Here is a 57,671-nt window from a genome sequence, read left to right as displayed (position 1 = left end):
TATCGTCAACTGTTTACTAAAAATCAGTTTCATCAAGCAATGAAACACGCCAAAGTAAACAATTTAAGTACCGTTACTTATGAGCAAGTATTGTCTATTTTTAATAGTTATCTATTATTTAACGGGAGGAAATAATTCTATGAGTCGCTTTTTTAAATTTGGAAAGTTACACGTTACTAAAGGGAATGGAGATAAATTATTAGATATACTACTGACAGCTTCCAAGAAGCTAAAGAGGTCCCTAGCGCCTACGGGGAATTTGTATCGATAAGGGGTACAAATTCCCACTAAGCGCTCGGGACCCCTTGTAGGAAAATGTCCTAAGTGTGGCAACAATATTGTATTAAAAAAATCGTTTTATGGTTGTTCAAATTATCCTGAATGTAAGTTTACTTTAGCTGAACATTTTAGAAAGAAAAAACTAACCAAAACGAATGTAAAAGAATTACTGGAGGGAAAAGAAACCCTGGTAAAAGGAATCAAAAACAAAGAGAAAAAGCCCTACAATGCCGTTGTAAAAATTGGGGAAAAGGGATATATTGATTTTATATCTTTCTCAAAATAAACATAAAAGCCCTTTAAAGAGGGCTTTTATATATTAATCACAAATCACTTATCACAAATCACAAGTGATTTGTGATTGTTGATGATAAAATAAGAATAAGAAGAAATAGAAAGAAGTGAGTGATTGTGGGAAATTTAGGCGCACAAAAAGAAAAACGAAATGATACACCAATCAGTGCAAAAAAAGATATAATGGGAGATAAGACGGTTCGTGTTCGTGCTGACTTGCACCATATCATAAAAATCGAAACAGCAAAGAATGGCGGAAACGTAAAAGAAGTTATGGAAATAAGACTTAGAAGCAAACTTAAGAGTGTGTTGATAGTGCAGTATCTTAAAATTTTGTGTATAATAGGAATTGAAGTTAAATTAGATGCTAAAAATTTGTAATTAAGAAGGAGGGATTCGTCATGTTGGTATTCCAAATGCGTAATGTAGATAAAACATCTACTGTTTTGAAACAGACTAAAAACAGTGATTACGCAGATAAATAAATACGTTAGATTAATTCCTACCAGTGACTAATCTTATGACTTTTTAAACAGATAACTAAAATTACAAACAAATCGTTTAACTTCTGTATTTATTTACAGATGTAATCACTTCAGGAGTGATTACATGAACAAAAATATAAAATATTCTCAAAACTTTTTAACGAGTGAAAAAGTACTCAACCAAATAATAAAACAATTGAATTTAAAAGAAACCGATACCGTTTACGAAATTGGAACAGGTAAAGGGCATTTAACGACGAAACTGGCTAAAATAAGTAAACAGGTAACGTCTATTGAATTAGACAGTCATCTATTCAACTTATCGTCAGAAAAATTAAAACTGAATACTCGTGTCACTTTAATTCACCAAGATATTCTACAGTTTCAATTCCCTAACAAACAGAGGTATAAAATTGTTGGGAGTATTCCTTACCATTTAAGCACACAAATTATTAAAAAAGTGGTTTTTGAAAGCCATGCGTCTGACATCTATCTGATTGTTGAAGAAGGATTCTACAAGCGTACCTTGGATATTCACCGAACACTAGGGTTGCTCTTGCACACTCAAGTCTCGATTCAGCAATTGCTTAAGCTGCCAGCGGAATGCTTTCATCCTAAACCAAAAGTAAACAGTGTCTTAATAAAACTTACCCGCCATACCACAGATGTTCCAGATAAATATTGGAAGCTATATACGTACTTTGTTTCAAAATGGGTCAATCGAGAATATCGTCAACTGTTTACTAAAAATCAGTTTCATCAAGCAATGAAACACGCCAAAGTAAACAATTTAAGTACCGTTACTTATGAGCAAGTATTGTCTATTTTTAATAGTTATCTATTATTTAACGGGAGGAAATAATTCTATGAGTCGCTTTTTTAAATTTGGAAAGTTACACGTTACTAAAGGGAATGGAGATAAATTATTAGATATACTACTGACAGCTTCCAAGAAGCTAAAGAGGTCCCTAGCGCCTACGGGGAATTTGTATCGATAAGGGGTACAAATTCCCACTAAGCGCTCGGGACCCCTTGTAGGAAAATGTCCTAAGTGTGGCAACAATATTGTATTAAAAAAATCGTTTTATGGTTGTTCAAATTATCCTGAATGTAAGTTTACTTTAGCTGAACATTTTAGAAAGAAAAAACTAACCAAAACGAATGTAAAAGAATTACTGGAGGGAAAAGAAACCCTGGTAAAAGGAATCAAAAACAAAGAGAAAAAGCCCTACAATGCCGTTGTAAAAATTGGGGAAAAGGGATATATTGATTTTATCTCTTTTTCAAAATAAACATAAAAGCCCTTTAAAGAGGGCTTTTATATATTAATCACAAATCACTTATCACAAATCACAAGTGATTAATCACAAATCACTTGTGATTTGTGATTCTTAATGATACAATATTACTATACAAAAAAAGAATGGGGCGTAGTTATGGAGAAGGAAAAACTAAAAATACTTGAAGAATTAAGACGTATTTTAAACAATAAAAATGAAGCAATTATTATCTTGAATAATTACTTTAAAGGTGGTGTTGGAAAGTCCAAATTATCGACTATGTTTGCTTACTTGACAGACAAATTGAATTTAAAAGTTTTAATGATCGATAAGGACTTACAGGCAACATTGACAAAAGACTTAGCAAAAACTTTTGAGGTAGAATTGCCACGTGTCAATTTTTATGAAGGCTTGAAAAATGGAAACTTGGCTTCTTCTATTGTTCATTTGACTGATAATTTAGACTTGATCCCTGGCACGTTTGATTTGATGTTACTGCCAAAATTAACTCGCTCATGGACTTTTGAAAATGAAAGTAGATTGCTTGCTACTCTTTTAGCACCTTTAAAAAGTGACTATGATCTCATTATTATTGATACTGTACCAACGCCAAGCGTTTATACAAATAATGCAATCGTGGCGAGTGATTACGTTATGATCCCTTTACAAGCAGAAGAAGAAAGTACAAACAACATTCAAAACTATATTTCCTATTTGATTGATTTACAAGAACAATTTAACCCTGGACTAGATATGATCGGTTTTGTTCCTTATTTAGTTGATACGGACAGCGCAACGATAAAATCAAACCTGGAAGAACTGTACAAGCAACATAAAGAAGATAACTTGGTTTTCCAAAATATTATCAAGCGAAGTAATAAAGTAAGTACCTGGTCTAAAAATGGAATTACAGAACACAAAGGCTATGACAAAAAAGTTTTATCCATGTATGAGAACGTATTTTTTGAAATGCTTGAGCGAATTATTCAATTAGAAAACGAAAAAGAATAGAATCACAAATCACTTGTGATTTGTGATTGTTGATGATAAAATAAGAATAAGAAGAAATAGAAAGAAGTGAGTGATTGTGGGAAATTTAGGCGCACAAAAAGCAAAACGAAATGATACACCAATCAGTGCAAAAAAAGATATAATGGGAGATAAGACGGTTCGTGTTCGTGCTGACTTGCACCATATCATAAAAATCGAAACAGCAAAGAATGGCGGAAACGTAAAAGAAGTTATGGATAAAGCCTTAGAAGAATATATTCGGAAATATTTACCTGACAAACTTTAAAAGGAGTGAAAATGAAATGGCAGTTACATATGAAAAAACATTTGAAATTGAAATCATTAATGAGTTATCGGCAAGTGTTTATAATCGAGTATTAAACTATGTTTTGAACCATGAATTAAATAAAAATGACTCTCAATTATTGGAAGTCAATTTATTAAACCAATTAAAGCTTGCAAAACGTGTAAATCTTTTTGATTATTCTTTAGAAGAATTACAAGCCGTTCATGAGTATTGGCGGTCAATGAATCGTTACTCAAAACAAGTTTTGAATAAAGAGAAAGTGGCTTAATATGGCAAATATAGTCAATTTTACTGACAAACAATTTGAGAATCGCTTAAATGATAATTTAGAAGAATTGATTCAAGGAAAAAAAGCGGTTGAATCGCCAACCGCTTTTTTACTTGGTGGGCAACCAGGGTCAGGGAAAACCAGTTTGCGATCAGCAATTCTTGAAGAAACACAAGGGAATGTTATTGTCATTGATAATGATACCTTTAAACAACAGCACCCTAATTTTGATGAACTAGCGAAACTTTATGAGAAAGACGTAGTAAAACACGTCACCCCTTATTCTAATCGCATGACAGAAGCGATCATAAGCCGTTTGAGCGATCAAGGCTATAATTTAGTGATTGAAGGTACAGGACGAACAACAGACGTTCCTATTCAAACCGCAACAATGCTTCAAGCCAAAGGTTATGAAACAAAAATGTATGTCATGGCAGTACCTAAAATCAACTCATATTTAGGAACAATTGAACGATATGAAACCATGTATGCAGATGATCCAATGACAGCCAGGGCAACACCAAAACAAGCGCATGATATTGTTGTCAAAAACTTACCGACCAATTTAGAAACCCTTCATAAAACGGGCTTATTTAGCGATATAAGGCTTTACAATAGAGAAGGAGTGAAACTCTATTCAAGCTTAGAAACACCTTCCACTAGTCCGAAAGAGACCTTAGAAAGAGAATTAAATCGTAAAGTATCAGGGAAAGAAATTCAACCGAGTTTGGAGAGAATAGAGCAAAAAATGGTTCAAAATCAACACCAAGAAACCCCTGAATTTAAAGCAATTCAACAAAAAATGGAAAGCTTGCAGCCACCTACACCACCAATACCCAAAACACCTAAACTTCCAGGTATTTAAACCTTAAAAAAGGAAAAGAGTAGTTACCAAAAAACGGTAACTACTCTTTTTTTATAAAAACATTTCCTCAAACGCCTAACAAAAATGGTTGTCAAAAAGCCAAAAATCAAAAAGAAAAGGAATGATAAAAATGAAATACATTAAAAACGTTGAAACATTGGAAGAATTGAAAAAAGCCTACAAAAAGTTAGCTTTGAAGTTACACCCCGATTGTGGAGGGAATGAAGAAGAAATGAAAACTTTGAACAATGAATATGACGAACTGTTTAGCAAACTTAAAAACACTCATAAGAATAAAGACGGTGAAACTTACACCAAAGAAACAACAGAAACACCCGAACAGTTTAAGGATATTATTAATAAATTGTTCAATCTAAAAATGGACGGCGTAGCAATCGAAGTAGTAGGAACATTTATATGACTAACAGGTAATACAAAACCATATAAAGAAGATATAAAAGCCCTAGAATTCCGATATTCACCTAAAAAATATGCTTGGTATAAAGCCCCTAAAGATTACAAAAAAAGAAGCCGACTACGATCAATCTGTGAGAAGCGGCTGTCTCTGAGACAATTGCATCACATTTTAGTTGTGAATATGTATCTCAAATACACCTAGCAGATGAATCGATTCTGATTTGTATGCATACATTTTATTTTTTTGTGGATTCGGCGAGTATTTCTTCTTTTGTTGTTCGTAAAACTATTGTCTCGGAGCGATTCCTTTTACCAACAGCTCAGTCCATTCCGCTGTATAAGGCAGGATTTTCTCATAAATCTGCGGATTAGAGATGCCTTCGATCATGGCTTGAAAATACAACATCAAAAATTCATCTGAATATTTTAAATCGACTTTTCCTTCTTTACGCCCGCGATGGAATAAATCCAACATAATGTCAAAACTTTGCTTTGTATAAGCTTCCATCATTCGGGTAAAGCCGCTGTCTTCTTTTTTAGTGTAATAGCTCATTAAATCTAGGTAAAATTGTTTATTGATTTTTTCGAGGTAATCGATTTTATTTTGACTCATGGCGATCAAAGTTTCTTCAAATGATGCATTTTTCTCCATGATTTTTTTAGCTTTTTCCCCCATTTCATCCATTGACCGGATAAAGACTTCATGAATGAGCTTTTCTTTGCTGCCAAAATATTTAAAAATAGAAGTTTTTCCTACATTGGCCTTTTTGGCTACGGCATCGATCGTTAAATTCTCGATTCCCGTATCTGTATTCATCAGATCAAAAGCAGCTCGTAAAACTTTTTTCTTTTTTTCTTCTGTTCTTCGTTCAAAACCATCCATTAAAAATACCTACTTTCTATAAAAAAGAACTTTTTGTTTATCATAGTTCAAAAATAGCTTCGTATATATTATATAGGAAATAATACGAACTAACAATGGAATCATAGGTTTAAATTTAAAATTATTTTTATTGACTTTTAAAATAAAAAAGAATATTATTGGAGCTGTAAAAGAACTTTGGTTTGAAACAAAGTATAAAGGGGTATTTTATGAACGATACGTATTGTATTGGTTCATAAAAAAGGTGCGTTTTGTTCAGACTGGAAAGCTCGTTATAAAATCATGTCAAAAGAAAAGGGAGTTATGTACCATGACAGAAATTGTAAAAGTACAAGGCTTGCAAAAAAAATTTGGTAAATTCCAGGCGTTGAAAGATGTCTCATTCACAGTAAACGCCGGTGAAGTTGTTGGTTTTATCGGACCAAATGGAGCAGGAAAGTCAACGACGATTCGTACACTGCTAGGAATCATCAACCGAGACGAAGGAGATGTCCAAATATTCGGAAAAGATGTTTGGAAAGATAGTCTAGAAATCCATAAACGAATTTCGTATGTTCCTGGGGATGTTGCTCTTTGGGGCAGCCTGACTGGTGGAGAGATCATTGATCTATTTATCAAACTTCATGGCGGCGGGAGCAAAGCAAAGCGTGATTATTTAATCAAACGATTTGAACTTGATCCAAAGAAAAAAGCCAAAGGTTACTCTAAAGGAAATCGTCAAAAAGTCGGTTTGATTGCTGCACTTTCAGTTGAATCTGATCTGTATATTTTAGATGAACCGACTTCAGGACTAGATCCATTGATGGAAGCAGTATTCCAAGAAGAAGTAGAAAAAATCAAAAATGATGGCAAAGCGATTCTATTATCTTCACATATTTTAAGTGAAGTTGAACGATTAGCAGATAAAGTAGCAATCATTCGACGTGGAGAAGTAGTTGAAACAGGTACATTAGATGAATTGCGTCATTTGACTCGCTCAACAGTTACATTGGTGACAAAAGGCGATATTGAGAAACTTGCGACGCTCTCTGGCGTGCATGATTTTGTTCAAAAAGACGGCAAAGCAACTTTTTCTGCTGACAATGAAGCGATGAATACGATTCTGACCGAGGCAACCAAATTAGGTGTGATAAAAATCGAATCTGTACCGCCAACGCTCGAAGATTTATTCATGCGTCACTACGAAGGCTGATTGTCGGAACGGAGGAAAAGAAAATGAATGAAAAATTTGCGCGTTGGAACGTATTGTTCATTCAATACGTGAAACGCGATTGGAAAAAAATAATTGTTTGGGTTTTAGGTTTGGGTTTGTTCTCAGGAGCATTTGTACCAGCATTTGAAGAGATTGCTAAAGGACAAGGTCTTTTAGGGATGTTTGAAACGATGCAAAATCCAGCGATGATCTCGATGGTTGGACCTACACCAATCAAAATAGGTACGGATTATACTTTAGGAGCGATGTATGCTCAAGAGATGTTGCTGTTTTGCGGATTGTTCGCAATGATTATCTCAGCACTTCATGTGGTGAGCCACACGCGAAAAGAAGAAGAATTAGGTTTGACTGAATTGGTTCGCTCATTTCGAGTAGGACGACAAGCCAATTCATTAGCTGTTATCAGTGAGATGCTGTTGATCAATCTTTTATTAGGTCTTTTAATCGGCGGACTCATGATGAGTTTTGGTGTAAAAACGATTGATGCCGAAGGAGCTTTCTTGTTCGGAGGATCAATTGCATTGGCGGGAATTATCGGTGGTGTATTGGCACTTGTGATGTCGCAGATTATGGCGACTTCTACTGGAGCAACCGGCTCGACATTAAGTCTTATAGGACTTTTGTATATCGTGCGCGCTGGAACAGATGTGTCTAATCTTGATCTATCAATGTTCAATCCAATGGGATGGATTTACTTGACCTATCCTTTCACAAAAAATAACTGGCTACCATTATTATTTGCTTTGATTTTTAGTCTTGTTTTTACCGTACTTGCGTTTGTGTTGGAAGAACATCGCGACATGGGCGCAGGTTATCTTCCTGAACGAGAAGGACGTGCGACGGCGAAGAAATCACTACTTTCTGTACCTGGTTTGTTTTTCAAGATTAATAAAGGAGTAATGATTGGTTGGCTGATCGCATTTGTGGTTATGGGAGCTGCGTATGGCTCCATTTATGGAGACATGCAAGTCTTTCTTGGCGGAAATGAACTGATGAAACAAATGTTCACTCAATCTGGCGTTTCCATTGAAGAATCCTTTACGGCAACGATCATGATGGTAATGATTGGATTAGTCACAATCTTGCCAATCGCGGTGGTCAATAAATTATTTGCAGAAGAAACAAGACTGCATCTGAGTCAACTGTATGTAACGAAGATTACGCGAGGCCAATTATATTGGACAACGATATTTTTAGCTATTTTTGCTGGAGTCGTAGGCATTGGCTTAGCATCAGCGGGATTAGGTGGAACGGCGATTTCTGCGATGAAAAATGAATCGACTATGGATCTGACCGATTTCTTAGCTGCTGGATACAATTTTCTCCCTTCCATCTTATTTTATATTGGTTTGGCTGCTTTAGCGTTAGGCTGGTTGCCAAAATTTGGAAAAGTAATCTATGCTTATCTAGGCTATTCCTTTGCTTTGAATTATTTCGGCGGAATCTTAGATTTGCCGGATTGGTTCTCAAAAACGGCGATTCAAAGTTGGATTCCACGCTTACCGATGGAAGAATTTGATGGAACGATTTTTGCAGTAATTACTGTTATCAGTATCGTCTTCTTATTTGTCGGCTATTTAGGATACAAACGCCGTGATATGGTAGAAGGCGCTTAAAAATTGAATTTCTAAAAAACCGTTCAGATTTACGAAAGTCGATTTGAGCGGTTTTTTTATGGCTTCAATTGTCAAATTAAGTGCAACGATTCATTAAAAAATACTTCATAAGGGGTTTTCCAATTTAGACATTTCCGTGGTCGCGTGTTTAATTTATTCGCCCATTCTTGAATTTGACTATTGAAAATACCTGAAATATCTTCACCTTTGGGTGAATATTCTCGTAATAAACCATTAGTATTTTCGTTTGTACAACGTTGCCATGGGGCATGTGGATCTGGAAAATACACTTTAGTGCCATTTAATTCTAGCGTTATTCGACTATGTTGGGAGAATTCTTTTCCTCTATCGGGTGTAACGGTTTTACATTTATCTTCTCCTACATTTCTTATTAGATTGATCATACAATCAACCACATTTTTAGAGATTTTCTTTTCAACCTTACCAAGTAGGGAGAAACGAGATCTACGATCGACTAGAGTTACAATACGAGCCCTACCTGTTTTACCGGCTACAGTATCAGCTTCCCAATGACCAATCTCAAGGCGCTCATTGGCAGCAGATGGCCTTTCATGGATCGTATGGTTCTGTTGCAAAGTTTTAAATAAAGAATAAAATCCCTTACGGTATCTATGATTTAAGCTGGGATTCCCAATAATACCTTGATTTCAGTACAGACCGAAAACCCGAAGAGAGTGCCTTCTTTTCGGGTTTTCTTATATAATCCTCGGATGGCTTCCATACCTTTAATCGTGGTAGAGGCAGTGCGTAAACTTCGATAGAATTTATTGCGTCTCTTTACTGGACGATGGTCTTGTTCAATCAAATTATTCAGGTATTTAATGGTACGATGTTCTGTCCCTTGATAAAAGCCGTATTCTTTTAGTTTCTTAAAGGCACTTGTAATAGAGGGGGCTTTATCTGTGACTACAACCTTCGGTTCATCAAACTGCTTCACTAACCGCTTAAGAAAAGCATAGGCTGCTTGTGTGTCCCGTTTTTTACGTAACCAAATATCCAAGGTTAAACCATCTGCATCGATGGCTCGATACAAATAATGCCATTTTCCTTTAATTTTGATGTACGTTTCATCCATTTTCCATGAATAAAAGGATTTTTTATTTTTCTTTTTCCAAATTTGATAGAGTAGTTTGCCATATTCTTGCACCCAACGATAAATCGTCGTATGAGAAACGTTAATGCCACGATCATATAAGATTTCTTGAACTTCACGATAGCTAAGGTTATAACGAAGATAGTAGCCCACGGCTACAATAATCACATCCTGCTGAAATTGCTTTCCTTTAAAATGATTCATCGTCATTCCTCCTGCTATCTTTTTCTATTATTCTACCTTATTTGATAGTAGATTTAAAACTTTGCAACAGAACCGGAAAGTGTATAAAACAAAACATCAGCTTCGCTATATTTCTGACGAAATTTATGCACGACAAATTCTAGAACAATTAAACAAAGGAGAATCACGTCATGCTTTATGTCGAAATATTTTTTATGGACGTAAAGGAAAATTATACCAAACCTATTATGATGGAATGGAAGAACAGCTTAATGCATTAGGATTGGTTACTAATGCCATTATCTATTGGAATTCATTGTATTTAGAAAAAGTCTTTGAACAAATGAAAAAAGAAGGATATGATTGTTCAGAAGAAATGTTACGAAAACAATCTCCTTTAATTAGTGATCATATTAATTTTGTTGGCAAGTACACCTTTAAATATGAACAAGAACTTTCTGATGGAAAATTACGTCCATTAAATTTGGAAAAATTTTAGTAATGTTCGTCTTTTTTTATTACCGTGCATTTTCGTATGAATGTTCCAATAAAATATTTAGCATAGAAAAGTAGATAATCACAAGAATCGTATGAAATCAACGTTTCTTGTGATTATATTTTTATCCTACCGTGCATTTTCGTTTCTATGTTCCATGTACCCCTTAACTAAGAGGAAATCATGAATATACTCTTTTTAAGTATTTACCTTTTTTATGTAACCTCTATCTTGGTAGGAATTTATCAATGGCTAAAAAAAATAAAGAAGTTATAAAAAATTTCACTCTATAAGAATAAAGGCAATAACCACTTAAAATCGAGGGTTAAATTCATGACACTACTACTATTGGCAAAGTGGTTATTACCAAAATTTATTTTATCAGAAATTCAATAAATTTAAATACTTTTCATCTCCTTAGAATGCCTATATTAATTCTCTTCTATAAAAAACAACAGTTATATTTATTGATAAGATCAATATTTATTATATCTAATCAATTTTAGTCAGTTACTTTAAGTTACAAAATAACAATATTGTAAGTTTTTTTCCTCTCTTTCATATGCTATATTTATAACATAAAATTTTGAAAGGGGGTTTTTAATATGCTCATAACAACTTCAGAAAAATTATATGGTGTAGAATACGAAACACTTGATGTAGTATTTGGTGTAACAACACATTCTAAAAATATTGTAAAAAATATTGGCGCAGGATTAAAAAATTTAGTGGGCGGAGAAATCAAAGCGTATACAGAAATGCAACAAGAAGCACGAAAAATAGCAATGGACCGTTTAAAAGAAGAAGCAAAAAATATTGGGGCCGACGCTATTATTGCTATGCGTTTTGACTCTGGATCTATTAGTAATGACATGCAGTCAGTTGTAGCATATGGTACAGCTGTTAAATTTAAGAATCAATAGAAAAAACGAACATTGGTTTTAATAGGAGTGATTATATGAACTATGCAAAAAGAATATTTTCAATTTTCATATTATTTATAATTAGTCAAATTGGAATCACTGCTTTTGGAGTAATAAAACAATTATCTTTAGATGCAGGAGAAAAAAACTTAAATATTTCCTCGACACTTGTTACAGTCATACTTGTTGTTATTAATATTCTTTTTTTAATCTACTTAGCTAAAAGAATGAACATTATAAAAACAAATCATCCATTTCTTACTAAAAAAAATATTTTGATTATTTTAGTAGCAACATTAATAGATCGAGGCATAGCTATTGGTGGAACATTGTTATTAAATATGCAAGGACACACAACTACAGCAAATGATTCGACTCTTATTAAATTATTTAGTGGAGTATCTCCTGTTTTAGTGGTTTTATTGTTAGGAATTGCTGCACCAATTATGGAAGAAATTGTATTTAGAGGAGGTATCATAGGATATCTTGTAGAAAATAATGCCCTATTAGCAATATTAATCAGTTCTTTTTTATTTGGGATTATTCATGGCCCTACAAATTTTATCAGCTTTGGAATGTATTTCTTCATGGGGATTATCCTTTCAGTTTCTTACTACAAAACAAAAGACTTAAGAGTAAGCATATCCATACACTTTTTAAACAACTTATTCCCTGCAATTGCTATAGCTTATAGTCTTATATAATAAGCTAACAAAAGATTAACAAGTTTTGAAAATATGTAATATTTACTAATGATTTTTTATCATATTTTATATGTATAAATCTTTATACTCTTAACTAATCTTAAGGAGGAAACTATATGAAGAGATATCTATTTACATTCATTCTCTTTTTAGGAGTAGTAGCAAACCTTTTAGTACTGACACCACAACTATATATTCATTCTCAACAAACGGTAGTAGGACTAATTTTAGGAATTATTGGTTTTATTTTAGCTATTTTCAATTATAAAAAAGGATATAAAACTTACCATAAAATTGCTTTTATCTTAGGTGGTATTATCAACATTTATCCAGTTTTATATTTTACATTTCTATTTTTTGCACTTGGTTAATTTTACTTCACTTAAAACACCATAAAATTCGCTATTTAGCTTAATTTTATGGTGTTTTATACATCTCTAAAATAAAAAAAGCAACAACCACCAAAAATTCGAGGTATTACTTTATACATACTGACACTATTATATTGAGGAAGTAGTTGTTACCTATTATTATTTTATCAAGATTTTACCTTTTTTCAATTCTTTTTTTGTGCGTATTTCTACATAAGAACCGTTGCTTAATTTATATTCTTTTTTACAGCTACTACACTTAAAATGATTATATTTTCCTAGCTCTCTTCTAGCCAATTGGCCGCAATCACAAGCAACATAAGCAACTACATTTGTCTTGTTCCACGTAGTAATTTCTATTCCCCAGTAATCATATTTTTTTCGAACAACCATCTTAATTCTCTCCGTTTCTAAAACTATATCTTGCAACCATTTCTCTATATTCTTGTTTTGTTTTAGGCTGAACTCGCAATACTTCTTCGGTCAACTCTAATAATAGTTTTTCCACTTTTACTGACATTGTATCAAAAATAACCATTGGCTGTTTTTCTTTTGCTACACGTTTTTTATATCTTTGAAAATTTGCAGAATAGAGTCGACCATTTGACATTTTTTCTATTCCATACCCTGAAATTAAAGGATTTTCCAACAACTGAATAATCTTCTCTCTATTTTCCATAATAACTTCTCCTTATCTATTTTTCACTAAGTAATTGTTCTTCTTTAGCTTGTTTTTTAATTCGTTTAAGAGTAGACAAAGAAATACCTGTTTTCTTCTCTACTTCTCTCATGCTGTTTGTTTCCATTAACTCTAGTGCATGTTTGTATTTATCATTTAGAACTCTTTTCGGACGTCCTTCTCGATAATTTTTATTGTTCGCTCGATGCCATTGTTTCCCTTCTTGCGTTCTCGTCACGATTAAATCTCTTTCAAATTGCGCAAAGCTCCCCAACATGTTCATCATTAATGTTTGCATAGAATCACTTTTATTTGGCTCAAAGGTTAGGGCATTATCTAAGAAGGTGATAGTCACTCCTGAATTGTTTAAAGAAGAGATAATCGAATTTAAATCAACAATACTTCTAGCCAGCCTATCAATTTTCGTCACTAAAACTTTATCGTCAGGTTTTACAATAGATAGTAGTTCTTCTAATTCTTTTCTTCCTTCTTTTTTTGTTCCCGTATATTTTTCACTGAAAATTTTTTCTGCTCCGGCTTGTTCTAGTTTTTGAATCTGGGTTTTGTAATCTTGATTACTAGTACTCACTCTTGAATAACCATAAATGGACAAAATTTTCTCACCTTTTCTGAACATAAGTTTTTGACACTTGATAATTCCAAGTATAGCACGAAAAAACAAAGAGGTCAAAAACTTTTAAGTATCTGAACCCAATGAATTAATCCCGAAATATCTAATCTCGATTATATAACTAAATTACACTAAGTTAATTAAATATAGTGTATAATTATTTAAAACTACTTAATTATTTAGTATAATGAAATACAAGAGGTGATTGGATGTTAACAACAAAATCTAGAAAACAAGGAAGTTCTGTAGTATTGACATTACCATCTAATAACGGACAGAAACCAAAAGCAGACCAAGAATATATAGTGATGTATTCTGATGATGGGACAATTACGTTAGTCCCTAAATTACAAGATCCATTTAGTGGTGGATCAGAAGGGGAGTACTACGAAAAAGATGAATGGCATGACATTGAACCTGGAGGGAGAGAATTATTTTAATGAGTGACGAAAAGAAATATATTCCTAAAAAGGGCGATATTGTATGGATAGATTTCGATCCTTCAGTTGGAAAAGAAATACAGAAAAGACGTCCAGGTCTAGTAGTTTCTAGATATGAGTTTAATAGAAAGACAATGTTTGCAGTAATTTGTCCCATAACTTCTACAATTAAAAATATGCCCACTCGTTATACATTACCTGATGAAATGGAAACTCATGGACAAGTCGTTATTTCCCAATTAAAATCTTTAGATTTTACAGAAAGAAAGTTAAGCCAAATAGAACATTTACCATTAAAGGATATGGCTAAAATAGATCAAATCATTGAATACATTTTTTAATTATAATAGGAAGAAAGAATACATATAATATTTAATGTTCATGAATTCTTTCTTTTTATAACGTCTATTTACTATAACGTATTATAGTAAATAGACAGAAAGGAGGATAAATTGAACCTAAGAAAAATAGAACATGAAATTGAAGAAATATTGTCTAAGGATACTCATTCATGGGTGCGTCTATACGAGCTAATAAGAGAAGTAGAATATAGTAAATTATGGCGTAATGAGTATAGTTCTTTTACACAGTGGATTAAACATTTAGCATATGTAACAGGAGTAACTGAATCTCTAATATGGAAAAGAAAAAAAGCAGGAGAAATATACTTTGACTACCAACAACGAGCAAGAAGTAGGGGAGTTAGTGTTCCTAACATAGAGGACGTAGAAGTCAGTCCAGATAACTTTGAATTAGTAGAAAAAATTAGCCAAGGAAACAGCCAAATAAAAGATGAATTAATGCAACAAGTTTTAGCAAAAGATATTAAGCGATCTGATTTAGTAAACACTTGGTCAACTATTAAAACGATTCAAGCTAAAGAGGGTGGGGGAATCGTTAAAAAGAATAGATACTCTAAAATTGATAGTAGTGACGAACAAATATTTACTATATCTGATTTTTCGTTTGCATTGTCAGAAAGTTCGTGGTTACAAATTGCTAAGAATTCATATCACAAAGGAAAATCAGTTTATAAGCTAATTCCCAATTTTTCCTTTTATTCTTCGTTATTGATGAGATCTGTTACTTTAGATTTTTTATTGCTAGAAAACGTGTCTAGTAAATACACACAAGAATTAAATACACATAGCATCGAAATAGTTTTTTCGGATAACAAACTTAACAATATAATTTTAAATACTAAAACTAATTATAGCTGGGTCGTTGTTCCTGAAGATATCTCACTCATTGCACTTAAACAGCTTCCTAAAGAAATAGGGTTATTAAAAATTTCATCTAAAAGAATAATACAAGTTGTTAGGAATGCAGCACTTACTAATGAAACTAGTAAATTAGATATTTTGCAAGCGTTCATTGTTAAAAATATCTAAATTAATGTCTAATATGTAATAACAAAAAACATCTATTATATATCATCAACTATCTATCATGATGATGTTCCAGATTTAAAAAAGGGCATTGAGTTTATTTTCACCATTAGGAAAAAAATATATTATTGGAGAAAAGCTGGATAGTATGTATCTTTAGTTTTTTGATTGTTATGTAGCTTTCGTGCTAAAATACATTGAAAAACTTAGCATGAAAGTTGAAAGAGTTATTGAAAAAGAGGATTAATAATTAATAGGCGGTGAATTCAGTTGTTAGAAAACAAATTAGGTATTATTAACCAACTTGAGTTAAACAGAGTTGAGGAACGTGTCAGTAAAGAAAAGGCAAAACAATTATATGACTCTGGAGATATTGACAGAGTAGAAATTGGAACATTCAAAGGTCTATCATATATCCATAATTATTTGTTTGAAGATATTTATGAATTTGCAGGTAAAGTACGAAGTCAAAATATTTCTAAAGGAAATTTTCGCTTTGCGCCAGTAATGTATCTAGAAGTCGCTTTAGAACATATAGATAAAATGCCACAAAGTAATCTAGATGAAATTGTAGCCAAATATGTTGAAATGAACATCGCTCACCCTTTTCGTGAAGGTAATGGTAGAGCAACCCGAATATGGCTAGACCTAATCCTGAAAAAAGAATTACAGCAAGTTGTAGACTGGAACTTAATCAATAAGGAAGATTATTTGTCTGCAATGGAAAGAAGCCCAGTCAAAGATTTGGAAATCAAATATTTAATCTCAAATGCTTTAACTGATAAAATTAATGATAGAGAAATCTTCATGAAGGGTATTGATATTAGCTATTATTATGAAGGGTACACCGAATACAATGTTGATGACTTATAATCTAATTAAGAAAAAATAATTTTTAGGAGTTTGTTATAGTCATAAAACGAACTAAAAAAATTATAGCCCATACTATTGCTAGTTATATAATTTATCATTTTGATAGTAAGACTCTATAAACTTCAAATAAAGTTTTTGATTTAAATTGCTACACTAATCTCCAAATTAGATTTCAAATCGGTTCTGTTGCAAAGTTTGAAAATCAAACGCGCCCTCTCTGAACTCCAAATATCTTAGGCTGGTATTCCCATTAATACCTTGATTTCAGTAGACACCGAAAAGCCGAAGAGCGTTCCATTTCTTCGGTTCTTTTTATATATTCCTCGAATGGTCTCCATGCCCTTAATCGTGGAAGAGGCTGTACGGAGACTTTGATAAAATTTATTCCGTCGTTTAATAGGTCGATGGTCTTGTTCTATTAAATTGTTAAGATACTTCACAGTTCGGTGCTCTGTCTTAGTATATAAACCCACACTCTGTAACTTTCTAAAGGCGGAGCCAAGAGAAAGTGCTTTATCGGTCACAATTGCTTTCGGCTCACCAAACTGTTTATGGAGTCGTTTTAAGAAAGCATAGGCTGCTTGCGTATCCCGTTTCTTTCGTAACCAGATATCTAAGGTTAAGCCGTCCGCATCAATTGCACGATAAAGATAATGCCAACGTCCCTTAATTTTGATATAGGTTTCGTCCATTTTCCATGAATAGAAGGATTGTCTATTTTTCTTCTTCCAAAGATCATAGAGGACTTTGCTGTACTCTTGCACCCAACGATAAATCGTAGTATGACAAATATTTATTCCACGATCATATAACAATTCCTGAACTTCACGATAGCTTAGATTGTAACGCAGGTAGTAACCAACAGCGACAATAATGACGTCTTTTTTGAATTGTTTGCCTTTAAAATAATTCATTACTCTGTCCTCTCTGTCTTTTTTCTCAATTTTACACTAAAATAGATTTTTTGGAAACTTTGCAACAGAACCCCTAGGTTCATTAATGGTATTAGGATCAGCATTCATTTTTAAAAAGAGAATCTAATTAAGTATTTATAAAAGCATGGTCGCAAGTTTTACACTCTCCTACTTGAAGTTTCCGAATGAAAACTCTATAATGAGAAATGTGAAAATGTTCACTTATTATAAATTAAGTTTGGAGGCTTTTATTTATGAAAATTGCAATTGCAGGGGCCGGCGCGATGGGTTCCCGGTTCGGACTGATGTTGAAACAAGGTGGTAACGATGTTTTGCTAATCGACGGCTGGCAGGAGCATATCAATGCCATCAAAGAAAACGGATTGAAGGCTAATTATAATGGCGAAGAAATTACTGTTAAAGTCCCAATTGTTAATCAGAATGAGGTGCCCACTGGTGAGCAATTTGATTTGATTATCTTATTCACGAAGGCAATGCAGTTGGAAAAAATGCTGCAGGATGTTAAACCATTAATTGCTGATCACACAGAAGTTTTGTGTCTTTTAAACGGTATCGGTCATGAAGACGTAATCGAAAAATTCGTACCGATGGAAAAAATCTTTATCGGCAACACCATGTGGACTGCTGGTCTAGAAGGTCCCGGCAAGGCTAAATTATTTGGCAGCGGGTCTGTTGAATTGCAAAATCTAGGTATTGGTCAAGAAGAATCAGCGAAAAAATTGGCGGAAACTTTGTCCGCGTCTGGTTTAAATGCCAAATATTCCGACAACATTCATTATTCAATTTATCGTAAAGCTTGTGTCAATGGTACGATGAATGGCTTATGCACGATTTTAGACGTCAATATGGCGGGGCTTGGTGCAACCAAACCTGCTCATGACATGGTAGTGACTATTGTTAACGAATTTGCAGCTGTTGCTGCCAAAGAAAACGTCAACTTAGACATTCCCGAAGTAATCGAACATGTAGAAACTTGTTTTGACCCGACTACGATTGGTATGCATTTCCCATCGATGCACCAAGACTTGATAAAAAATAACCGTTTGACCGAGATTGACTACATCAACGGAGCCATTTCTCGTAAAGGTAAAAAATATGGAGTAGTAACTCCTTACTGTGATTTCTTAACGCAACTGGTTCATAGTAAAGAAGAAATTCTAGGAGCGAAATAGTAATAATTAGAAAGAGGACGAGAAAATGGAAGAAAAATTAACTCCAAAAATATTTTTAAATAAAGTATTAGCGGGTACCGCAACGGGGATCATCGTAGGGTTGATTCCTAACGCGGTATTGGCAGCAATTTTGAAATTATTTGGTGAAAATACCTTAGCAGTAACGATCACACAAATGGCAGTTATTTTCCAACTAGCTACTCCACTATTGATTGGCGCTTTGATTGCGGTGCAGTTTGGCTTCAAACCAATGCAAATGTTAGTAGTTGCCGGTGCAGCTTTCGTTGGCTCCGGTGTTGTGAAATTCAATCCTGACACAGCTACTTATATCGGTGCTGGTACCGGAGACATCATCAATACCATGATTACTGCATCAATCGCTGTCGGCATGATCTTGTTGATCGGCGAAAAATTTGGGTCCGTGGCAATTGTTGCAACACCAATCGTTGTTGGTATCGGCGCTGGTCTAATCGGCTATTATTTATATCCTTACGTAACCAAGATTACTGCCGCTATCGGTGACTTAATTAATACCTTTACTACTTTGCAACCAATTTTGATGTCAATCTTGATTGCATGTTCCTTTGCTTTCTTGATTATCTCGCCGATCTCTACAGTTGCCATTGGTATGGCAATTCAATTGAACGGTGTTTCTGCTGGTGCAGCCGCTATGGGTGTTGCCGCAACAACAGTTGTCTTGGTAGTTAACTCTTGGAAAGTCAACAAACCAGGGGTTACTTTGGCCATCGCATTGGGTGCTATGAAAATGATGATGCCAAACTTGTTTAGGAAACCAATTATCTTGGTACCATGTCTATTCACCGCTATCATCTCAGCAATTCCAGTAGCGTTATTCTCAGTCTCAGGGACTCCTGCTTCTGCTGGTTTCGGTTTGGTAGGGTTGGTAGGTCCGTTGGCTTCATTGGACGCCGGTTTGAGTATTATTCTACTATTAATCAGCTGGTTTGTTGTACCAATCGTAGCTGCTTTCGTAGGTCAAATCTTATTTGAAAAAATCTTGAAATTGTATGATCGTAAAGATGTTTTCGAATTTTTAGGATAGTCAACTAGAAAAAGTGTGAGCCTTGTGCTCACGCTTTTTTGTGCAATTGAAGTTGGTGAATCTCAGCGAAAAGAGAAATGTACCTTAAATAGTGTGTTTCTGGTCAATAGCACAATGAAATATCTAAATACATTATGAACTGCTTTTCGTTTTATGAAGAGCAGTTTGTGCTATTTGAGAAATTGCTCAATTTAATCATTAAGTAGTTTCATCGGTTCTGTTGCAAAGTTTCCAAAAAATCTATTTTAGTGTAAAATTGAGAAAAAAGACAGAGAGGACAGAGTAATGAATTATTTTAAAGGCAAACAATTCAAAAAAGACGTCATTATTGTCACTGTTGGTTACTACCTGCGTTACAATCTAAGCTATCGTGAAGTTCAGGAATTGTTATATGATCGTGGAATAAATGTTTGTCATACTACGATTTATCGTTGGGTGCAAGAGTACAGCAAAGTCCTCTATGATCTTTGGAAGAAGAAAAATAGACAATCCTTCTATTCATGGAAAATGGACGAAACCTATATCAAAATTAAGGGACGTTGGCATTATCTTTATCGTGCAATTGATGCGGACGGCTTAACCTTAGATATCTGGTTACGAAAGAAACGGGATACGCAAGCAGCCTATGCTTTCTTAAAACGACTCCATAAACAGTTTGGTGAGCCGAAAGCAATTGTGACCGATAAAGCACCTTCTCTTGGCTCCGCCTTTAGAAAGTTACAGAGTGTGGGTTTATATACTAAGACAGAGCACCGAACTGTGAAGTATCTTAACAATTTAATAGAACAAGACCATCGACCTATTAAACGACGGAATAAATTTTATCAAAGTCTCCGTACAGCCTCTTCCACGATTAAGGGCATGGAGACCATTCGAGGAATATATAAAAAGAACCGAAGAAATGGAACGCTCTTCGGCTTTTCGGTGTCTACTGAAATCAAGGTATTAATGGGAATACCAGCCTAAGATATTTGGAGTTCAGAGAGGGCGCGTTTGATTTTCAAACTTTGCAACAGAACCTTTTAAAGTATACTAAGTTATCTTTTTTAATTTTAGGAGTAATCATTATTGTAAGTTTTACTATTTCTAAAATTATTCAAGTCATATTCACAAAAAGTAAATTGAAACGTAGAATATAAACTACAGACAGCTTAAATTTTGGCTGTCTTTTTTATGATTATTTATTGTTATTGACATGACAATTTTGTTCAAATTCCCCAATAGATTCACAATTAAAAGACCCAACAGGGTATAACCGGTTGATACTTTTCTATGTTAAAATTGTTGCTAAGTAAGTAGTAGGTCATTCAAGTTGAGCATACTTTAATTTAGGGAATAATAGTGATATTCAAATAAATTACTACTATCTTAAAGTTATTATGTCTATTGCTCTTTATGTTGTTTATTAAGGTAGTTTTTATAATTTGAAAAAATTTCTTAATTTGTGTATATTATATGTAATTAGGGTTAAAAACAAAATAAAATATAATTTCAAGGAGGAAGAAATGATAAAAAAATACTTTTCGGAGTAGTATGTATTTTTGCGTTTGGGGGAATGGCAATCACTGCATTTGCAGATGATACTCTGCCTATCTATGGTTCACGTATTTGGTTTGATTTAAATGGCAATGGAATACAAGACCAAAATGAACCGTCAGCACCTGCTATTCATTTTGATAAACTAGCCTTTACAAATAAGGATTTGACGGTAGGCTTTGATTATCCAGGAAATAATCATTTGAATGCTGGATCTACTACAACTCCTATTAATTCTGCTACAGCTGTTATTGAGCCTAAGTCAGCATGGGTAAAGCAGAATTTAAATAAAGATTGGTCGGAAATAGAAGATAAAGCTATGGAAACAGATGATTGGACGGAGTACGAAAGTGTTTCAAAGCAATTTTCTGATGCTAATCCGCTTATGGATAATGCCGAAGTACCATACAGAACAGGTTTCGGGAACCTAAATTTAGCTAACTGGATTGCTCAAAATGTACCCGAAGATAGCCCATACATTAATTACATTTACATTAATCCTAGTCAACTACCAAAATGGTTAACTATTACTGAAGCCAATAAAGCAAGTATTGTTAATAGTTCACAATTTTCAGCAGATGGTTTCTATTACTTTGATAATAAAGCTCCTCTCCAAACAGTCAGTGGTTTCTACAATTTAGACGGAACATTTACTGAAAGTAATGATACTCAAAATCCGTATGTTCACAGTTATGCAATAGCAAATCTAGGATTAATTCCTCATGCTTCTATAAAACTTGATATGACAACAGAACAAAAAATAAGTAATCCAAATGAAGAAATTACTGTAACCTACACAGTTAAAAATGACGGTACGAGCGATCTTGAAAACATAACTTTATCCGATATCGATTTTCCAGCATTTAATTTGAAAAGTGGAGAAGAAAAGACTTTTAGTGTGGCACAAATACCTAATCAGCAAGGAACTATAAATACAACTGTGCAAGGTGATCTTAATTATTACTATGATCAAGTTTACTTAAACCCCGAAACAGGAGAAACTTCAACCACTCCACAAAAACCCATGCATCTATTAACAGTTACTGATGATAAACAGGTAACGGTGACTTACCCGACTACAAAACAGTCAACAATAACAGTCCGCTATATGGATGAAGAGGGAAATCAATTAATTGATCCTATTACTAAGACAGACATTGTAGGTAAGGAGTATTCTACTGAGCAAAAAACATTTGACGGTTATCAATTTGAAAAGTTAACGGGAAATGCTTCTGGTGTATTTACAGAGAGTGATCAAGAGATCGTTTATGTATATAAGAAAGTTGTAACTCCTCCTGTAAAACAATCAACGATAACAGTTCGTTATATAGATGAAGAGGGAAATCAATTAATTGATCCTATTACTAAGACAGACATTGTAGGCAAGGAGTATTCTACTGAGCAAAAAACATTTGACGGTTATCAATTTGAAAAGATAACGGGAAATGCTTCTGGCGTATTTACAGAGAATGAACAAGAGATCGTTTACGTATATAAAAAAATTGATGTGTTAAAAGAAGAGAATAAAGGTCAAATTAACAAAACATCGAATACTGAATTTAAAGAAGCAAACAAGTCAAATGATAAAGTTAAAATGGATAATGCTTCTACAGGAAAAAAGAGCGCTAAATCTTTTCCTAGAACAGGATTTAATAATAATTTAGTATTAAATACATTGGGCGCGGCTTTGCTTGTAGTTAGTCTTATTGGTTTTACTGTTGTATTTGTTATTAGAAGAAAACAAAAGAGATAAGAACGTTGAAGATAAAACTTAATATAATAAATTTTTTTATATTCCAGATAATCCTGATATGAATGAAATTTCAAAAAACTAGGAAATGCGATTAATTTAAGTGAGGAATAGAAACTTCTGAAGTAACTATATATCATAAATTAAACCGATGAGTCAAAAACTTTTGTTTTTTCTATTAGCGATGAGATTATATTAAACAGTATATACTAGAATGAATGATTATAAAACGTTTGAGTGGATAATCGTCCGTAAAAGCATGATCCAAAGAGTTGAAATTTTAGTTTAGAAGGATGATCAATTCAAGACGATAAAATTTTTAGTGAATTAAAATGTGTTATATAAAAAAGTATTGACAAAAAAGCATTCATTATAAAAAATTAACTATGCTACTGGATATTATATCCAGTAGCATAGTTAATTTTTTATTTTTTTTGGGGATAGTCAAGGTTATTATTGGAGATTATTCGAAACTAGATTTAAAGGTGATGATGGCAAATGGAAAGTATCAACAGTTTGGCTGTCTGCTTGGAATCTTCAACATTTAAGATTTGGCTAAAATTATGGTAAATAAAAAATATTTGATAGGGGTATTGGTCATATCTACATTATCTTTTTTTTATTTTTTGTGTATAAGGTAGATGAATCAGAAAATAATCCCATAATAGAAACTGTACAAGAAAGAGAAAAAGAAAGGGATAAAAAATATTTTGAAACATTGTCTGTTTCTGGTGAAGGGGTAGTAACCAAAGAAGATCTAGAAGCATATTTATGGGTTTCAAATGGGTCTGGAGAAGTAAATTCTTTTCAGAAAGGTATTAGAAAACAAGGAGTATATCCCGAAAAGTATCATAAAGAGCCTATAATAATTAGCGAGTATGATTTGGTTGATGGGATTTATACAGAAAAAGGAGATCCTAGCAAGTACAAAGTTAGTTGGAAAAAGGGATATATTTTTTTTGAACCAATTGACAAGTTATCCAATAAAGAAGAGCGGGAAAAAATATTCTACCCAGCAAAATTTACAGATGAAGAAGAGTAACTAGTATAATATAAAAATTTTAGATTAGGAGACATAAAGAAAAAGGCAACAAAAATTGTTGCCTTTTTTGTACGTTTTTATGAAAGTAGTTTGCTTATGCTATTCACTAGTAAATGCTTTGTGTCAATTTTAACGGTATCCTAATTAGACAATCGAGACTATTTGTTTTTCCCTTTTTCATGCGCTGTTTCTAAAAACATGCATTGTCTAGTTGTATAATCGATGGTAGTTAATTAATCCAATAATACTTTACTTGATGCTTTCATTCCGTAAAAAAATCAATAGAAACATATAAACATAATATTAAATGACAATATTAGAAATAAATAATATAATTATTTCTAAGAAAATCAGTAAAGGAGCTTAAAAATGGTTGATTTTAGTAAACTTAAAAAAATAGAAAAAAAACAAGATGTTATCGATCCAATTGAAATTTTTAGAAGAATACCAAAACCTGAAGGAATAAATGATCTTTATTCCAGTCAATCGGAAGTTTTAAATGCTTGGTTTAAAAACAAAGATCAAAAAGATAATATTATAAAATTGCATACGGGTGGTGGAAAAACAATGGTTGGCTTGTTGATTGCTCAATCTACAATGAACGAGCTAAAAGAACCAGTGTTGTACTTGACTCCTACTACCCAACTAGTAAATCAAACTTTTGAAAAAGCTAAAGAGTTAGGAATGTCTGTAGTAAAATATGAAAAAGGAGAACCATTATCACAAGAATTTGTCAATGGAAAGGCTATTATGATAGCAACTTATTCAGCATTATTTAATGGTAAAAGTAAATTTGGGGTTCAAGGGAAAACTTCAATTCAATATGTTTCTACAATTATTTTTGATGATGCACATGCAGCATTACCAGTTATTAGGGATAGTTTTACTTTAGAAATAAGTAAAGCTGAAGATGAAAAATTGTATTTAGAACTTTGTTCTCATTTTAGAAAAAGCTTTATTGAAATTGGAAAACAAGGAACTTTTGATGAAGTTATTGATGGCAAAGAAGATATGGTTTTGGAAGTACCTTATTGGGAATTCATAGAATCTATGACATATGTAAGTTCTAAAGTAAAAGAAAAAGATGTTTTTTCTTGGCCATTAATTAGAGATCGTTTATCTATGTGTCATGCATTTATTAGTAAAAGTAAATTTACAATAACACTCATTCAACCACTACTGGATATATTCCCTACATTTAAGAATGCCAAACGTAAAATTTATATGTCTGCTACTATCTCAGATGACAGTGATATTATAAGAACATTTAATGTTTCGGAAAGTGCTGTAAATAACCCGTTAACCTCTAGTTCTGTTGCAGGAATAAGTGAAAGAATGATATTAATACCAGGATTGATGGATTTTCCGTTTGATGATTTAAAAGATTCCTTTAAATTACTTAATTATGTTGTTGAAAATGAATATGGAGCCGTTGTAATTGCTCCGTCAGATGAAAAATCAAGTCGTTGGGAATCAGATGTTATTTTTCCTCATGGATCTGAAGAAGTAAATAATATTGTAAATAAAATGCAAAAAAAGATTGAATTTGGCCCGGTCGTTTTTTCAAATAGATATGATGGAATTGATTTACCAGGTGATGCTTGCCGACTTTTAATAATGGATGGTATGCCAATAGGAACTTCAAGTTATGAGATTTTTCGAGCAGCAGCCTTAATGGGTGGTGATTCAATTACAAGAATGATGACGCAAAGGATTGAGCAAGGCTTAGGAAGGGGAGCTAGAGGAGCTTCTGATTATTGTATAGACGTACTTATAGGAAAAGATTTAACAACATGGGTTAGTATGGAAAATAATTTTTCTTATTTTACTAGTGCCACCAAAGCTCAAATCGAAATGGGAAAAATAGTTAGTCAAGAAGTTAAAAGTGTTTCAGATTTATTGGATGTTATAAAGCAAAGTTTAAATAGAGATAGTGGATGGACAAATTATCATTCTGAAGAGTTGGTAGAGTATATTGATCAAGATCATATTGTAAAAAAAGATTCATCATTTGCTAGAATTGAACGAGTAATTGTAGATTTGTGGGATATGGACTGTCTAGATAAGGCTATTGTTAAAATTAATAGTTATTTAGAGCAAAATGAATCGATGAATCAATATGAAAAAGGTTGGTTACAACAGTTTTGTGCAAGAATGGCATATGTATTTAAGGATAAAGTAACATTTGAAGAGTATCAAAAGCAAGCGTACTTTAATAATAAAAATTTATTTAGAATCACTAATTCAAATGATGAATATCCTCAACTAAAAGTGCCGTCCGATCAATCTAAAATGATAGTAAAAAAATATAAAGAATTTAGAAGCCCACGAGGAATTTTAAGTAATATTGATGAAATCGAATCATTAATTACTTCTACTTCTAGTGCAAATCAATTTGAAGAAGCATTAAAAAAATTAGGTGATTATTTAGGCTTTATATCAGAAAGATTTGATGATGATGGAATAGGTCCAGATGTATTATGGCTGATTAATGAGAAAAAAGGAATCATTATTGAAGCTAAAAGTCGAAAAAAAGAACATAATGCTTTTAGAAAAGAAGAACATGGGCAACTTCTTATAGCAGAAAGATGGTTTAAAACTAAGTTTCCTGATATCGAAGCGTTACCAGTTAGTGTTCATCAAGATAAAATAGCAACAAAAGCTTCTTTTGCTGAGGGTGTAAAGGTATTAACATTTGATAATATACTGCTTATTATTAAAGAAACTAAAAAATTATATTCTCAATTAATAGATTATCATTTGGACGAAAAGGCACTGGAGGTGCAGTGCCAAAAGTTACTTTTACAATTTGATTTACTCAGTGAAAGGTTTGTCGAAAAGTATTTAGATACATTTGAAACAATGACATAAACCTTAATTTTAGTATCATTTGAAATATAGTTCATGTTTTATTCTATATATTGGAGTAATCATCACATTTATAATAACATTGTATTGACAAAATCCCTTGTTTTTAATACAATGTTATTACAAAGTGCGAATGGAGGTAATAAGATGTCTCAATCAACAATTACATTTAGAATTCCTGAGGATGAGAAAGAACTTGTGTTAGAATATGCAAAAGCTCATAATTCTTCATTAACTGAACTTTATCGAAAAGCTGTATTAGATAAAATTGAAGATGAAATTGATTTAAAAACCTTACGGAACGCAATAGAAATTTCCAAAGAGAAAAAAGAGATTGGTATTTCTCAAGAGGAAATGGAGAATTTACTAAATGAAATATAAAGTTGTATATATGCCACAAGCGCAGAAACAATTAAAAAAAATGGATAGAAATCAGGCAAGAATAATAGTAGCTTGGATTAGAAAAAACTTAGAAGGAACTACTGATCCTCGTCAACATGGAAAAGGCTTGACTGGAAATAGAAGTGGTGAATGGCGTTACAGAATTGGAAATTATCGAATATTGGCTAATATTTGTGATTCAGAAATTATAATACAAATATTTTCAATAGGACATAGGAGTACTATCTACAAAAAATAATTTATGTAGGAAACATGCAAAAGAAGAGGGTATATTAGAAAATAGTCCAGTTTCTATTGAAATCTTAACTGTTGAAGCACCTGCAAAAAAAGTGATATATAACTGAATTAGATAAAGAATGTTATCTTTCTACTTGGTTTTATGTCAAATTAATTAGCTTAGAATAGTTATAATTAACTATAATAAAAATATAGACTCTCTTTGTATAGAGAGTCTATTAACTTTTAATAAGCTATTTAATTGTCAATAAGGCTGCACCTTCAGTAACTATATTTTTAGTTATAGGAATAACTTCTGAATAATCTTTAGAGTTTGTTACAATAACCATTGTTGTATCATCAAGTCCTGAATTTGTAATTACTGTGCTGTCAAATGTTCCAAGAACCTCTCCCTTTTTTACTTTTTGTTTAGCACCAACTTTTTTAGTGAATCCTTTACCATTCAATGATACTGTGTCAATACCAACATGAATTAATATTTCAGCACCAGTATTTGATTTGAGGCCATAAGCGTGCCCAGTTTCAAATACGACTTGGACAATACCATCTACTGGAGAATATATAGTGTTCCCATTTGGTTTAATAGCAATCCCTTTTCCTATAGATTCTGAAGAAAATACTGGGTCATTAACTGAACCAAGAGTAGTTATTTCACCAGCAAGAGGACTAACAATCGTTTCTACTGTTGTAGGTTCATCAGCATTTGCTATTTGATTTGTATTTATTTCTGAAGTATCAACTGATGTTTGTTCAGCAATTGCTTCTGCTGCAAAGATACCGGAAGATCTTGTTCTACCATAGAAATAAGTAATTGCAAAAGTAACTGAAAAACTTATTAATTCACATAGCAAGTAAAAGGGGATAGAAGTTGCGTTGATTGAAAGGAACCCAAGAAATCCAGCTGAACCGAGTGATACAGCAACAACTTTAAGTAGACCTGTTATCGCTGCAGCAATACCTGAACCAATTAGAGCACAGAAAAACGGGAAACGGTATTTTAAGTTTACTCCAAACAATGCTGGTTCAGTAATACCAAGAAGTGCTGATAATCCAGCAGAAGAAGCCAGACTCTTTGTTTTAGAATTTTTAGTTAAAAACCAAATAGCAAATGTTGCAGCACCTTGAGCTACATTTGCCATGGAAGCAACTACAAAGATAAAATCCCCATGTCCGATACCATTTGTCCATGCTGAAAGTAACTGTGTTTCGATTGCAGGAAATGACTGATGAAGACCAGTCATAACAATGAGTGAATATGTTCCACCAAAGATCCCCATTCCTATGAACCCAGTTGCATTATATAACCAAACAATAGCATCTGTGATTCCATTAGATAGTAATAACATTGTGGGACCAATAACTGTGAAAGTTAAGAATCCAGTAATTATTACGGATAATAATGGTGTGAATGTAAAATCAATAGATGAAGGAAGTTTTTTATGAAAATATTTTTCCAATATTGACAAAAGATATACGGAAGCTAATACCGGAATTACTTGGTAGGCATAGTTTGTTTGTGCAACATGGTATCCAAAAATATTCCAATATTCAGTGGCTCCACCAAGGTCTGGAGTTGTCATAATCATACCAATTGCAGCACCTAGAAATTGGTTTGCTCCAAAACGTTTAGCAGCGGAAATACCAACTAGAATTGGTAAAAACATAAATGGTGCAGCTGACATAAGCTGAATCATAGAGGAAATTCCTTTAATTGCAGGATACATTTCTTCGATTGATTTTGGTCCAAAAAGACCCGCGGCAGTTAAAAAATTTCGTAGAGCCATTAATAAACCACCTGCAACAAGTGCAGGAATAATTGGTACGAAAATTTCTGATAGTAGTTTAATTAATGCCATAATTGGATTGAATTTTTTATTTTTATCAACTATTTGTTTCAAGTCGTCTGTTGAAAGCTCTGAAAGGCCAGTTTTTTTTATAAGTTCATCATAGACAAAATTAACGTCACCAGCACCAATAATAACCTGATACTGACCATCAATTTTAAAGGTACCTTTTACATTTGGGTTTTCATCCAAAGCTTTTTGATTAACTTTTGTATTATCCTTTAGTACGAGACGAAGACGTGTTGCACAGTGTGCAGCAGCGATAAGATTATCTTTTCCAACTGCTAGAATTATGTCGGAAGCTAGTTTAGCATAGTCCATATGAACAACTCCTTTTATCATATTTCTCTTTCTGAGAAAGCGCTTTTTTTAATTTATGTTTATTTTAGCATATTTCATGAACATGTCAAACGTTTATCATATTTTTTTTATTTTTAGATAGAATGATTGATTTTTATAGAGAAAACGTTTACTATATTAGTTATAAAAAGATACTTTGAAGGAGTAAAATATGGAATTATCTCGAGAAATACGATATCGCGCTTATTCTGAATGGAGTAAAGATGAGATTACAAAAATAAAAGAAAATATTAAGCAATCTCCTTGGCATGCTAGCTATCATATTGAACCTAAAACAGGGTTGCTTAACGATCCGAATGGGTTCTCTTTTTTTAATGGAAAATTCACTCTTTTTTACCAAAATTGGCCATTTGGAGCGGCACACGGGTTAAAAAAATGGGTGCATGCTGAGTCAGATGATTTAGTTCATTTTAATATAACAGGAACAGAGCTTCTTCCAGATACAAAATACGATAGTCATGGAGCATATTCTGGATCAGCATATGAAGTAGATGGCAAATTACTTTTATTATATACAGGAAATGTTCGTGATAAAAATTGGAGACGTGATTCATTTCAATTGGGAGCATGGATGGATAGAAGTTACAATATTACTAAGTGTGAGGATGTCTTTATTAACAAACCTGAGGACGTAACAGATCATTTTAGAGATCCGCAAATTTTTGATTATAAAGGTCAATTTTATGCAATTGTTGGAGGACAAAGTCTTGAAAAAAGAGGAGTTATTAAGCTTTATAAAGCTGTAGGTAACAGTGTTGAAAAGTGGTCAGAAGTAGGAAATCTTGATTTTTGTAGTAGTGGTTCAGAATACATGATAGAGTGCCCTAATCTTTTATTTGTAAATGATACACCAATTCTGATTTATTGTCCTCAGGGTCTTGATAAATCAGAACTTAGTTATGATAATATTTATCCGAATACTTATAAAATTTGTCAAAGTTTTGATGAAAGAACTGCGAAACTTGTGGGTTCTTCTAAAATTAAAAATCTTGATTATGGGTTTGATGTTTATGCAACACAAGGATTTAATTCTCCTGATGGACGTACTTTAATTGTTAGTTGGATTGGGCTTCCTGATGTTGAATATCCAACAGATAAGTATGATTATCAAGGCGCAATGAGTCTTGTTAAGGAGCTTTCTATCAATAATGGAAAACTTTATCAATACCCTGTAGATGCTATTAAAACACTGCGAACTAGTTGTGAAGATTTTACGTCAAAAATAGAAACAAGTAATACTTATGAACTGGAAGTGACTTTTCCGGCTAATCAGAAATCAGAATTACTTCTTTTTGCTGATGATAAAGGGAATGGACTCAGCTTAATAGTTGATACTAAAGAAGGAAAAGTTATTTTAGATCGGAGTAAAGCAGGAATTCAATATGCAATTGATTTTGGTATGACTCGTGAATGCTTAATAGATACTGAAGAAACAATTGCTAATATTTTTGTAGATAATTCAATCATTGAGATTTTTATTAATAAAGGAGAGAAAGTATTTACCAGTCGTGTATTTCCTGAGAAGGACCAAAATGGGATTCAAATAAAATCAGGGAAACCTATTGGAAAATACTTTGAATTGGAATATTAATATGGTAGCAAAATTAACAGATGTAGCTGAATTAGCTGGAGTTAGTCCGACAACTGTATCTCGTGTCATTAATAACAAAGGCTATTTGTCAGAAAAAACTAAAAAAAACGTTCATGAAGCTATGAAAATTTTAGGATACAAACCAAATAATTTAGCACGAGGCTTACAAGGAAAATCACCTCAACTTATAGGTCTCATTTTCCCTAATATTAGTAACATATTCTATGCGGAACTCATTGAATACCTTGAAATAGAATTATTTAATCAAGGATATAAAACAATTATTTGTAATAGCGAAAATGATCCTGGAAAAGAACGTGAATATCTTGAAATGCTTGAAGCAAATCAAGTCGACGGTATTATTTCTTCTAGTCATAATCTTGGGATTGCTGACTATGAGCGTGTTCAAGCACCAATTATTGCTTTTGATAGAAATTTAGCACCAAATGTTCCTATCATCGCATCAGATAATTTTGAAGGTGGTAAATTGGCAGCAAGCGTTTTACGGAAAAATGGTTGTCAAAATATTATTATGATTACTGGAAATGATAATACAGATTCTCCTACAGGTTTACGTGCTTTAGGATTTTCTTTCCAAATTCCAGAAGGAAAAGTCTTTAAAGTTCCTAATAGTTTGTCTACAATTCGTCGAGAGATGGAAATTAAATCGATTATTTCAACTAATAAACCAGATGGCATTTTTATTTCAGATGATTTAACTGCTATTCTTACTATGAAAATTGTAAAAAAACTCAACTTAAATATTCCAGAAGATGTGAAAATTATTGGTTACGATGGAACATCATTTATTGAACAATTTTTTTCACAATTGACCACAATTAAACAACCTATTGATGAACTTGCAAAACTAATTGTTGATGTTTTGTTGAAAAAGATTAAGGGAGAAAAGATAAGTAAGGATTATATTTTACCTGTATCATTACTTTCTGGTGGGAGCATTTAATCGATAGAAAAAAACGAACAAGTCGGAAACTTTTGACTTGTTCGTTTTTTCGCCTTTTTATTAGTTAAAATTTATTTGTTTTATTTACTTTTTGAAATACGGTTCTAACTTTTAGCAATAATTCATCGATTAATTTTTCGTGTGCTGTTTCTAAAAACACGCATTGTCTAGCCTCATAATCGATGGTGGTTAATTGATCTAATAATACTTTACCTGATGTTTTCATTCCGTAAGAAGGATTAATAGAAACATATAAAGGATAGTTTCTTTTTGTACTTGATATAGGAGCTACAATAACAACATTGCTGTAATCTGCAATAATATCATGACTTAAAACAATATACGGTCTCTTACCTGTTTGTTCATGTCCTGATCTAGGAGCCGTATTCAACAATAAAATATCACCTTGATGAGGAACTTTTACCATTTTTCATTTCCTACCGCATTTCCTAAATCTTGAATAGTTACATGCACCTTCTCTTCTTTATAATTTTCAAACAATTGTTCAATTGTTAAATCATTATCAGAATCCACAGCTTCAATAATTAATCGTTTTTTACCATTCGATTCCTCCTGTGTTATTTTCACTTTATCTTCTGTATGAATTTGGAGATATTCCATCACAGATTTAGGAAGTCTAAGACCGTTACTATTGCCCCATTTTTTTATTGATAACATTACCATTTTATTCACCTCTCATTGTTTATACATAGTATAACATATTAAAAAAATAAAGTATATACATAATTATCCTTCGACTGAACAATTTCACATAAAAACCAAAGAGGTCAAAAACTTTTAAGTTTCTGGGTTCTGTTGCAAAGTTTTAAATCTACTATCAAATAAGGTAGAATAATAGAAAAAGATAGCAGGAGGAATGACGATGAATCATTTTAAAGGAAAGCAATTTCAGCAGGATGTGATTATTGTAGCCGTGGGCTACTATCTTCGTTATAACCTTAGCTATCGTGAAGTTCAAGAAATCTTATATGATCGTGGCATTAACGTTTCTCATACGACGATTTATCGTTGGGTGCAAGAATATGGCAAACTACTCTATCAAATTTGGAAAAAGAAAAATAAAAAATCCTTTTATTCATGGAAAATGGATGAAACGTACATCAAAATTAAAGGAAAATGGCATTATTTGTATCGAGCCATCGATGCAGATGGTTTAACCTTGGATATTTGGTTACGTAAAAAACGGGACACACAAGCAGCCTATGCTTTTCTTAAGCGGTTAGTGAAGCAGTTTGATGAACCGAAGGTTGTAGTCACAGATAAAGCCCCCTCTATTACAAGTGCCTTTAAGAAACTAAAAGAATACGGCTTTTATCAAGGGACAGAACATCGTACCATTAAATACCTGAATAATTTGATTGAACAAGACCATCGTCCAGTAAAGAGACGCAATAAATTCTATCGAAGTTTACGCACTGCCTCTACCACGATTAAAGGCATGGAAGCCATTCGAGGATTATATAAGAAAACCCGAAAAGAAGGCACTCTCTTCGGGTTTTCGGTCTGTACTGAAATCAAGGTATTATTGGGAATCCCAGCTTAAATCATAGATACCGTAAGGGATTTTATTCTTTATTTAAAACTTTGCAACAGAACCATATTCCACATAGGAATCCTTTAACTCTTTATCCGTCAGCTCACAGTACAAGCCACTCTCTAATTTCTTTTCCAAGTGTAAGAGTTGGTCTTGATATTTTCCCAGCGTGATTTCCACCCGTATCTGTATCAAGCCATTTTTAAGTCGATAATACATTTTAGGGAAGTAGGTTATCTTTTCCTTTGTACGACCAGCACTATCTTTAAAGAAACCCTCTGTTTTGACCTGTTCAGATTCATACCACTTGTTTTCAAGTATCATCTTTGCCAGTTTTTGACGGTGGTAAAGTTGTTTAACCGTATCATAGCGAACCCGTTTGAATACAAACGCTACCAGCAAGCAGATAAGAATTGCGACACTGAAACTGATAATTAAATAGGGAATGTCAATCTTATCTGCTTGTGATAGGTTAAAATCCTGCCAGTTGATCTGCTGGATTGTCTTCACATGAAACAGTCCGACAACCAGCAGGAAAACAGGCAGGAGTGACGCTATCGTAAAATGAAAGACTAAATCTTTACCAGATGGGCGAATCCTTTTACCACGCTGTTTCATGCGAAAAAGTCTCCTTTCTACCTAGCGACTATTTGTCTTGTGTCGGTTCTTTCTTTGCTTGTGGTTGAGCTTTGAATGAACTAGAATCCTTTGTCAGCACAATATCGTCTGCCTTGATATACCAGTCAACATCTGCTCCTTGATAGGTGGCAGTAGCAACGGTGTCCGCAATGGGATTGATAAGTTCCACCCGTGCGTTATAATCAAACTCTTTCAAAGGCACGCTGGCAGGAATACTTACTTGAATCATGCGTCCTTGTCCTTTGGATTTTAAGTCATAGGTACGTTCCTTGATTTCATCTGAAACCGACCCGTCTTCATTTTGGATTCTCACTTCACGACGTAGAGCAGAGAATTTCAATTCTCCAAAAGTCGTGTCTTTATCTAATACAATGCCATTTGCTAATCTCATCATTTTTCCTCTCTTTCTTTATTCTTTTATCATGTCGTCAGCATGTAAAAGGTAATTTGTAAAACCACGAGTGCCGATTTTGTAGCCCTCTGCGGTAATACGTGGATTGACTAACTTCACACGTTCCTCAAAGCCGAAATGTTTTTCGCCAGCTTCAGCAGGAAGCACCACCACAATATCATCTGCTCTTTGAACATCAGAATAGAGATTATAGCTTCTTGATAAGACAGTTAGCCGTCCGTTGATTCTTCGCTGAACGACTTTATCCTCGCCAGCAAATTCTAAATTGCCGAATGTTTTTTCCATGTTGGGAATCACAAATTTAAGTTCCATATTTTTACCTATCCTTTCTTTTTTATTGGCTGAATGAATGTTTGATGGTCTTAAAGAGTGGGGAACGACCTTTTGATTCTTGATTTTTTGTTTTCATAAGTTCACTTCCTTTCAAAATCGGGTAAAAAAATAGACACCTCATTTTTTGAAGTGTCTACCTATTAAATATTCAAATTTTATTGGAAGTATCTTTATATCTTCACTTTTCAAGGATAAATCGTCGTATCAAAGCTCATTCATAAGTAGTAAATTAGTAGTAAATTGAGTGGTTTTGACCTTGATAAAGTGTGATAAGTCCAGTTTTTATGCGGATAACTAGATTTTTATGCTATTTTTAAATTAAAAAATTCTATGCTTTTCAGCATGACCGAGCAGATGAACTAGCAACAGGCCCGACTGATGATAAGTGGTATACGTGGCGCCGATATATGACTGATGAAGAAGCTATTTTGGATAAAATCTCGGCAACAGATATTATTGACCATGGAGAAATTACAAGTGAACTGAAAGACGAAACACACGTTTAAAAAGACGTGCGTTTTTTCTTTTAGAAAATAGAAAAAGGAGGAACAGAAAATGCCAATGACACATGCACAACGACAAAAAGTGTTAGAAGAAATTGAACAAAAAAGTATTGTGGGTGTCGCAGAAAGTTTAGGAATAACACTTGTACGACAGGGACAAAGTTATACCTGGTCAGAGCACGATAGTTTTGTTTTAACCCCTAAGAAGAATGCTTTTTATTGGAACTCTCGCCAAGTTGGTGGTGGGAGCATCAAGCTTGTTCAAGTGATAAAAGAGTGTACACACGCTGAAGCATTGCAGTATTTACAGACCGTAGAAGCAGGGGCTGTTGAAACGTTGAAAGAACCTACTCCGACGAACTTTCATTATTATATGAAAGAACATACACAACAAAATGCCACCATTGATTACTTGCTTCAGGAACGTAAGTTATCAAGAGAAACGATTGATTTCTTTTTTGAACAAAACCTCATGGCACAATCCACGTATACAGATAAAGAGACCGGACAAAGTGAACCAGTAATAGTCTTCAAGCACGTTGGTCTTGAAGAAAAAATTAAAGGCGTTGCCTTACAAGGTATTTGGGAAAATAAGAAGCTACATGGCGAACGAGGACGGTTAAAGCGTGTCTGGGGAAATGGCTATTATGGGTTGACTGTTCGTGTAGGGTATCCACCAAAAATTGCAGAAGCTACGTCAGAAAAGCCAATCAAAATCATTGTTTTTGAAGCGCCTATAGATCTCATGAGTTATTACGAATTAAAAAAAGAAACGATTGGAGATGCGGTATTATTTTGTGCGAATGGACTTAAAAAGGGCGCAGTATCTACGCTTATTGCCAATGAAATTGGCTCTTATGTCAAAGAAGAAGAAAAGCCAACCGTCCTTGAACGGTTCTGTTGCAAAGTTTTAAATAAAGAATAAAATCCCTTACGGTATCTATGATTTAAGCTGGGATTCCCAATAATACCTTGATTTCAGTACAGACCGAAAACCCGAAGAGAGTGCCTTCTTTTCGGGTTTTCTTATATAATCCTCGAATGGCTTCCATGCCTTTAATCGTGGTAGAGGCAGTGCGTAAACTTCGATAGAATTTATTGCGTCTCTTTACTGGACGATGGTCTTGTTCAATCAAATTATTCAGGTATTTAATGGTACGATGTTCTGTCCCTTGATAAAAGCCGTATTCTTTTAGTTTCTTAAAGGCACTTGTAATAGAGGGGGCTTTATCTGTGACTACAACCTTCGGTTCATCAAACTGCTTCACTAACCGCTTAAGAAAAGCATAGGCTGCTTGTGTGTCCCGTTTTTTACGTAACCAAATATCCAAGGTTAAACCATCTGCATCGATGGCTCGATACAAATAATGCCATTTTCCTTTAATTTTGATGTACGTTTCATCCATTTTCCATGAATAAAAGGATTTTTTATTTTTCTTTTTCCAAATTTGATAGAGTAGTTTGCCATATTCTTGCACCCAACGATAAATCGTCGTATGAGAAACGTTAATGCCACGATCATATAAGATTTCTTGAACTTCACGATAGCTAAGGTTATAACGAAGATAGTAGCCCACGGCTACAATAATCACATCCTGCTGAAATTGCTTTCCTTTAAAATGATTCATCGTCATTCCTCCTGCTATCTTTTTCTATTATTCTACCTTATTTGATAGTAGATTTAAAACTTTGCAACAGAACCGCCAGTCGTATTTCTATTGATGAAGTAGAAGCTAAAGATGGTAAACTTCGCTTAATGAAAAACGTATGGTGGGAATATGATAAGCTCCCTCATATGTTGATTGCTGGTGGTACAGGTGGCGGTAAAACTTACTTTATACTGACACTGATTGAAGCCTTGCTTCATACAGATTCAAAACTGTATATTCTTGACCCGAAAAATGCTGATCTTGCGGACTTAGGTTCTGTGATGGCAAATGTCTACTATAGAAAAGAAGACTTGCTTTCTTGCATTGAAACATTCTATGAAGAAATGATGAAACGTAGTGAGGAAATGAAGCAGATGAAGAACTATAAGACTGGCAAAAATTATGCTTACTTAGGTCTCCCGGCACACTTCTTAATCTTTGATGAATACGTCGCTTTCATGGAAATTCTGGGAACAAAAGAAAACACCGCAGTTATGAATAAGCTGAAACAGATTGTCATGTTAGGTCGTCAAGCTGGCTTCTTTCTAATACTGGCTTGTCAACGTCCAGACGCAAAATATTTAGGCGACGGAATCCGTGATCAGTTTAATTTCAGAGTGGCTTTAGGTCGTATGTCTGAAATGGGCTATGGCATGATGTTTGGCAGTGACGTACAAAAGGATTTCTTCTTAAAGCGAATCAAAGGTCGTGGCTATGTTGATGTAGGAACAAGTGTCATATCAGAGTTTTATACTCCCCTTGTACCAAAAGGATATGATTTCTTGGAGGAAATTAAAAAGTTATCCAACAGCAGACAGTCCACGCAGGCGACGTGCGAAGCGGAAGTCGCAGGTGTGGACTGATCTTGCTGGCTGGTGTGGCAATAGCCACGCCAGCACTTAACCCCCCGTATCTAACAGGGGGGTACAAATCGACAGGAAACAGTCAAAAAAACATTAGAAAATCCTTTGGTTACAAGGGATTTACAAAATTTCAGCGTATGTCAAATGGGCTTTAAAAGTTGACATACGCCTTTTTGATTGGAGGGATTTTTACTGAATGAACAAACTTGGTTACAGCATTTAAAAGAAAAACGCTTGGCTTATGGACTATCTCAAAACCGTTTAGCTGTTGCGACTGGTATTACAAGGCAGTATCTAAGCGATATTGAAACAGGAAAAGTCAAGCCATCAGAGGATTTACAGCAGTCCCTTTGGGAAGCTCTGGAACGCTTCAATCCCGACGCTCCCCTTGAAATGCTGTTTGATTATGTAAGAATTCGCTTTCCGACAACAGACGTACAGCAGGTGGTCGAAAACATCTTACAACTGAAACTGTCCTATTTTCTTCATGAGGACTATGGTTTCTATTCTTATTCAGAGCATTATGCTTTAGGCGACATATTCGTCCTTTGCTCCCATGAACTGGACAAAGGAGTTCTGGTGGAATTGAAAGGTCGTGGGTGCAGACAATTTGAAAGCTATCTTCTGGCACAACAAAGAAGCTGGTATGAGTTCTTTATGGACGTTTTGGTGGCTGGCGGTGTGATGAAACGCCTTGACCTTGCCATTAACGATAAGACAGGGATTTTAAATATCCCTGTACTCACTGAAAAGTGCCAACAGGAAGAATGTATCTCCGTCTTCCGCAGTTTTAAAAGCTATCGCAGTGGCGAACTGGTACGCAAAGAGGAAAAGGAATGTATGGGAAACACCCTCTATATCGGTTCATTACAAAGTGAAGTTTATTTCTGTATCTATGAAAAGGACTACGAGCAGTACAAGAAAAATGATATTCCCATTGAAGACGCAGAAGTAAAAAACCGTTTTGAGATTCGATTGAAAAATGAGCGTGCCTATTATGCAGTCCGTGATTTACTCGTCTATGACAATCCAGAGCATACCGCCTTTAAAATTATCAATCGGTATATCCGTTTTGTAGATAAAGACGATTCCAAACCTCGTTCTGATTGGAAACTGAATGAAGAATGGGCTTGGTTTATTGGGAACAATCGTGAACGATTAAAACTAACCACAAAACCAGAGCCTTACTCCTTCCAAAGGACGCTGAACTGGCTATCTCATCAAGTTGCCCCGACCTTAAAGGTTGCGATTAAACTTGATGAAATCAACCAGACGCAGGTTGTAAAAGACATTCTCGACCATGCGAAACTGACAGACCGACACAAGCAGATTTTGAAGCAACAGTCAGTAAAAGAACAGGACGTGATAACAACAAAAAAATAACTCAAATACAAATTCATTGAATATAGAGAGGAGAACATTTTTATGAATTTTGGACAAAACCTTTATAACTGGTTTCTATCAAACGCTCAATCACTGGTGCTTTTAGCAATCGTTGTGATTGGCTTGTATCTTGGCTTCAAGCGTGAGTTTAGCAAACTGATTGGCTTTTTAATTATTGCGATTATTGCGGTTGGCTTAGTCTTCAACGCTGCTGGAGTAAAAGACATTTTACTAGAGCTATTCAATCGCATTATTGGTGCTTAAATAAAACCGTTCTTTTGTGGAATATAAGTGGTTTTCTTATGTTCCGCAAAGGAATGGTACACCAAACGAAGTGCGGTAGGGATTTTTGAATCTCTACAAAGAAAGGACGTGAATATATGGACGATATGCAAGTCTATATTGCGAATTTAGGCAAATACAATGAGGGCGAATTGGTCGGTGCGTGGTTTACCTTTCCCATTGACTTTGAGGAAGTCAAAGAGAAAATCGGCTTGAATGATGAATATGAGGAATACGCCATTCATGACTACGAGTTACCCTTTACGGTTGACGAATACACTTCCATTGGCGAACTCAATCGACTATGGGAAATGGTATCGGAATTACCCGAAGAATTACAATCGGAGCTATCTGCTCTGCTCACTCATTTTTCAAGCATTGAAGAACTAAGCGAACATCAAGAGGATATTATCATTCATTCCGATTGTGATGATATGTATGACGTGGCACGCTACTACATTGAAGAAACGGGTGCTTTAGGCGAAGTACCAGCTAGTCTTCAAAACTATATTGATTATCAAGCCTATGGTCGGGATTTAGACCTTTCAGGAACGTTTATCTCAACCAATCATGGGATTTTTGAAATCGTCTATTAAATCTGTCGGTACATTACTACTGGCAGATTTTCTATTTTACGGGGTGGCTCAATCAGCTACCCCTATTTTTTATGAAAGGATTGATTACATGAAGAAAATACGAAGCTATACCAGTATCTGGTCTGTGGAAAAGGTACTGTATTCTATCAATGATTTTAGACTTCCGTTTCCCATAACCTTTACGCAAATGACATGGTTTGTCGTGTCACTCTTTGCAGTGATGATACTTGGCAACTTGCCCCCTCTTTCCATGATAGAGGGAGCATTTCTCAAATACTTTGGGATTCCTGTGGCTTTCACATGGTTTATGTCTACAAAAACTTTTGATGGTAAAAAGCCTTATGGATTTTTGAAGTCTGTCATTGCTTATGCACTGCGACCAAAGCTGACCTATGCAGGAAAAAAAGTAACGCTTGGCAGAAACCAGCCACAAGAAGCCATTACAGCAGTTAGGAGTGAATTTTATGGCATATCCAATTAAATACATTGAAAACAATCTCGTCTGGAATAAAGACGGGGAATGTTATGCTTACTATGAGCTTGTTCCTTACAATTACTCATTTCTAAGTCCAGAACAGAAAATACAAGTGCATGATTCTTTCAGACAGCTTATCGCACAAAATCGTGATGGCAAAATTCATGCTTTACAAATCAGTACAGAATCCAGCATACGTTCTGCACAAGAGCGTTCCAAAAATGAAGTCACTGGCAAGCTCAAAGCGGTTGCCTATGACAAAATCGACCAACAGACAGACGCTTTAATATCCATGATTGGCGAAAATCAAGTGAACTACCGTTTCTTTATCGGCTTTAAGTTGCTTCTCAACGATCAGGAGTTTTCTATGAAAAGTCTTACCGTTGAAGCAAAAAATGCTTTGTCTGATTTTGTCTATGATGTGAACCATAAGCTGATGGGCGATTTTGTTAGTATGAGTAATGATGAAATCCTGCGTTTTCAGAAGATGGAAAAGCTCTTAGAAAATAAAATCTCTCGTCGTTTCAAAATCCGCAGGTTAGATAAGGACGACTTCGGCTATCTGATTGAACACCTTTACGGACAGACAGGCACTGCCTATGAAGAGTATGAGTACCATCTATCAAAGAAAAAGCTGGATAATGAAACGCTGATTAAATACTATGACTTGATTAAGCCTACTCGCTGTTTGGTGGAAGAAAAACAGCGATATTTGAAAATCCAGCAGGAAGATGAAACCGTCTATGTAGCTTACTTTACCATTAACAGCATTGTCGGAGAACTGGACTTCCCGTCCTCTGAAATCTTCTACTACCAGCAACAGCAATTTACATTCCCGATTGATACGTCAATGAATGTGGAAATTGTAGCGAATCGTAAAGCCCTATCTACTGTCCGCAATAAAAAGAAAGAACTGAAAGACTTGGATAACCACGCTTGGCAAAGTGATAATGAAACCAGCTCCAATGTGGCGGAAGCTCTGGAAAGTGTGAATGAGCTGGAAACCAATTTAGACCAAAGCAAGGAATCTATGTACAAGCTGTCTTATGTGGTAAGGGTATCAGCAAATGATCTTGACGAACTCAAACGTCGTTGTAATGAAGTGAAAGATTTTTATGACGATTTAAGCGTAAAACTGGTACGACCATTTGGGGATATGCTCGGCTTACATGAAGAATTTTTACCTGCCAGCAAGCGTTATATGAATGATTATATTCAATACGTGACCTCTGATTTCCTCGCTGGTTTAGGTTTTGGTGCTACTCAAATGCTGGGGGAAAATGAGGGGATTTATGTTGGCTACAGCTTAGATACTGGACGCAATGTCTATCTGAAACCTGCTTTTGCCAGTCAAGGGGTTAAGGGTTCAGTAACCAATGCGTTAGCGTCGGCTTTTGTTGGTTCGCTGGGTGGTGGTAAATCCTTTGCGAATAACCTTATCGTCTATTATGCGGTGCTTTATGGGGCACAAGCAGTGATTGTAGACCCAAAAGCAGAACGTGGCAGATGGAAAGAAACCTTGCCAGAGATTTCCCATGAAATCAATATCGTCACTCTGACTTCTGATGAGAAAAACAAAGGCTTACTTGACCCTTATGTGATTATGAAAAATCCCAAAGATTCTGAATCACTGGCTATTGATATTCTGACATTCCTTACGGGGATTTCCTCTCGTGATGGGGAACGCTTCCCAATCCTTAGAAAAGCCATTCGTGCAGTAACCAATAGTGAAGTACGAGGGTTGATGAAAGTGATTGAGGAATTACGGGTTGAGAATACGCCACTAAGTACCAGTATAGCCGACCATATCGAAAGTTTTACAGACTATGACTTTGCACATTTATTATTCAGTAATGGTTATGTGGAGCAGTCTATCAGCTTAGAAAAACAACTGAACATTATACAGGTTGCGGACTTGGTACTTCCCGACAAGGAAACTTCCTTTGAGGAATATACCACTATGGAGCTTTTATCCGTTGCTATGCTGATTGTCATTAGTACCTTTGCTTTAGACTTTATCCATACAGACCGAAGCATTTTCAAGATTGTAGATTTAGACGAAGCATGGAGCTTTTTACAGGTAGCACAAGGAAAAACACTATCTATGAAGCTGGTTCGGGCTGGTCGTGCTATGAACGCTGGGGTATATTTCGTGACCCAAAATACAGACGACCTCTTAGATGAAAAACTGAAAAATAACCTCGGCTTAAAATTTGCATTTCGTTCCACTGACCTTAACGAGATTAAAAAGACCTTAGCCTTTTTTGGTGTAGACCCAGAGGACGAAAACAATCAGAAGCGATTGCGTGATTTGGAAAACGGGCAATGCCTTATCAGTGATTTATATGGTCGTGTCGGTGTGATACAGTTCCACCCTGTATTTGAAGAACTGCTCCATGCCTTTGATACCAGACCACCTGTGCGAAAAGAGGTGTAAATGTGAAACCATCAATAGTAAACAGAATAAAATCAAACTGGACGCTGAAACGTCTAGGTAAAGTGGCAATGACAGTGGCTTTCACACTTGTGATTGCCATTTTTCTTTTAGCCATGCTGGGAACGGTGGTTCAAGCTGCGGGCTTGGTAGATGATACGGTCAATGTGGCAAATGAATACAGCCGATACCCACTTGAAAACTATCAACTGGATTTTTATGTGGATAATAGCTGGGGCTGGCTTCCGTGGAACTGGTCGGACGGGATTGGAAAACAGGTCATGTATGGACTATATGCCATTACCAATTTTATTTGGACAATCAGTTTGTATGTTTCCAATGCGACAGGTTACTTAGTACAGGAAGCCTATTCCTTAGACTTCATTTCCGCTACAGCAGATTCCATTGGTAAGAATATGCAGACCTTAGCTGGTGTGAGTGCAAACGGATTTTCAACAGAGGGTTTCTATGTTGGATTCCTCTTACTCTTGATTTTGGTTCTTGGGGTTTATGTTGCCTATACGGGACTGATAAAGAGAGAAACCACAAAGGCAATTCATGCCATTATGAATTTTGTGCTGGTGTTTATCCTATCGGCTTCCTTTATTGCCTACGCTCCCGACTACATTAAAAAAATCAATGACTTTTCATCAGACATCAGTAATGCCAGTTTATCACTTGGCACGAAGATTGTCATGCCCCATTCCGATAGTCAAGGCAAGGACAGCGTGGACTTAATCAGAGATAGCCTGTTTTCCATACAGGTTCAGCAACCGTGGCTACTGCTTCAATACAACAGTTCAGACATTGAAAGTATTGGTGCTGACCGTGTGGAAAGTCTACTTTCAACCAGTCCAGACAGTAATAATGGAGAAGACAGAGAAAAAATTGTAGCAGAAGAAATCGAAGACAGAAACAATGTGAACATGACGATTACAAAAACTATTAACCGTTTGGGTACAGTCTTCTTTCTCTTTGTATTCAATATCGGGATTTCTATATTCGTATTCCTACTAACAGGAATCATGATTTTCTCGCAGGTACTTTTTATCATCTATGCCATGTTTCTGCCTGTGAGCTTTATTTTAAGCATGATTCCGTCCTTTGATGGTATGTCAAAACGAGCCATTATCAAACTCTTTAATACCATTTTGACACGAGCTGGAATCACGCTGATTATTACGACAGCCTTTAGTATTTCAACCATGCTCTATACCTTATCGGCTGGTTATCCGTTCTTTTTGATTGCCTTTTTACAGATTGTGACCTTTGCAGGAATCTACTTCAAACTGAGCGATTTAATGAGTATGTTTTCGCTTCAAAGCAACGATTCTCAAAGTGTGGGAAGTCGTGTGATGAGAAAACCTCGTATGCTTATGCACGCTCATATGCACCGCCTACAGCGTAAACTTGGACGCTCCATGACAGCTTTAGGTGCTGGCTCTGCCATTGCCAGTGCTACAGGAAAACAAGGACAGTCGGGTAGTTCTGGTAGGACACAAGCAGATCACACCCGTCCAGACGGACAGGAAAAATCAACACTTGGAAAACGTATCGGACAAACAATCGGAGCAGTTGCTGATACCAAAGATAAAATCGTTGATTCTGCTGGTAATCTCAAAGAACAGGTTAAGGATATTCCGACCAATGCAAGATATGCAGTGTATCAAGGAAAATCCAAAGCAAAAGAAAATGTTCGTGACCTAACTTCCAGTATTTCTCAAACCAGAGCAGACAGAGCCAGCGGACGCAAGGAACAGCAGGAACAAAGACGCAAAACCATTGCAGAGCGTCGCTCTGAAATGGAACAGGTCAAACAGAAAAAACAGCCAGCTTCTTCCGTTCATGAAAGACCAGCTACTAAGCAAGAACAATCTCATGATGGACAGACCGCAAAACAATCTTCTATTCAGACTTCACGCATGGAATCTCAACAAGCCAAACAGGAGCGTCCAGCAGTTAAGTCCGATTCTTTAAGTTTAAAAGCGGAACGACAAAACCGTACTACACAAGAAAGAACAGTTCAAAAGCCAGCAACTTCAACTACACCAGCAGACAGAGCTTCACAACGTCCAGTCACAAAAGAGCGTCCGTCTACTGTTCAAAGAGTTCAAAGCCAAAACCTTAGAAATAGACCACCAATAAAATCCGCCACTATCAAGAAAGGCAGTAAGAAACCATGAAACTGAAAGCTTTAGTGATTGGTGGTTCTGGGCTATTCTTGATGGTCTTCTCACTGCTTCTGTTTGTTGCCATTTTATTTTCAGATGAACAGGACAGCGGAATTTCCAATATTCATTATGGAGGTGTGAATGTTTCCGCAGAAGTGCTGGCTCATAAGCCTATGGTAGAAAAATATGCCAAAGAATATGGCGTTGAAGAATATGTCAACATACTTCTTGCGATTATACAGGTGGAATCGGGCGGTACTGCGGAAGATGTTATGCAGTCCTCGGAATCCCTCGGTCTTCCACCTAATTCATTGAGTACAGAAGAATCCATTAAGCAAGGTGTGAAGTATTTCAGTGAATTATTAGCCAGTAGCGAAAGGCTCAGTGTAGATTTAGAATCGGTTATCCAGTCCTACAATTATGGTGGTGGTTTCTTAGGGTATGTGGCTAATCGTGGAAATAAATATACCTTTGAACTGGCTCAAAGTTTCTCAAAAGAGTATTCAGGTGGCGAAAAAGTGTCTTACCCCAATCCCATAGCCATACCTATCAATGGGGGCTGGCGATACAACTATGGCAATATGTTTTATGTGCAACTGGTAACGCAGTATCTTGTCACAACAGAGTTTGATGATGATACGGTACAAGCCATCATGGACGAAGCACTGAAATATGAGGGCTGGCGATACGTTTACGGTGGAGCTTCCCCGACTACTTCTTTTGATTGTAGCGGACTGACACAATGGACGTATGGAAAAGCTGGAATTAACTTACCACGAACCGCACAACAGCAATATGATGTGACCCAGCATATCCCACTATCGGAAGCACAAGCTGGCGATTTGGTTTTCTTTCATTCTACCTATAACGCTGGCTCTTATATTACTCATGTTGGGATATACCTTGGCAATAACCGTATGTTTCATGCAGGCGACCCAATCGGTTATGCCGACTTAACAAGCCCCTACTGGCAACAGCATTTAGTGGGAGCAGGACGAATCAAACAATGAGAAAGGAAGATTTAATGATGAAATTTAGAAAAAATCAGAATAAAGAAAAACAGATACCAAAGGAAAAGAAACCTCGTGTCTATAAGGTCAATCCTCATAAAAAGGTTGTGATTGCCTTGTGGGTACTTTTAGGGCTTAGTTTCAGCTTTGCGATATTCAAGCACTTTACAGCTATAGATACTCATACTATTCACGAAACAACTATCATAGAAAAGGAATACGTTGATACTCATCATGTAGAAAATTTTGTAGAGAACTTTGCGAAAGTCTACTATTCATGGGAGCAATCCGATAAGTCCATTGATAATCGAATGGAAAGTCTAAAAGGCTATCTGACAGATGAACTTCAAGCTCTCAATGTTGATACAGTACGCAAAGATATTCCTGTATCGTCTTCTGTAAGAGGATTTCAGATATGGACGGTAGAGCCAACTGGCGACAATGAGTTTAATGTAACCTACAGTGTAGACCAGCTCATTACAGAGGGAGAAAATACAAAGACCGTCCACTCTGCTTATATAGTGAGTGTCTATGTAGATGGTTCTGGAAATATGGTACTGGTTAAGAATCCGACCATTACCAACATACCTAAGAAATCAAGTTATAAACCAAAAGCCATTGAAAGTGAGGGGACGGTTGATTCCATTACAACCAATGAAATCAATGAGTTTTTAACGACGTTCTTCAAGCTCTATCCTACAGCGACAGCCAGTGAACTTTCCTACTATGTGAATGACGGGATATTAAAACCAATCGGAAAAGAGTACATCTTTCAAGAACTGGTAAATCCTATTCACAATCGTAAGGATAATCAAGTCACGGTATCGCTGACAGTGGAGTATATCGACCAGCAGACCAAAGCAACGCAGGTATCTCAATTTGATTTGGTACTTGAAAAGAACGGGAGTAATTGGAAGATTGTAAAATAACAAATATTGGTACATGATTACAGATACTTTGTAATCATGTACTCTTTTTGATAAAAAATTGGAGATTCCTTTACAAATATGCTCTTACGTGCTATTATTTAAGTGACTATTTAAAAGGAGTTAATAAATATGCGGCAAGGTATTCTTAAATAAACTGTCAATTTGATAGCAGGAACAAATAATTAGATGTCCTTTTTTAGGAGGGCTTAGTTTTTTGTACCCAGTTTAAGAATACCTTTATCATGTGATTCTAAAGTATCCAGAGAATATCTGTATGCTTTGTATACCTATGGTTATGCATAAAAATCCCAGTGATAAAAGTATTTATCACTGGGATTTTTATGCCCTTTTGGGTTTTTGAATGGAGGAAAATCACATGAAAATTATTAATATTGGAGTTTTAGCTCATGTTGATGCAGGAAAAACTACCTTAACAGAAAGCTTATTATATAACAGTGGAGCGATTACAGAATTAGGAAGCGTGGACAAAGGTACAACGAGGACGGATAATACGCTTTTAGAACGTCAGAGAGGAATTACAATTCAGACAGGAATAACCTCTTTTCAGTGGGAAAATACGAAGGTGAACATCATAGACACGCCAGGACATATGGATTTCTTAGCAGAAGTATATCGTTCATTATCAGTTTTAGATGGGGCAATTCTACTGATTTCTGCAAAAGATGGCGTACAAGCACAAACTCGTATATTATTTCATGCACTTAGGAAAATGGGGATTCCCACAATCTTTTTTATCAATAAGATTGACCAAAATGGAATTGATTTATCAACGGTTTATCAGGATATTAAAGAGAAACTTTCTATGGAAATTATAATCAAACAGAAAGTAGAGCTGCACCCTAATATGTGTGTGATGAGCTGTACGGAACCTGAGCAATGGGATGTGGTAATAGAAGGAAATGATGACCTTTTAGAGAAATATATGTCCGGTAAATCATTAGAAGCATTAGAACTCGAACAAGAGGAAATCAGAAGATTTCAGAATTGCTCCTTGTACCCTGTTTATCATGGAAGCGCAAAAAGCAACATAGGGATTGAGCAGCTTATAGAAGTGATAACGAATAAATTTTATTCATCAACATACAGAAAGAAGTCTGAACTTTGCGGAAATGTCTTCAAAATTGAATATTCGGAAGAAAGACAACGTCTTGCATATGTACGCCTTTATGGCGGAATCCTGCATTTGCGGGATTCGGTTAGAATATCGGAAAAGGAAAAAATAAAAATTACAGAAATGTATACTTCAATAAATGGTGAATTATGTAAAATTGATAAGGCTTATTCCGGGGAAATTGTTATTTTGCAAAATGAGTTTTTGAAGCTAAATAGTGTTCTTGGAGATACAAAGCTATTGCCACAGAGAGAGAGAATTGAAAATCCGCTCCCTCTGCTGCAAACAACTGTTGAACCGAGCAAACCTCAACAAAGGGAAATGTTACTTGATGCACTTTTAGAAATCTCCGACAGTGACCCGCTTCTACAATATTATGTGGATTCTACGACACATGAAATTATACTTTCTTTCTTAGGGAAAGTACAAATGGAAGTGATTAGTGCACTGTTGCAAGAAAAGTATCATGTGGAGATAGAACTAAAAGAGCCTACAGTCATTTATATGGAGAGACCGTTAAAAAATGCAGAATATACCATTCACATCGAAGTGCCGCCAAATCCTTTCTGGGCTTCCATTGGTTTATCTGTATCACCGCTTCCGTTGGGAAGTGGAATGCAGTATGAGAGCTCGGTTTCTCTTGGATACTTAAATCAATCATTTCAAAATGCAGTTATGGAAGGGATACGCTATGGTTGCGAACAAGGATTATATGGTTGGAATGTGACGGATTGTAAAATCTGTTTTAAGTATGGCTTATACTATAGCCCTGTTAGTACCCCAGCAGATTTTCGGATGCTTGCTCCTATTGTATTGGAACAAGTCTTAAAAAAAGCTGGAACAGAATTGTTAGAGCCATATCTTAGTTTTAAAATTTATGCGCCACAGGAATATCTTTCACGAGCATACAACGATGCTCCTAAATATTGTGCGAACATCGTAGACACTCAATTGAAAAATAATGAGGTCATTCTTAGTGGAGAAATCCCTGCTCGGTGTATTCAAGAATATCGTAGTGATTTAACTTTCTTTACAAATGGACGTAGTGTTTGTTTAACAGAGTTAAAAGGGTACCATGTTACTACCGGTGAACCTGTTTGCCAGCCCCGTCGTCCAAATAGTCGGATAGATAAAGTACGATATATGTTCAATAAAATAACTTAGTGTATTTTATGTTGTTATATAAATATGGTTTCTTGTTAAATAAGATGAAATATTTTTTAATAAAGATTTGAATTAAAGTGTAAAGGAGGAATTAATTATGAAGTGAAATGAATGTAACAGGGTTCAATTAAAAGAGGGAAGCGTATCATTAACCCTATAAACTACGTCTGCCCTCATTATTGGAGGGTGAAATGTGAATACATCCTATTCACAATCGAATTTACGACACAACCAAATTTTAATTTGGCTTTGCATTTTATCTTTTTTTAGCGTATTAAATGAAATGGTTTTGAACGTCTCATTACCTGATATTGCAAATGATTTTAATAAACCACCTGCGAGTACAAACTGGGTGAACACAGCCTTTATGTTAACCTTTTCCATTGGAACAGCTGTATATGGAAAGCTATCTGATCAATTAGGCATCAAAAGGTTACTCCTATTTGGAATTATAATAAATTGTTTCGGGTCGGTAATTGGGTTTGTTGGCCATTCTTTCTTTTCCTTACTTATTATGGCTCGTTTTATTCAAGGGGCTGGTGCAGCTGCATTTCCAGCACTCGTAATGGTTGTAGTTGCGCGCTATATTCCAAAGGAAAATAGGGGTAAAGCATTTGGTCTTATTGGATCGATAGTAGCCATGGGAGAAGGAGTCGGTCCAGCGATTGGTGGAATGATAGCCCATTATATTCATTGGTCCTATCTTCTACTCATTCCTATGATAACAATTATCACTGTTCCGTTTCTTATGAAATTATTAAAGAAAGAAGTAAGGATAAAAGGTCATTTTGATATCAAAGGAATTATACTAATGTCTGTAGGCATTGTATTTTTTATGTTGTTTACAACATCATATAGCATTTCTTTTCTTATCGTTAGCGTGCTGTCATTCCTGATATTTGTAAAACATATCAGGAAAGTAACAGATCCTTTTGTTGATCCCGGATTAGGGAAAAATATACCTTTTATGATTGGAGTTCTTTGTGGGGGAATTATATTTGGAACAGTAGCAGGGTTTGTCTCTATGGTTCCTTATATGATGAAAGATGTTCACCAGCTAAGTACTGCCGAAATCGGAAGTGTAATTATTTTCCCTGGAACAATGAGTGTCATTATTTTCGGCTACATTGGTGGGATACTTGTTGATAGAAGAGGTCCTTTATACGTGTTAAACATCGGAGTTACATTTCTTTCTGTTAGCTTTTTAACTGCTTCCTTTCTTTTAGAAACAACATCATGGTTCATGACAATTATAATCGTATTTGTTTTAGGTGGGCTTTCGTTCACCAAAACAGTTATATCAACAATTGTTTCAAGTAGCTTGAAACAGCAGGAAGCTGGTGCTGGAATGAGTTTGCTTAACTTTACCAGCTTTTTATCAGAGGGAACAGGTATTGCAATTGTAGGTGGTTTATTATCCATACCCTTACTTGATCAAAGGTTGTTACCTATGGAAGTTGATCAGTCAACTTATCTGTATAGTAATTTGTTATTACTTTTTTCAGGAATCATTGTCATTAGTTGGCTGGTTACCTTGAATGTATATAAACATTCTCAAAGGGATTTCTAAATCGTTAAGGGATCAACTTTGGGAGAGAGTTCAAAATTGATCCTTTTTTTATAACAGGAATTCAAATCTTTTTGTTCCATTAAAGGGCGCGATTGCTGAATAAAAGATACGAGAGACCTCTCTTGTATCTTTTTTATTTTGAGTGGTTTTGTCCGTTACACTAGAAAACCGAAAGACAATAAAAATTTTATTCTTGCTGAGTCTGGCTTTCGGTAAGCTAGACAAAACGGACAAAATAAAAATTGGCAAGGGTTTAAAGGTGGAGATTTTTTGAGTGATCTTCTCAAAAAATACTACCTGTCCCTTGCTGATTTTTAAACGAGCACGAGAGCAAAACCCCCCTTTGCTGAGGTGGCAGAGGGCAGGTTTTTTTGTTTCTTTTTTCTCGTAAAAAAAAGAAAGGTCTTAAAGGTTTTATGGTTTTGGTCGGCACTGCCGACAGCCTCGCAGAGCACACACTTTATGAATATAAAGTATAGTGTGTTATACTTTACTTGGAAGTGATTGCCGGAAAGAGCGAAAATGCCTCACATTTGTGCCACCTAAAAAGGAGCGATTTACATATGAGTTATGCAGTTTGTAGAATGCAAAAAGTGAAATCAGCTGGACTAAAAGGCATGCAATTTCATAATCAAAGAGAGCGAAAAAGTAGAACGAATGATGATATTGACCATGAGCGAACACGTGAAAATTATGATTTGAAAAATGATAAAAATATTGATTACAACGAACGTGTCAAAGAAATTATTGAATCACAAAAAACAGGTACAAGAAAAACGAGGAAAGATGCTGTTCTTGTAAATGAGTTGCTAGTAACATCTGACCGAGATTTTTTTGAGCAACTGGATCCAGGAGAACAAAAACGATTTTTTGAGGAAAGTTATAAATTATTTTCCGAACGATATGGCAAGCAAAATATTGCTTATGCAACAGTTCATAATGATGAGCAAACCCCTCACATGCATTTAGGTGTTGTGCCTATGCGTGATGGAAAACTGCAAGGAAAAAATGTGTTTAATCGTCAAGAACTGTTATGGCTACAAGATAAATTCCCCGAGCATATGAAAAAACAGGGTTTTGAGTTGAAGCGTGGTGAACGTGGCTCTGACCGTAAACATATTGAGACAGCTAAATTTAAAAAACAAACTTTGGAAAAAGAGATTGATTTTCTAGAAAAAAATTTAGCAGTTAAAAAAGATGAATGGACTGCTTATAGCGATAAAGTTAAATCAGATTTAGAAGTACCAGCGAAACGACACATGAAAAGTGTTGAAGTGCCAACGGGTGAAAAGTCCATGTTTGGTTTGGGAAAAGAAATAATGAAAACAGAAAAGAAACCAACCAAAAATGTTGTTATATCGGAGCGTGATTATAAAAACTTAGTGACTGCTGCGAGAGATAACGATAGGTTAAAACAGCATGTTAGAAATCTCATGAGTACTGATATGGCGAGAGAATATAAAAAATTAAGTAAAGAACATGGGCAAGTTAAAGAAAAATATAGTGGTCTTGTAGAGCGATTTAATGAAAATGTAAATGATTATAATGAGTTGCTTGAAGAAAACAAGTCTTTAAAGTCTAAAATAAGCGATTTAAAGCGTGATGTGAGTTTAATCTATGAAAGAGCACTAAGGAATTCCTTAAGGAACGTACAGACGGCTTAAAAGCCTTTAAAAACGTTTTTAAGGGGTTTGTAGACAAGGTAAAGGATAAAACAGCACAATTCCAAGAAAAACACGATTTAGAACCTAAAAAGAACGAATTTGAACTAACTCATAACCGAGAGGTAAAAAAAGAACGAAGTCGAGATCAGGGAATGAGTTTATAAAATAAAAAAAGCACCTGAAAAGGTGTCTTTTTTTGATGGTTTTGAACTTGTTCTTTCTTATCTTGATTGGTAAACGTTTATTAAAAAGAGAAATTTTTACATGCTTACTAACAATAATATTGTTTTCAGGAATTGGATCTTCATATTTTTTCATTTCAGCAGGTGTAGCAAAACGAGCCGAACCGTATTCTTCTCCATGACGGTAGATTCCACGATCATTATCTCGCACATACATTAATAGCCCTAAAAGAAAACCAAGTATTCCTACACTAAATCCTAATAGACTTGGTGTTATAAAAAACCGATAAAAAGTTTGTTCGATATACGTTAGAATATCTTTTGTAAAGAGATAATTCGTTTTTGAAAAATAGTCTATCCCTGGTAACAGCCAAAAGAAATTTCCTATTCCAAAGCCAATCACAAATAGAAAAATACCAAGGTAGAGATACGGTTTCAGTTCTTTTTTGTACGTCTGCATCACAGTTTCCTTCCTTTTGTGATTGCTTTTGTTTGATCGATTTTACCCACGTATTTTTTATTGGCTGCAGTGTAGGCTAACCGTTCATCAAAAGTCATGGTATTTGGCTTACGCAAAATCATTTGTGGGTTCTTCTTAATATCCGTTAATACGCGTTCTAAGGCTTTCTTTGCGAGTTCCGTATCTTTTACTCGAAAATAGAAGTTAGTCCCTTCTTTGGTTTCTTTAAACGCAAAAGGAAGCCCTTGGGCTTCCAACTGTTATAAAAAGTTTTTTCAAGAAAAAAGGAGCGACTAATGTCACTCCTTTTTCATTTCTCTATAGTCATATCTACTACCTACACTGTGCAAGTTTATATCTTTTAGATTTGGATTAATCAATTTACTAGAACCTGTTTGGATAATTGGGACAATCGCTGCATCATCAATTAACAATTCTTCTGCTTCTTTCAAACTCTTCAGCCGATTATCAGAAGTATCTTTTAGAAGAATATCAAATTCATTACTCTCATAACCCCCATAATTCATAGGGCTATTTGTCTTGAAATTAGCTAGAAAGCTCAATGGATCTGCATATCCCGCTTGCCAACCAATAAGACTAATAGAAAAATCACCCTTAGACAACTTTTCAATTTGTGCATTTGCTGGTACTGGCGTAACTGTTACAGTCAACCCTTTTAAAGATTCTTGTAATTGATTTTGTAAAAATTCTCCAGCTTTTTTCGAATTCTCCGTCTCCAACCAAAATATCTAGTTTTAAATTGTTAGGTGCAGTTAATTCTTTTTGTGCATTTTCCCAATACTTCTTGGCTTTTTCTTTATCATAACCAACTAAATCCTGGTCTGCAAAATCTTTCTTTGTTTTTGGATCATACACTAATTTTTTAGGAACTAACCCAACTGATGCTATGGAGCCATTATCTAGTAATTTTTCTACTAATGAGGCTCTGTCTATAGCATAACTAATTGATTTACGTAAATTTTTGTTCTTTAAAATAGAATCCTTTGTTTTTTTATTGAGTTCTAAATACATACTTGTTGCTAATAAAGAAGAGCTATAATCCTTATCGCTTTTATATTGTTTAGCATACTCTCCACCTAAAGGAGCTTCGTCCAATTGACCATCTTTATATAAATTAACACCTGTATTTATCTCTTTAATTACTTGAAAATGAATAGTATTCATTGAGACATTTTTATTGTCCCAATAATTAGTATTTTTTTCTATTACCCAACTATCTGAAGTGCCTAAACCTTCCAAGTTAGTTAAATTAAACACTCCATTTGTACTAATAGTTTCCTTAGAAGTACCATAATCTTTCTTATGTTTATCAGAAAATTCGTGATTAACAGGTAAAAACACTGGCAATGCTAATAAATTAGTAAAGTAAGGAGTTGGTTCTTTCAACGCTATTTGCAAAGTATGATTATTCACTGCTTTTATACCTAAAGACTCTTTAGCTTTGCTACCTTTACTTATTTCTTCAGCATTTTCTATAAGAGCAAATAATCCGACATTTTGAGAAGCAGTGTTAGGATCAACTACTCTTTGCCATGCAAAAACAAAATCTTCGGCAGTTACAGGCGTTTTATCTGTCCAAGTTGCATCTTTTCTCAATGATATAGTATATGTTTTACCGTCTTTGGATATGTCTGGAAGCTTTTCTGCTAATGCAGGTTCTGCTTGATTTTTTTTATCCAAACGATATAAGCCTTCCATCACATTTGCTAAAAGTGTAATACTTGTTTGATCAACAGCAGTTGCTGGATCTAAACTTTGTATAGGTGTTGCTGCTGTTAAATTGGCAGTTTGTTCTACAGCACTGCTTTTTTTATTTTCTTGAAGATTATCTTTATTGCTACATCCGATTAGAATAAACATTAATGCAGAAAAGCCTAAAAACAAAATTTTTTCAGTCTTTTTCATCAAATAACCCCATTCTTTTTGATTAAACAATCTATACCAAAATTACATTAAACCAAAAGCAATAACAATAGCTGGAATTAAGTTATTAAAGAAATGAATCAAAATACTTACTTCAAGACGACTAGTTTTAAAATATGCGATTGATAAAACTAATCCAATTAGTGCATAAATGAAAAAACTAATAATATCAGTTGGTCCATGTACTAAACCGAATGAAATAGAACTTAGTGCAATTCCTAAAATTGGCCAATCTTTTAAAAAATAACCAATAATTCCAGCTCTAAACACAATCTCTTCCATGATTGGTGCAGATATCCCTAATATCAAAATAATTAGTAATGGATTCTCACCTGTAAACAAATTATTAATTGCCGCATCATTAGCAGTAGAATCAATTCCTTGATTATTTAACAGAATCGTTCCTAAAATTGCCACTAATCTTGCAATTACAACACCAATTACAATAATTAAAATATTCTTTTTATTGAGAAATTTAGAATCAAAGTTAAGTAATTCTAGTTTATTAGCTAAAACAAATAGCAATCCAATATTCATAATAAATATCACTATTAGAATTAGCGTTGATAGTAAAGGCATTGTACCTTGACCTACTTGTAAAGAACTTTGCTTTAAAGTCCCATACGTAAACATACCTATTTGACTCAACAAAAATAACCCAATTACAATAAAAAAACGTTTAATGTATTCCATTATTACCTCCTTGTGTAAATAAAATTATAAATAATTAGCTTATTTATACAGTGATAATACCATAAATATTATATACAGCAATAATTTCTATATATTTATATCAAAATTAATGGTCACAAAAAAACATATTTTATTGATACTCAATCCAGTTATGTGTAGTTATTTCTGGGGTGTTGTCCGTACTATTTTTATTTAAATGACTTTTTTTCTCTATTGTACATTCAACAAATAAATTGTAAAAAGACTTGTAAAATAAACCTTTAGGACTTTTAACAGTAGAATCTGTCTTGATTTTATGCATCACTCGTCGCAAACATTTGTCTATTTCTTCTTGATAATCTTCCCCAATTAAAACAACATTGTATTCTTTTTCAACTTTAGTTTTAGCACGTATAATTGTTCCAACCATTTCATGGGCTTCTTGAATAGTATCAGAAAAGGCTGCAATAAATTTTAAGCTATCTTTGCTAAGAAATGTATGCTCTTGAACTTCTGAAAATTGATCGAGCAATAATTGTTGTTGCAATCGTTCTTTTTCAGTATCTATTGTATCTATTGTATCTAAAGAATTAGTTAGATATAGATTGGGTTGGTTTTTCCCACTTTCGAACAAAGTACTGGTATTATTGGATTCTTCTGGACGTTGGTTTTTCCCACTTTCGAAAGAAACGTTGATTTTATCATGTTTATCCGAAGGTTGGTTTTTCCCACTTTCGGAAAACTCATTTGTATGGTTAGCGTTACTGATGGCGTAAACATCTGTTGCTGAAACTTCCAGCTTACCTAAATACAATCTGTTTGGATAGTTTTTGAATTCACCAGTAGGGAGTTTTTTTGGAGGAATACGTTTTTCATAAAGTAAATTTTTGTCTTTTAATTCTTTTTTTATTTTTGCAATTTTATTTTCTTTACACCCTAAAATATTCATCAGTTCATTTCGTGTAAAGATAAAATATATATGCCCATCTTGATCAATCCAATTATTTTGAATTGAATATTCACATCGGTCTTGCAACATTGCGTAAGCTATTTTACTATCATTGGACATAGTTTTATAAAATTCTGATGTAAAAAGTACTTTAGGTAATTGGTAATACAAATTTCTATAGGTTTCATTAGCAGAAATAAATTGAAAATCGTTCAT

Annotated in this window: 54 protein-coding genes and 13 pseudogenes (1 of these 67 running past the window's edge); 48 read left to right on the top strand and 19 right to left on the bottom strand. The window is 34.6% G+C overall.

Annotation, left to right across the window (positions count from 1 at the left end; genetic code table 11):
- The 11 genes and pseudogenes from erm(B) (IGL07_RS13910) to IGL07_RS13860 form a co-directional block, all read left to right on the top strand.
- On the top strand, window positions 1-135 hold the 3' end of the coding sequence (erm(B), locus tag IGL07_RS13910) for a 23S rRNA (adenine(2058)-N(6))-methyltransferase Erm(B) (RefSeq protein ID WP_002292226.1). It extends 603 nt beyond the left edge of the window; 135 of the gene's 738 nt are visible here — the last part of the coding sequence; its start codon lies beyond the left edge, outside the window; it ends in the stop codon at window positions 133-135.
- Between the two features lie 169 nt (window positions 136-304).
- Window positions 305-565: pseudogene (locus IGL07_RS13905) on the top strand (topoisomerase DNA-binding C4 zinc finger domain-containing protein); the annotation flags it as partial.
- A gap of 119 nt (window positions 566-684) precedes the next feature.
- Window positions 685-885: pseudogene (locus tag IGL07_RS13900) on the top strand (peptide-binding protein); the annotation flags it as partial.
- A gap of 89 nt (window positions 886-974) precedes the next feature.
- Complete coding sequence (locus tag IGL07_RS13895; RefSeq protein WP_001814874.1) at window positions 975-1,058, top strand: 23S rRNA methyltransferase attenuation leader peptide; 84 nt, start codon at window positions 975-977, stop codon at window positions 1,056-1,058.
- Between the two features lie 124 nt (window positions 1,059-1,182).
- Window positions 1,183-1,920 (top strand): 23S rRNA (adenine(2058)-N(6))-methyltransferase Erm(B), encoded by a 738-nt coding sequence (gene erm(B), locus IGL07_RS13890; RefSeq protein WP_002292226.1) that lies wholly within the window; start codon window positions 1,183-1,185, stop codon window positions 1,918-1,920.
- A 169-nt stretch (window positions 1,921-2,089) separates the two neighbouring features.
- A pseudogene (locus tag IGL07_RS13885) lies at window positions 2,090-2,350 on the top strand (topoisomerase DNA-binding C4 zinc finger domain-containing protein); the annotation flags it as partial.
- A gap of 102 nt (window positions 2,351-2,452) precedes the next feature.
- Window positions 2,453-3,349 carry a ParA family protein gene (locus IGL07_RS13880; protein ID WP_002326827.1) on the top strand — a complete coding sequence of 299 codons (897 nt, stop codon included), beginning with the start codon at window positions 2,453-2,455 and terminating at the stop codon, window positions 3,347-3,349.
- Between the two features lie 70 nt (window positions 3,350-3,419).
- On the top strand, window positions 3,420-3,635 hold the full coding sequence (locus tag IGL07_RS13875) for a peptide-binding protein (RefSeq protein WP_002295735.1): 216 nt from the start codon (window positions 3,420-3,422) through the stop codon (window positions 3,633-3,635).
- A gap of 16 nt (window positions 3,636-3,651) precedes the next feature.
- Window positions 3,652-3,924 (top strand): antitoxin, encoded by a 273-nt coding sequence (locus IGL07_RS13870; protein ID WP_000301765.1) that lies wholly within the window; start codon window positions 3,652-3,654, stop codon window positions 3,922-3,924.
- Window position 3,925: 1 nt separating this feature from the next.
- Window positions 3,926-4,789: a zeta toxin family protein gene (locus IGL07_RS13865; protein WP_139910145.1), complete on the top strand. Its 864-nt coding sequence runs from the start codon at window positions 3,926-3,928 to the stop codon at window positions 4,787-4,789.
- A gap of 130 nt (window positions 4,790-4,919) precedes the next feature.
- Window positions 4,920-5,408, top strand: a pseudogene (locus tag IGL07_RS13860) (DnaJ domain-containing protein).
- Window positions 5,409-5,492: 84 nt separating this feature from the next.
- On the opposite strand, the gene IGL07_RS13855 reads toward IGL07_RS13860, so the two are convergent.
- Window positions 5,493-6,089, bottom strand: coding sequence for a TetR/AcrR family transcriptional regulator (locus IGL07_RS13855; protein ID WP_085442989.1), 597 nt, complete (start codon window positions 6,087-6,089; stop codon window positions 5,493-5,495).
- A gap of 310 nt (window positions 6,090-6,399) precedes the next feature.
- Here IGL07_RS13855 and narA point away from each other — a divergent pair, with 310 nt between their 5' ends.
- On the top strand, window positions 6,400-7,281 hold the full coding sequence (narA, locus tag IGL07_RS13850; protein WP_002326774.1) for an ionophore ABC transporter ATP-binding subunit NarA: 882 nt from the start codon (window positions 6,400-6,402) through the stop codon (window positions 7,279-7,281).
- 23 nt (window positions 7,282-7,304) lie between these two features.
- Window positions 7,305-8,918, top strand: a complete 1,614-nt coding sequence (gene narB / locus IGL07_RS13845; protein WP_002326775.1) for an ionophore ABC transporter permease subunit NarB — start codon at window positions 7,305-7,307, stop codon at window positions 8,916-8,918.
- A 71-nt stretch (window positions 8,919-8,989) separates the two neighbouring features.
- Here narB and IGL07_RS13840 read toward each other — a convergent pair.
- Both IGL07_RS13840 and IGL07_RS13835 read right to left on the bottom strand, forming a co-directional pair.
- Window positions 8,990-9,550: pseudogene (locus IGL07_RS13840) on the bottom strand (IS30 family transposase); the annotation flags it as partial.
- 5 nt (window positions 9,551-9,555) lie between these two features.
- A complete protein-coding gene (locus IGL07_RS13835; RefSeq protein ID WP_001015311.1) occupies window positions 9,556-10,236 on the bottom strand; it encodes an IS6-like element IS1216 family transposase in 681 nt (226 codons plus the stop codon).
- On the opposite strand from IGL07_RS13835, the gene IGL07_RS13830 reads away from it, so the two are divergent.
- The 4 genes from IGL07_RS13830 (at window position 10,235) to IGL07_RS13815 (ending at window position 12,709) form a co-directional block, all read left to right on the top strand.
- Window positions 10,235-10,714: a Tn3 family transposase gene (locus tag IGL07_RS13830; protein ID WP_324249669.1), complete on the top strand. Its 480-nt coding sequence runs from the start codon at window positions 10,235-10,237 to the stop codon at window positions 10,712-10,714. The two genes, IGL07_RS13835 and IGL07_RS13830, sit on opposite strands and share 2 nt — an antisense overlap.
- Window positions 10,715-11,316: 602 nt before the next feature.
- Window positions 11,317-11,634 (top strand): heavy metal-binding domain-containing protein, encoded by a 318-nt coding sequence (locus IGL07_RS13825; protein ID WP_002394802.1) that lies wholly within the window; start codon window positions 11,317-11,319, stop codon window positions 11,632-11,634.
- 35 nt (window positions 11,635-11,669) lie between these two features.
- Window positions 11,670-12,338: a CPBP family intramembrane glutamic endopeptidase gene (locus IGL07_RS13820; RefSeq protein ID WP_002394801.1), complete on the top strand. Its 669-nt coding sequence runs from the start codon at window positions 11,670-11,672 to the stop codon at window positions 12,336-12,338.
- Between the two features lie 116 nt (window positions 12,339-12,454).
- Window positions 12,455-12,709 carry a hypothetical protein gene (locus IGL07_RS13815; protein ID WP_002394800.1) on the top strand — a complete coding sequence of 85 codons (255 nt, stop codon included), beginning with the start codon at window positions 12,455-12,457 and terminating at the stop codon, window positions 12,707-12,709.
- 159 nt (window positions 12,710-12,868) lie between these two features.
- Here the strand turns inward: IGL07_RS13815 and IGL07_RS13810 are convergent, their stop codons facing one another.
- The 3 genes from IGL07_RS13810 to IGL07_RS13800 are packed head-to-tail and all read right to left on the bottom strand — an operon-like array spanning window position 12,869 to window position 14,025.
- Window positions 12,869-13,102: a hypothetical protein gene (locus IGL07_RS13810; RefSeq protein ID WP_002394799.1), complete on the bottom strand. Its 234-nt coding sequence runs from the start codon at window positions 13,100-13,102 to the stop codon at window positions 12,869-12,871.
- Window position 13,103: 1 nt separating this feature from the next.
- Window positions 13,104-13,388, bottom strand: a complete 285-nt coding sequence (locus IGL07_RS13805; RefSeq protein ID WP_002394798.1) for a hypothetical protein — start codon at window positions 13,386-13,388, stop codon at window positions 13,104-13,106.
- 16 nt (window positions 13,389-13,404) lie between these two features.
- Window positions 13,405-14,025, bottom strand: coding sequence for a recombinase family protein (locus tag IGL07_RS13800; protein ID WP_013438829.1), 621 nt, complete (start codon window positions 14,023-14,025; stop codon window positions 13,405-13,407).
- A gap of 203 nt (window positions 14,026-14,228) precedes the next feature.
- Between IGL07_RS13800 and mazE the strand changes: the two genes are divergently transcribed.
- The 4 genes from mazE (at window position 14,229) to fic (ending at window position 16,720) form a co-directional block, all read left to right on the top strand.
- Window positions 14,229-14,459 (top strand): type II toxin-antitoxin system PemI/MazE family antitoxin, encoded by a 231-nt coding sequence (gene mazE / locus IGL07_RS13795; protein WP_002362431.1) that lies wholly within the window; start codon window positions 14,229-14,231, stop codon window positions 14,457-14,459.
- A complete protein-coding gene (locus IGL07_RS13790; RefSeq protein WP_002394791.1) occupies window positions 14,459-14,800 on the top strand; it encodes a type II toxin-antitoxin system PemK/MazF family toxin in 342 nt (113 codons plus the stop codon). Before mazE ends, IGL07_RS13790 begins: the two co-directional genes overlap by 1 nt.
- A 111-nt stretch (window positions 14,801-14,911) precedes the next feature.
- Window positions 14,912-15,850 (top strand): hypothetical protein, encoded by a 939-nt coding sequence (locus tag IGL07_RS13785; RefSeq protein WP_002394789.1) that lies wholly within the window; start codon window positions 14,912-14,914, stop codon window positions 15,848-15,850.
- 267 nt (window positions 15,851-16,117) lie between these two features.
- Window positions 16,118-16,720: a protein adenylyltransferase Fic gene (gene fic / locus IGL07_RS13780; RefSeq protein WP_002367780.1), complete on the top strand. Its 603-nt coding sequence runs from the start codon at window positions 16,118-16,120 to the stop codon at window positions 16,718-16,720.
- A gap of 233 nt (window positions 16,721-16,953) precedes the next feature.
- Here fic and IGL07_RS13775 read toward each other — a convergent pair whose 3' ends face one another.
- A complete protein-coding gene (locus IGL07_RS13775; protein WP_002367779.1) occupies window positions 16,954-17,634 on the bottom strand; it encodes an IS6 family transposase in 681 nt (226 codons plus the stop codon).
- A gap of 254 nt (window positions 17,635-17,888) precedes the next feature.
- On the opposite strand from IGL07_RS13775, the gene IGL07_RS13770 reads away from it, so the two are divergent.
- The 8 genes from IGL07_RS13770 to IGL07_RS13735 all read left to right on the top strand — a co-directional run bounded on the left by IGL07_RS13770 (window position 17,889) and on the right by IGL07_RS13735 (window position 27,726).
- Entirely contained in the window at window positions 17,889-18,827 is a 939-nt protein-coding gene (locus IGL07_RS13770) for a 2-dehydropantoate 2-reductase (protein WP_002335374.1), read from the top strand.
- A gap of 25 nt (window positions 18,828-18,852) precedes the next feature.
- The gene (locus IGL07_RS13765; protein ID WP_002355369.1) at window positions 18,853-19,890 is read left to right on the top strand and encodes a PTS sugar transporter subunit IIC; all 1,038 of its coding nucleotides are present in this window, start codon (window positions 18,853-18,855) and stop codon (window positions 19,888-19,890) included.
- Between the two features lie 285 nt (window positions 19,891-20,175).
- A complete protein-coding gene (locus tag IGL07_RS13760) occupies window positions 20,176-20,856 on the top strand; it encodes an IS6 family transposase (protein ID WP_002394194.1) in 681 nt (226 codons plus the stop codon).
- 589 nt (window positions 20,857-21,445) lie between these two features.
- A complete protein-coding gene (locus tag IGL07_RS13755; RefSeq protein ID WP_104670917.1) occupies window positions 21,446-23,179 on the top strand; it encodes a MucBP domain-containing protein in 1,734 nt (577 codons plus the stop codon).
- Window positions 23,180-23,804: 625 nt separating this feature from the next.
- Window positions 23,805-24,218, top strand: coding sequence for a hypothetical protein (locus tag IGL07_RS13750; RefSeq protein ID WP_002367777.1), 414 nt, complete (start codon window positions 23,805-23,807; stop codon window positions 24,216-24,218).
- A gap of 369 nt (window positions 24,219-24,587) precedes the next feature.
- Complete coding sequence (locus IGL07_RS13745; RefSeq protein WP_002367775.1) at window positions 24,588-27,089, top strand: DEAD/DEAH box helicase; 2,502 nt, start codon at window positions 24,588-24,590, stop codon at window positions 27,087-27,089.
- A 144-nt stretch (window positions 27,090-27,233) separates the two neighbouring features.
- Entirely contained in the window at window positions 27,234-27,467 is a 234-nt protein-coding gene (gene relB, locus IGL07_RS13740; RefSeq protein WP_000083634.1) for a type II toxin-antitoxin system RelB family antitoxin, read from the top strand.
- Window positions 27,457-27,726 carry a type II toxin-antitoxin system RelE family toxin gene (locus IGL07_RS13735; RefSeq protein ID WP_002367773.1) on the top strand — a complete coding sequence of 90 codons (270 nt, stop codon included), beginning with the start codon at window positions 27,457-27,459 and terminating at the stop codon, window positions 27,724-27,726. The genes relB and IGL07_RS13735 overlap by 11 nt, the downstream gene beginning before the upstream one ends.
- Window positions 27,727-27,958: 232 nt before the next feature.
- Here the strand turns inward: IGL07_RS13735 and IGL07_RS13730 are convergent, their stop codons facing one another.
- Complete coding sequence (locus tag IGL07_RS13730; protein ID WP_010816308.1) at window positions 27,959-29,890, bottom strand: sucrose-specific PTS transporter subunit IIBC; 1,932 nt, start codon at window positions 29,888-29,890, stop codon at window positions 27,959-27,961.
- A gap of 190 nt (window positions 29,891-30,080) precedes the next feature.
- On the opposite strand from IGL07_RS13730, the gene IGL07_RS13725 reads away from it, so the two are divergent.
- Together IGL07_RS13725 and IGL07_RS13720 are read left to right on the top strand one after the other, a co-directional pair.
- Window positions 30,081-31,520, top strand: coding sequence for a sucrose-6-phosphate hydrolase (locus tag IGL07_RS13725; protein ID WP_002367771.1), 1,440 nt, complete (start codon window positions 30,081-30,083; stop codon window positions 31,518-31,520).
- 1 nt (window position 31,521) lies between these two features.
- A complete protein-coding gene (locus tag IGL07_RS13720) occupies window positions 31,522-32,484 on the top strand; it encodes a LacI family DNA-binding transcriptional regulator (protein WP_002367770.1) in 963 nt (320 codons plus the stop codon).
- A gap of 64 nt (window positions 32,485-32,548) precedes the next feature.
- Here the strand turns inward: IGL07_RS13720 and IGL07_RS13715 are convergent, their stop codons facing one another.
- On the bottom strand, window positions 32,549-32,911 hold the full coding sequence (locus IGL07_RS13715) for a type II toxin-antitoxin system PemK/MazF family toxin (protein WP_000241511.1): 363 nt from the start codon (window positions 32,909-32,911) through the stop codon (window positions 32,549-32,551).
- The gene (locus IGL07_RS13710) at window positions 32,905-33,168 is read right to left on the bottom strand and encodes an AbrB/MazE/SpoVT family DNA-binding domain-containing protein (protein WP_000245205.1); all 264 of its coding nucleotides are present in this window, start codon (window positions 33,166-33,168) and stop codon (window positions 32,905-32,907) included. The genes IGL07_RS13715 and IGL07_RS13710 overlap by 7 nt, the downstream gene beginning before the upstream one ends.
- Window positions 33,169-33,367: 199 nt before the next feature.
- Here IGL07_RS13710 and IGL07_RS13705 point away from each other — a divergent pair, with 199 nt between their 5' ends.
- The gene (locus IGL07_RS13705; RefSeq protein WP_001015311.1) at window positions 33,368-34,048 is read left to right on the top strand and encodes an IS6-like element IS1216 family transposase; all 681 of its coding nucleotides are present in this window, start codon (window positions 33,368-33,370) and stop codon (window positions 34,046-34,048) included.
- Window positions 34,049-34,102: 54 nt separating this feature from the next.
- On the opposite strand, the pseudogene IGL07_RS13700 reads toward IGL07_RS13705, so the two are convergent.
- The 3 genes and pseudogenes from IGL07_RS13700 to IGL07_RS13690 all read right to left on the bottom strand — a co-directional run.
- Window positions 34,103-34,657: pseudogene (locus tag IGL07_RS13700) on the bottom strand (ATP-binding protein); the annotation flags it as partial.
- 28 nt (window positions 34,658-34,685) lie between these two features.
- The gene (locus IGL07_RS13695; RefSeq protein ID WP_000985015.1) at window positions 34,686-35,072 is read right to left on the bottom strand and encodes a YdcP family protein; all 387 of its coding nucleotides are present in this window, start codon (window positions 35,070-35,072) and stop codon (window positions 34,686-34,688) included.
- 15 nt (window positions 35,073-35,087) lie between these two features.
- Window positions 35,088-35,402, bottom strand: coding sequence for a YdcP family protein (locus IGL07_RS13690; protein WP_000420682.1), 315 nt, complete (start codon window positions 35,400-35,402; stop codon window positions 35,088-35,090).
- Window positions 35,403-35,743: 341 nt separating this feature from the next.
- On the opposite strand from IGL07_RS13690, the pseudogene IGL07_RS13685 reads away from it, so the two are divergent.
- Both IGL07_RS13685 and IGL07_RS13680 read left to right on the top strand, forming a co-directional pair.
- Window positions 35,744-35,929: pseudogene (locus tag IGL07_RS13685) on the top strand (VirD4-like conjugal transfer protein, CD1115 family); the annotation flags it as partial.
- A gap of 49 nt (window positions 35,930-35,978) precedes the next feature.
- A pseudogene (locus IGL07_RS13680) lies at window positions 35,979-36,821 on the top strand (ArdC-like ssDNA-binding domain-containing protein); the annotation flags it as partial.
- A gap of 52 nt (window positions 36,822-36,873) precedes the next feature.
- Here IGL07_RS13680 and IGL07_RS13675 read toward each other — a convergent pair.
- Complete coding sequence (locus IGL07_RS13675; protein ID WP_001015311.1) at window positions 36,874-37,554, bottom strand: IS6-like element IS1216 family transposase; 681 nt, start codon at window positions 37,552-37,554, stop codon at window positions 36,874-36,876.
- Between the two features lie 59 nt (window positions 37,555-37,613).
- Here IGL07_RS13675 and IGL07_RS13670 point away from each other — a divergent pair.
- From IGL07_RS13670 to mobV, 14 genes and pseudogenes are all read left to right on the top strand, one after another.
- Window positions 37,614-38,438: pseudogene (locus IGL07_RS13670) on the top strand (FtsK/SpoIIIE domain-containing protein); the annotation flags it as partial.
- Window positions 38,439-38,615: 177 nt separating this feature from the next.
- On the top strand, window positions 38,616-39,821 hold the full coding sequence (mobT, locus tag IGL07_RS13665; RefSeq protein WP_000398284.1) for a MobT family relaxase: 1,206 nt from the start codon (window positions 38,616-38,618) through the stop codon (window positions 39,819-39,821).
- 42 nt (window positions 39,822-39,863) lie between these two features.
- Entirely contained in the window at window positions 39,864-40,085 is a 222-nt protein-coding gene (locus tag IGL07_RS13660; protein WP_001009056.1) for a hypothetical protein, read from the top strand.
- Between the two features lie 116 nt (window positions 40,086-40,201).
- Entirely contained in the window at window positions 40,202-40,699 is a 498-nt protein-coding gene (locus IGL07_RS13655; protein ID WP_000342539.1) for an antirestriction protein ArdA, read from the top strand.
- Between the two features lie 88 nt (window positions 40,700-40,787).
- Window positions 40,788-41,180 carry a conjugal transfer protein gene (locus tag IGL07_RS13650; RefSeq protein ID WP_000723888.1) on the top strand — a complete coding sequence of 131 codons (393 nt, stop codon included), beginning with the start codon at window positions 40,788-40,790 and terminating at the stop codon, window positions 41,178-41,180.
- Window positions 41,164-43,611 carry an ATP-binding protein gene (locus IGL07_RS13645; RefSeq protein ID WP_368745740.1) on the top strand — a complete coding sequence of 816 codons (2,448 nt, stop codon included), beginning with the start codon at window positions 41,164-41,166 and terminating at the stop codon, window positions 43,609-43,611. Before IGL07_RS13650 ends, IGL07_RS13645 begins: the two co-directional genes overlap by 17 nt.
- A gap of 2 nt (window positions 43,612-43,613) precedes the next feature.
- Entirely contained in the window at window positions 43,614-45,791 is a 2,178-nt protein-coding gene (locus tag IGL07_RS13640; protein WP_001574271.1) for a CD3337/EF1877 family mobilome membrane protein, read from the top strand.
- Entirely contained in the window at window positions 45,788-46,789 is a 1,002-nt protein-coding gene (locus IGL07_RS13635) for a bifunctional lytic transglycosylase/C40 family peptidase (RefSeq protein WP_001574272.1), read from the top strand. Before IGL07_RS13640 ends, IGL07_RS13635 begins: the two co-directional genes overlap by 4 nt.
- The gene (locus tag IGL07_RS13630; protein WP_001224319.1) at window positions 46,786-47,718 is read left to right on the top strand and encodes a conjugal transfer protein; all 933 of its coding nucleotides are present in this window, start codon (window positions 46,786-46,788) and stop codon (window positions 47,716-47,718) included. The genes IGL07_RS13635 and IGL07_RS13630 overlap by 4 nt, the downstream gene beginning before the upstream one ends.
- A 313-nt stretch (window positions 47,719-48,031) precedes the next feature.
- Window positions 48,032-48,079: pseudogene (locus IGL07_RS13625) on the top strand (hypothetical protein); the annotation flags it as partial.
- Window positions 48,080-48,094: 15 nt separating this feature from the next.
- A complete protein-coding gene (gene tet(M), locus IGL07_RS13620; RefSeq protein ID WP_001574275.1) occupies window positions 48,095-50,014 on the top strand; it encodes a tetracycline resistance ribosomal protection protein Tet(M) in 1,920 nt (639 codons plus the stop codon).
- A 97-nt stretch (window positions 50,015-50,111) separates the two neighbouring features.
- Window positions 50,112-50,174, top strand: a pseudogene (locus IGL07_RS13615) (tetracycline resistance efflux system leader peptide).
- Window positions 50,175-50,207: 33 nt separating this feature from the next.
- Complete coding sequence (gene tet(L) / locus IGL07_RS13610; RefSeq protein WP_001574277.1) at window positions 50,208-51,584, top strand: tetracycline efflux MFS transporter Tet(L); 1,377 nt, start codon at window positions 50,208-50,210, stop codon at window positions 51,582-51,584.
- A gap of 563 nt (window positions 51,585-52,147) precedes the next feature.
- Window positions 52,148-53,248 (top strand): MobV family relaxase, encoded by a 1,101-nt coding sequence (gene mobV, locus IGL07_RS13605; RefSeq protein WP_438540838.1) that lies wholly within the window; start codon window positions 52,148-52,150, stop codon window positions 53,246-53,248.
- Window positions 53,249-53,458: 210 nt separating this feature from the next.
- Here the strand turns inward: mobV and IGL07_RS13600 are convergent.
- The 5 genes and pseudogenes from IGL07_RS13600 to IGL07_RS13580 form a co-directional block, all read right to left on the bottom strand.
- Window positions 53,459-53,890, bottom strand: a pseudogene (locus IGL07_RS13600) (hypothetical protein); the annotation flags it as partial.
- Window positions 53,890-54,147: a hypothetical protein gene (locus tag IGL07_RS13595; protein ID WP_002362414.1), complete on the bottom strand. Its 258-nt coding sequence runs from the start codon at window positions 54,145-54,147 to the stop codon at window positions 53,890-53,892. The pseudogene IGL07_RS13600 and the gene IGL07_RS13595, both read right to left, overlap by 1 nt.
- Window positions 54,148-54,189: 42 nt before the next feature.
- Window positions 54,190-55,816: pseudogene (locus IGL07_RS13590) on the bottom strand (peptide ABC transporter substrate-binding protein).
- Window positions 55,817-55,858: 42 nt separating this feature from the next.
- Window positions 55,859-56,527, bottom strand: a complete 669-nt coding sequence (locus IGL07_RS13585; protein WP_002362416.1) for a CPBP family intramembrane glutamic endopeptidase — start codon at window positions 56,525-56,527, stop codon at window positions 55,859-55,861.
- A gap of 130 nt (window positions 56,528-56,657) precedes the next feature.
- Window positions 56,658-57,671: a replication initiator protein A gene (locus tag IGL07_RS13580; protein ID WP_002397973.1), complete on the bottom strand. Its 1,014-nt coding sequence runs from the start codon at window positions 57,669-57,671 to the stop codon at window positions 56,658-56,660.

The sequence above is a fragment of the Enterococcus sp. DIV1368f genome, assembly GCF_051712245.1.
In the GTDB taxonomy this organism is placed as follows: Bacteria; Bacillota; Bacilli; order Lactobacillales; family Enterococcaceae; genus Enterococcus; species Enterococcus faecalis.
The sequence above is the reverse complement of the archived record's forward strand: the minus strand, read 5'-3'. Positions and strand labels throughout refer to the sequence as shown.

Excerpts from the sequence above, each read along its gene's own strand:
- IGL07_RS13765 (WP_002355369.1), top strand. The coding sequence starts at position 18,853 with ATGGAAGAAAAATTAACTCCAAAAATATTTTTAAATAAAGTATTAGCG.
- IGL07_RS13725 (WP_002367771.1), top strand. The coding sequence starts at position 30,081 with ATGGAATTATCTCGAGAAATACGATATCGCGCTTATTCTGAATGGAGT.
- IGL07_RS13720 (WP_002367770.1), top strand. The coding sequence starts at position 31,522 with ATGGTAGCAAAATTAACAGATGTAGCTGAATTAGCTGGAGTTAGTCCG.
- IGL07_RS13870 (WP_000301765.1), top strand. The coding sequence starts at position 3,652 with ATGGCAGTTACATATGAAAAAACATTTGAAATTGAAATCATTAATGAG.
- narB (WP_002326775.1), top strand. The coding sequence starts at position 7,305 with ATGAATGAAAAATTTGCGCGTTGGAACGTATTGTTCATTCAATACGTG.
- IGL07_RS13695 (WP_000985015.1), bottom strand. The coding sequence starts at position 35,072 with ATGATGAGATTAGCAAATGGCATTGTATTAGATAAAGACACGACTTTT.
- IGL07_RS13805 (WP_002394798.1), bottom strand. The coding sequence starts at position 13,388 with ATGGAAAATAGAGAGAAGATTATTCAGTTGTTGGAAAATCCTTTAATT.
- IGL07_RS13775 (WP_002367779.1), bottom strand. The coding sequence starts at position 17,634 with ATGAATTATTTTAAAGGCAAACAATTCAAAAAAGACGTCATTATTGTC.
- IGL07_RS13655 (WP_000342539.1), top strand. The coding sequence starts at position 40,202 with ATGGACGATATGCAAGTCTATATTGCGAATTTAGGCAAATACAATGAG.
- IGL07_RS13585 (WP_002362416.1), bottom strand. The coding sequence starts at position 56,527 with ATGGAATACATTAAACGTTTTTTTATTGTAATTGGGTTATTTTTGTTG.
- IGL07_RS13730 (WP_010816308.1), bottom strand. The coding sequence starts at position 29,890 with ATGGACTATGCTAAACTAGCTTCCGACATAATTCTAGCAGTTGGAAAA.
- IGL07_RS13710 (WP_000245205.1), bottom strand. The coding sequence starts at position 33,168 with ATGGTAATGTTATCAATAAAAAAATGGGGCAATAGTAACGGTCTTAGA.
- IGL07_RS13630 (WP_001224319.1), top strand. The coding sequence starts at position 46,786 with ATGAGAAAGGAAGATTTAATGATGAAATTTAGAAAAAATCAGAATAAA.
- relB (WP_000083634.1), top strand. The coding sequence starts at position 27,234 with ATGTCTCAATCAACAATTACATTTAGAATTCCTGAGGATGAGAAAGAA.
- IGL07_RS13810 (WP_002394799.1), bottom strand. The coding sequence starts at position 13,102 with ATGGTTGTTCGAAAAAAATATGATTACTGGGGAATAGAAATTACTACG.
- IGL07_RS13820 (WP_002394801.1), top strand. The coding sequence starts at position 11,670 with ATGAACTATGCAAAAAGAATATTTTCAATTTTCATATTATTTATAATT.
- IGL07_RS13660 (WP_001009056.1), top strand. The coding sequence starts at position 39,864 with ATGAATTTTGGACAAAACCTTTATAACTGGTTTCTATCAAACGCTCAA.
- IGL07_RS13865 (WP_139910145.1), top strand. The coding sequence starts at position 3,926 with ATGGCAAATATAGTCAATTTTACTGACAAACAATTTGAGAATCGCTTA.
- IGL07_RS13690 (WP_000420682.1), bottom strand. The coding sequence starts at position 35,402 with ATGGAACTTAAATTTGTGATTCCCAACATGGAAAAAACATTCGGCAAT.
- IGL07_RS13760 (WP_002394194.1), top strand. The coding sequence starts at position 20,176 with ATGAATTATTTTAAAGGCAAACAATTCAAAAAAGACGTCATTATTGTC.
- IGL07_RS13675 (WP_001015311.1), bottom strand. The coding sequence starts at position 37,554 with ATGAATCATTTTAAAGGAAAGCAATTTCAGCAGGATGTGATTATTGTA.
- IGL07_RS13815 (WP_002394800.1), top strand. The coding sequence starts at position 12,455 with ATGAAGAGATATCTATTTACATTCATTCTCTTTTTAGGAGTAGTAGCA.
- IGL07_RS13645 (WP_368745740.1), top strand. The coding sequence starts at position 41,164 with ATGGCATATCCAATTAAATACATTGAAAACAATCTCGTCTGGAATAAA.
- IGL07_RS13635 (WP_001574272.1), top strand. The coding sequence starts at position 45,788 with ATGAAACTGAAAGCTTTAGTGATTGGTGGTTCTGGGCTATTCTTGATG.
- IGL07_RS13650 (WP_000723888.1), top strand. The coding sequence starts at position 40,788 with ATGAAGAAAATACGAAGCTATACCAGTATCTGGTCTGTGGAAAAGGTA.
- IGL07_RS13745 (WP_002367775.1), top strand. The coding sequence starts at position 24,588 with ATGGTTGATTTTAGTAAACTTAAAAAAATAGAAAAAAAACAAGATGTT.
- IGL07_RS13835 (WP_001015311.1), bottom strand. The coding sequence starts at position 10,236 with ATGAATCATTTTAAAGGAAAGCAATTTCAGCAGGATGTGATTATTGTA.
- IGL07_RS13755 (WP_104670917.1), top strand. The coding sequence starts at position 21,446 with ATGGCAATCACTGCATTTGCAGATGATACTCTGCCTATCTATGGTTCA.
- IGL07_RS13895 (WP_001814874.1), top strand. The coding sequence starts at position 975 with ATGTTGGTATTCCAAATGCGTAATGTAGATAAAACATCTACTGTTTTG.
- IGL07_RS13705 (WP_001015311.1), top strand. The coding sequence starts at position 33,368 with ATGAATCATTTTAAAGGAAAGCAATTTCAGCAGGATGTGATTATTGTA.
- IGL07_RS13800 (WP_013438829.1), bottom strand. The coding sequence starts at position 14,025 with ATGTTCAGAAAAGGTGAGAAAATTTTGTCCATTTATGGTTATTCAAGA.
- IGL07_RS13770 (WP_002335374.1), top strand. The coding sequence starts at position 17,889 with ATGAAAATTGCAATTGCAGGGGCCGGCGCGATGGGTTCCCGGTTCGGA.
- IGL07_RS13735 (WP_002367773.1), top strand. The coding sequence starts at position 27,457 with ATGAAATATAAAGTTGTATATATGCCACAAGCGCAGAAACAATTAAAA.
- IGL07_RS13715 (WP_000241511.1), bottom strand. The coding sequence starts at position 32,911 with ATGGTAAAAGTTCCTCATCAAGGTGATATTTTATTGTTGAATACGGCT.
- IGL07_RS13855 (WP_085442989.1), bottom strand. The coding sequence starts at position 6,089 with ATGGATGGTTTTGAACGAAGAACAGAAGAAAAAAAGAAAAAAGTTTTA.
- mazE (WP_002362431.1), top strand. The coding sequence starts at position 14,229 with ATGTTAACAACAAAATCTAGAAAACAAGGAAGTTCTGTAGTATTGACA.
- narA (WP_002326774.1), top strand. The coding sequence starts at position 6,400 with ATGACAGAAATTGTAAAAGTACAAGGCTTGCAAAAAAAATTTGGTAAA.
- IGL07_RS13790 (WP_002394791.1), top strand. The coding sequence starts at position 14,459 with ATGAGTGACGAAAAGAAATATATTCCTAAAAAGGGCGATATTGTATGG.
- IGL07_RS13825 (WP_002394802.1), top strand. The coding sequence starts at position 11,317 with ATGCTCATAACAACTTCAGAAAAATTATATGGTGTAGAATACGAAACA.
- IGL07_RS13580 (WP_002397973.1), bottom strand. The coding sequence starts at position 57,671 with ATGAACGATTTTCAATTTATTTCTGCTAATGAAACCTATAGAAATTTG.
- IGL07_RS13880 (WP_002326827.1), top strand. The coding sequence starts at position 2,453 with ATGATACAATATTACTATACAAAAAAAGAATGGGGCGTAGTTATGGAG.
- mobV (WP_438540838.1), top strand. The coding sequence starts at position 52,148 with ATGAGTTATGCAGTTTGTAGAATGCAAAAAGTGAAATCAGCTGGACTA.